Origin of the sequence: Agromyces sp. NPDC058484, assembly GCF_042720415.1 — a bacterium.
GTDB lineage: Bacteria > Actinomycetota > Actinomycetes > Actinomycetales > Microbacteriaceae > Agromyces.
The window spans coordinates 111892-167217 of the sequence record NZ_JBHXMP010000004.1 but is presented as its reverse complement, the minus strand read 5'-3'; the positions used below and the strand labels follow the sequence as shown (position 1 = coordinate 167217).

Here is a 55326-nt window from a genome sequence, read left to right as displayed (position 1 = left end):
TCTCCCGGAAGAACGCCTCGAGCGCTTCGGCCCGGCGCCCGTGGGCGAGCAGGTCGTCCAAATGCGCCAGGATGTCGGGCGCCATGGTGCGGTCGGCGACGTCGGGTACTGGCCAGCCCTCGTAGAGGACCAGCCGCCGGAGGTTCGACGTCCGCAAGGCCGCGCCGAACGCGACGTTGCCGCCGTACGAGTGGCCGAGGAGGTCCACGGGTCCACCCCACCGTGCGGCGGTCGCGTCGACGACCGCGGCGAGGTCCTCGACCTCGCGCTCGAGCGCGTAGGCGGGGCCGTCCCCGCTGGCACCGCGTCCACGGCGGTCGACGGCGTTCACCTCGACGTTGGGTTCGAGCAGCGGCACAACGAGGCGCCAGGTCGTGTGGTCGGACGTGGTTCCGGGCACGAGGACCAGCGGTCGTCCGGCGCCGGAGACGAAGACGGCGATCTGCGTGCCGTCAGGCGACGCGACGAGAGTCGGGCGGATGGGGATGGTCTGGGCGGTTGCGATGGTCATGGGATCCTCCTTCGTCGACTCGAGGATGCCGCGCCTGCGCCCGCCCTGGCATCGGCAGACCTACCCATCCAGCACGTGGTGCTCGACCGCGTACAGGGTGGCTGCGGCCCGGCTCGAAACCCCGATCTTCGCGTAGACGTGCTGCACGTGGTGCTCGGCCGTCCTCCGGGAGATGACGAGCTGCTCGGCGATCTCGGAGTTGCTGGAGCCGTGCGCGAGCAGCCGGAGCACCTCGACTTCGCGGTCCGAAAGCGTGCCCGGTCGGCGTCGGGCGGTGTGCCCCGGCTGGCCCGACGCGGTGAGGACGGCGTGGACGGCGTCCTCGTCGAGGCGGCCGTTGCGCGCATCGGCGAGCAGTCGCTCCCCAGCCCGATCGGGCGCCAGAGCGGGACGGTGCGGACGCGGTTCGGAGATCGTGGCGTAGCAGTCCGCGGCGGCGAGGATGCGAGCGGGCAGTGACAACTCGGCCGCCTGGTCACCGCGGAAGTAGCCGCTGCCGTCCAGTCGCTCGTGATGGCGTCCGGCGAGCGGCGCCAGCCGGGCGAGGGTCGGCGTCCCGGTCAGGATGCGCTCGGTGTGGTACGGATGCAGCCGCACCTGCTCCCATTCGTCCAAGGTCAGCCTACTCGGCTTGTCCCAGATGCGATTGGAGACCGCGACGCGTCCGACGTCGTGCAGGAGCCCCGCCACGGCGACGTCGGACACATCCGCGTCAGGCAGATGAACGGTCCGGGCCGCCTCCTCGGCGAGCGCGGTCACCCGCCGGGAGTGCCCCGTGAAGTGCGGACTCTTCAGATCGGCGAGATCGCCGAACACCTCGGCGGCCTGGCGGATATCCGACACGAGGGCGACCGGGCGGGGCTCCTCGGCGAGGGCGGCTTCTCGAGGGTCGCCCGCCGCGAGTTCGGACAGCCACTCGGCGCCGTCCGCGACGAAGGCGGCGGCCAACGTCGGGTCGAGCATCGTCCCGGCGCGGTCGCGGACGACCGCGACCGCGAGCCCGGGGCCGAGCGCATCGAAGAGGGCGGCGACTCCGGTGACGCGGGCGACCCGTGCACCGAACGGGATCGCGTCGCCGACTCTCACGCCCGCAGCGGCCTCGCCACGCCACGTGTCGTAGGCGTGCAAGAGGCAGGTCTGGACCTCGCCGGAGAGCCCCAGCCTGCGGGCCGCGTCCCGACCGACTTCGCAGGCCGCGGTGCCGAATGCTTCACCCCACGCGGAGCCGCGGGCGAGCGCGGTGACGGCGAGCCGCACCTGTTCCGCCCGCGGACGCCCACGGGTCAGGGTTGGCAGGAACGTTCCCAGACCGTCGCGTGATGAGGTGGGGTCGGTTCGCCCGATCGCGACATTGACCGCCAGTTCGTCGCCGAACAGCCGCGCCGACTCGTGCGCGTAGCCGACGCATCCGACGTGTTGGAGCAGCGCGGTCCAGAACGCAGCGCCCGCTTCACTCTCCGATCCGCCCACGGACCGGGCCAAGCGCGCGGAGAGCACGCTGGAGCGAAGCGACGTGTCGGCCGCGAGCCCGAAGCCGAGATCGGCGAACCTCGACAACCCCGCGAGCACATCGGCCAGTCGCTCGGCCATGCGGTGGTTGTCAGTCGTCGTGATTCTGCTTGCGCCACTTGATGCCGGCGGCGATGAAGCCGTCGAGGTCGCCGTCGAACACGGACGTGGGGTTGTTCACCTCGAAGTCGGTGCGGAGGTCTTTCACCATCTGGTACGGCGCCAGCACGTAGGAGCGCATCTGGTCGCCCCAGCTCGCGGTGATGTTGCCCGCGAGCTCCTTCTTCTGCGCCGCCTCCTGCTCCTTCTGGATGAGCAGGAGTCGCGACTGCAGCACGCGCATCGCCGCGGCGCGGTTCTGGATCTGCGACTTCTCGTTCTGCATCGACACCACCGTGCCGGTGGGCAGGTGGGTGATGCGCACCGCCGAGTCGGTGGTGTTCACCGACTGGCCGCCCGGGCCGGACGACCGGAAGACATCGACGCGGATGTCGTTCTCGGGGATCTCGACCTCCTGCGCCTCCTCCATGAGCGGGATGACCTCGACTGCGGCGAAGCTCGTCTGGCGCTTGCCGGCCGCGCCGAACGGGCTCATGCGCACGAGTCGGTGCGTGCCCGCTTCGACCGACAGCGTGCCGAACGCGTAGGGCGCGTCGACCTCGAACGTCGCCGACTTGATGCCCGCCACCTCGGCGTAGCTCGTGTCCATGACGGTCGAGGAATAGCCGTGCTTCTCGGCCCAGCGCAGGTACATGCGCATGAGCATCTCGGCGAAGTCGGCGGCGTCGACGCCGCCGGCGCCGGCGCGGATGGTGACGACGGCGGGGCGAGGGTCCCACTCGCCGTCGAGCAGGGTCTGCACCTCGAGGTCGCCGATCGTCTTCTGCAGTGCAATGAGCTCGTCGCGCGCTTCGACCGCGGTCTCCTCGTCGCCCGCCTCCTGCGCGAGTTCGACGAGCACCTCGAGGTCGTCGAGTCGCGCGTCGATACTCTTCACCCTGGCGAGTTCGGACTGCCGGTGGCTGAGGGCGCTCGTCACCTTCTGGGCGTGCTCGGTGTCGTCCCACAGGTCGGGGGCGCCGGCCTGCTCGGCGAGGCGAGCGATCTCGGCCTCGAGGGCGCCGACATCGACGACGGCACGGATGTCGCGGAAGGTGGAGCGCAGCGCGGCGATCTCCTGCGAGAGGTCAAGATCCAACATGGCCCTCCCAGCCTAGTCGCGCAGGCGGGCGGTGTAGCGTCGAAGCGATGACCGATTCGACGCCGCCGTTCTCGTGGCGTTCGATCATCCTCCCGGCGTACCTGCCGACGTTCCTGTTCTCGTTCGGCGAGGGCGCGATCATCCCGGTCATCCCGGTCGTCGCGACCGATCGCGGTGCGTCGCTCGCGCTCGCCGGCCTCGTTGCGGCACTGCTCATGGTCGGCCAGCTCGCCGGCGACCTGCCCGCCGGATGGCTTGTCTCGCGCATCGGCGAGCACAACGCCATGATCGGCGCGTCGATGCTCGCCGTGATCGGCATCCTCATCGCACTCGTGTCGCCGACGGTGGCCGCGCTCGGCGTCGGCGTCTTCCTGCTGGGCACCGCGACCGCCGTGTTCGGGCTCGCGCGCCACGCGTTCCTCGCGAGCTATGTGCCCGGTCGCGTGCGCGCTCGCGCGTTGTCGACGCTCGCGGGCGTGTTCCGAGGCGGCTGGGCGGTCGGGCCGTTCGTCGCGGCGGCACTCATCGCGTGGACGGGTTCATCCGAGGCGGTCTTCTGGGTGCTCGTCGCGTCATGCTTCGCGGTCGTCGTGGGGCTGCTCGTTCTGCCCGACCCCGAGCGGGTCTTCGGCGCCGCGCGGCTCGCGCGCGCGGCATCCGTCACCGATGACGTGCGCACGGCGGGCGAGGCCGAAGCGGATGCCGCGTCGCACGGCGTGTTCCGGGCGATCGTCACGCACGGAGCGGTGCTCGCCCGCATCGGGAGCGGGGTGGGCCTGCTCTCGGCGATCCGGGCGAGCCGCACGGTGATCCTGCCGCTGTGGGCGGTGTCGATCGGGATGCCGCCCGAGACCGCGGCACTCGTGATCGGCGTCTCGGCGGCGATCGACTTCGCGCTGTTCTACGTCAGCGGCCAGGTGATGGACCGGTTCGGGCGGCTCTGGAGCGCGATCCCGGGGCTCGTAGGGCTCGGCACCGGCCATCTCGTACTCGCGTTCACGCATGACGTGCCGGGCGCCGACGCGTGGTTCGCCGCCGTGGCGGTGCTCTTCGGCGTGGCGAACGGGCTCTCGAGCGGGGTCATCCTGACGCTCGGCGCCGACCTTGCTCCGAGGCCGAATCCCGCGCCGTTTCTCGGCGCGTTCCGCACGATCTCCGATGCCGGTCAGGCAGCGGCACCGCTCGCCATCGCGGCGGTGACCAGCGCGGCCTCGATCATGGTGGCGAGCGCGATGATGGGCGTGCTCGGCTTCGTCGGCGCCGGGATCCTGTGGCGGTACGTGCCGCGCTACGTGCCGCGGCGCCCGCGGCGAACGGACTAGTCGAGGCGGTCCAGCGCCGTCTCGGCCGCCTCGACGTCGTCTCGCGCGCGGGCGGCCGCGGTCGCCGCCTTCGCGCGCACCCGCTCGGCGTCGCGCTCGTCACGTTCGGCGTCGGCGATCTCGGTGCGAAGCTCCTTCAGCCGCGTCTCGAGGTCATGCCGTTCGTCGCGCAGCTCGTCGGCGTTCCACTCCGCGGCGTGCAGCAGGTCCCCCGCCTCGGCGAGTGCGCGCTTCGCTTCATCGGCGCGGTCGCGCGCCTCACGCACGTCGGCCTCGGCCCGTTCGCGCTCGGCGCGGGCGGCCGTGTCGCGCTCGGCCGAAGCGCGCGCGTCGGCAACGTGCTCGTCGGCGCCGGTCTGCCGCTCGCGCGAGGTCGAGCGTGCCGGTCGTGCGGTCGTGCGCTTCGTCGGCCGGGCTGCGGATGCCTCGCCGGCGACGGCCCCGTCGAGGTCGACGTCTTCGAAGCCCACCGCCTGCAGGCTCCGCACGAGCCGACCGGTGCGGAATGCCTCGCCGGCGCTCTCGTCGACCGTCGCGGCGATGAGGGTCTGCTCGACCTCGTCGAGCACGGCGCGCGAGGGCGGGCGGCCCGCGGCATCCGCGATCTCGTTCGCCTGTTCGAGGGCTGCGGAGATGAGTTTGCGACGCCCTGAGCCGATGGTCGTGAGCGACGTGCCGTCGCCGGCCGCCTGCGCCTCGCGGAGCTCGACGCCGAGGCGGGACAGCTCATCGATCGTGTCGGGGTGTTCTCGCACGAGCCGGTTCACGATCCAGGCGGCGGGCGACGGCCTCTTCAGTTCGCCGACGCGGGCGCCGAGCTCGCGATCGTCGGCCTTGGCCTCCTTCGCGCGGGCGTTGCGTGCCGCGGTGAACTCCTCGGGCACCAGTGCATAGAGCTCATCTGCGGCGGCGGTGAGCGGATCGGTCGCCATGGGCTCCATCATGGCGCGCCCGCGTCGCCCCGAGAAGTGGGCGGACCGCGAGGCCTGTCCGCATGTGAATATTCGCACCGCGAGACTGCGCCCGATCTCGCACCGCAGCGGATACCGCACCCGTTGACACCGGGCGATGCTTCGTTGTATAACTAACCAATCCTGACTATAGAAAGGGTGGACCCGTCTCGCAGCGACGGGGTCACCGGATCAGGGCAGAGAAGATCGAGGGACCAGCCATGTCCGAGCCCAGCCTCTACGAACGACTCGGCGGCGTCTTCGCCATCGCCGCCGTCGTCGACCACTTCAGCGACGCCGTCGTGAACAACCCGATCGTCGGTCAGCAGTCGGAGAACCCGGACCTCCGGGAGTGGCACACGAAGAACCTGGAACGGCTTCCCGGCCTGAAGTTCATGCGCACCCTGTGGGTGTGCAATGTGGCCGGCGGGCCGTTCCAGTACACCGCCACCGAGCCCGGGAGCACCGCCCTCGGCTTGGAAGAGGCCCATCGCAGGTTTCACATCTCCCCCGACGAGTTCGACGAGGTGGCCGCCGAACTCGGCCGAACGCTCGACGTCGTCGGGGTGCCCCAACGGGAGAAGGGCGAGGTACTTGCCGCGTTCGCGGCCCACAAGGGTGAGGTCACCGAGGGATACGTCGCCACCACCGGTGACTGAGGAACCGCCGCCCGGGTCCACCTCATAGCCGAGCTGCCCGCCCGCCCCGGAGTCTGTGCGTCCTGCCACTGTGGCTTCAGTGGAACACCGACCGCGCCGTCACCGTCACCTCGATGGGAATGGCCACGGGCAGGAGCTCGGTGTGGATCGGCGCACGCCAGACCGCGCGAAGCGTGACCGTTGCGCTTCGCCCGTCGCCGGATGCGGCATGTACGAGTTCGACGTCGTCGAGATCGGTTGCCGCATCGGCGAGGTAATCGGCGGCGGCGCTGCGTACGTCGGCATCGTCGAGCTCGATCGCCAGCCGATCGCCGTCGATGCGGACCGCGTCGAGCGCCCACGCCTCGGCGGCGGCGAGCGCCGCCCCGTCGGCCACGGAGAACAGTCGCTTGCGTTCGAGGTACAGCGTGGTCGCCGAGGCGACCACGAGCACGAGGGAGAGGCCGAGGAAGCAGAAGAAGATCGTGAGCAGCAACGTGGACCCCGTCTCCTCGCGGGTGATCTGGTCGCGGGTGAACCGCCGACGCACGCGGCTGATCACCCGGCGGCTCCCGCGAACCGCGACACGGTCTGCGTCGCGGTCGCCTCGATGGGCACGCTGCCCACGGCGGTGACCGCGAGGAAATCGGGCACGAGTGGAAGCTCGACGCGGGCATCCACCGAGATGCTCACCCTCGCGCCCGGCTCGAGACAGTCCGCGCGATCACAACGCACGGTGACGGATGCCGCGCCCGCATCTATCCCGTAGTCGGCGAGCGCCACGCGCACAGCGCGGTCCACCGCGGCATCCGACGCCCCCTGATCGGCCGCGATCACCGCGACACGGGCGGCCTGCCGAGCCGCTCCCTCGACGCCGAGCGCACCGGCCTGGACGGCAGCGAGCGCGAGCACCAAGTAGACGAGCGGCACGAGCAGGATGATGCCCACGGTGAGGAACTCGAGCGAGGCCGACCCCTGCTCGCACGCGAGGGCGCGGAGCCCGCGAGTGCAGCGCCACCGGGACGCGACCTCAATCGAGTGCTTCGATCGCGGCATGACCCGAGACCTCCAATCCGCGCTGGAGGCCGAGCAGGCCGACGACGGGCAGGGTCGCGCGAACCGTCACCTCGATCGCGGGGACGCCGCCGACCGAGGTCTGGCTCGCGGTGACGTCGCCGGCGTACTCCGCTGAGATCGCCGCCGCGATGAGGTCCTTCGTGCGACCGACTCCCTCGCCGACCGAGGAGCCCGCGAGTGCCGCGTACCTGGCTCCCTCGGCAGCCGCGTCGAGCAGCGTGTTCCGCACGTGCAGTGCGAGGGCGAGCTGCACCACCGCGAGGGCGAGCACCGTGAGCAAGATGCCCACGAGCGTGAACTCGGCGACGGCGGAACCGCGCTCGTCGCGGGCGAGTGCGCGGGCGAGACCCGTCGCCCTGCCGGCAGCAGCGCTCAGAAACCGAGGACTCGGCTGATCGCCTGGTCGAAGACGCCGCTCAACGCGGGCCCGGCCAATCCCCAGATCACGATCACGAGGCCGGCCGTCATGAGGGTGATGAGCACCCAGCCGGGCACGTCGCCCCGCTCGTCGCGCAGCCGCTTGATGATCGACGCTCGCATGAGGATTCCTTTCGTCGGCGCACCGATCGGAGCGTCGGCACGACATCATGAGTCCCGGCATCAGAAGCCGGCCTGGAGCACGAGGTAACCCGGGAAGAGCGCGAACGCCACCGTCACGGGGAGGATGAGGAAGATGAGGGGAACGAGCATCGCGATCTCCTTGCGACCCGCGAGCTCGATGATCGTGCGCTTGGCCTCTTCCCGGGCATCGCCGGCCTGCGCGCGGAGCACCGCTGCGAGTGGCGCGCCCCGCTCGAGCGCGCCCAGGACCTGGTCGAGGGCGCGGGACAGCGCCGGGTGGTCGAGCCCGTCGCGGAGGTCGGCCAACGCCCGCCCCAAGGGGACGCCCGCGCCGACCTCGGTGACGACCCGCCGGAACTCCGCGGGAATCTCACCCGAGCCGGCGTCCGCGACGCGGCGGATCGCATCGAGCATTCCCTCACCGGCCGTCAGGCTCAGCGTCAGGAACTCGAGCACGGTGGGCAGTTCGGACGAGATGCGGGCGAGGCGGCGGAGTGCGCTGCGCTGGAGCATCCAGTCGCGGAGCACTGCGCCGATCACGGCCGACACGATCGGGAACGCGATACGCACCATCGGAGGAAGGCCGCTGAACGTCGGTGCCGCGATGGCGACCGCCGAGGCGCTCACGAACGCTGCGGCGGCCCAGGCGAGTTGCTCGGCGCGGAACCGCTCGATGGTTGCCGTCGAGCCCGATTGGCGCAGTCGCTTGGCGATCACCTCGTTGCCGCCCAGCCACTCGGAGACAACGGTACGGAGCCGTCGCGCCGCCGGCGTGATCACGAATCCGAGGACCGGCGACGGGTCGGATGGTCGACGTGCGAGCATCGCCCGCGCCTCGGGCGACCGGTCGGCGACGTACGGGGCGACGCGCTCGACGAGACGCGGCCGCCCGATGCGCGGCATCGAGGAGCTGACGAGCCAGAGCCCGAGGCCGAGCAGTACCCCGAGGAGCACGCTCAGCGGTGCGGCCGCACTCAGCGGAACCATCGGCGCTCCTCGGGAAGGCGCCCGAGGGCGATCATCGCGCGATACGCGACGAGCGTGACGACGACGCCCACCATGATGAGCAGGCTTCCGGCCACGGAGTCGTAGGCCACCAGGGTCTCGTGTCGCGAGGCGAGCACGACGAGCAGCAGCCAGGGCGCCGCGACGCCCAGCCTGGCGGCATTGCGGATCCACGACTGCCGTGCGACCACCTCGGCTCGGAGCGCGGCATCTTCGCGGAGGTATCCTGCGAGTCCGCGCAGCACCGCGGTGACATCGCTGCCGCCGACCTCGCGCGCCATCCGGAGCGTCTCGAGGATGCGATCGGCGATCGGGTCAGCGAGGGCGACCTTCAGGCGGTCGACGCACAGCGAGAAGTTGCCGTTTCGGCGGTAGTCGGCGTCGAACTCGGCGAACGCCGCTCGTGTCGTCGGCGGGCCCAGCTCTGCCAGGGCTCCTACGCTGTCGGGAAGCGACATGCCGGCTCGCACCGAGGAGACGAGGTGGTCGACGACGTCTGGCCAGATGGCGCGATTCGCGGCACGGCGGCGTGCGGCCCGGGCAGCGACCAGCGCCGGCACGAGCCCGGCGCCGAGGACCGCTGCGATGGACGTGAGGATCGGAATCTGGAGCACCGCCTGGGCGAGGGCGCCGCCGAGCGCCGCGAGCACGAGGCACACGACGACCACGACCGGCAGCGGCACGGCCCCGAGCCCGGCGAGCGCGAGGTGGTCGCGGATGCCGTCCATCGGTCTGCGTGCGGGAGCCGCCGACGGCTTCGCCGGCCACAGCAGCGGCGACAAGACGAGGAGCAACCCGAGTCCGAGGGTGACCCCGAGGATGAGGCTCATGCGGCTCCTCGGCCGAGCACGATCTCGGGGTCGAGTCCCGCCGCGGAGAACTTCTCGAGCCTCCTGGGTCGCAGGCCCGTCGGCTCCAGCGAACCGGCCCGCCTCAGGAAGATCGGCTCGGCGTCGACCGAGGCATCCGTGGTCGCTCCCGTGGTGGCGGCGATCTCCGTCACCCGCCGGGTGCCGTCGCGATCGATGCCGAGGTGCACGACCAGGTCGATGCAGCTGGCGACGGTGGGCACCACGAAGGCCGAGTCGATGTTGCGGCCGGCGAGGAGCGGCAGCGTGCACAGCTTCGCGAGCGCATCTCGCGCGGAGTTCGCGTGGATGGTGCACATGCCGGGCATGCCCGAGTTGAGGGCGATCAGGAGGTCGAGGCTCTCGGCCTCGCGGACCTCGCCGACGACGAGCCGGTCGGGCCGCATGCGCAGCGCCTCCTTGATGAGGCGCCGGAGGGTGATCTCCCCGGTGCCCTCGAGGCTGGGCTGCCGGCACTGCATGGACACGAGGTCGCGCATGTCGAGGTCGAGCTCGAACGTCTCCTCGACGGTGACCACCCGATCGTCGTTGCGCGCGGCGGACATGAGCGCGTTCAGCATCGTGGTCTTGCCGGTGTGGGTCGCGCCCGAGACGAGGATGTTGGCGCCGGCCAACACGCCCATGCGCAGGAACTCCGACGCCTGCCGCGTGAGCGAGTCGAGTTCGACGAGCTGGGCGAGCGAGCGGATGCGTCGCTGGAACTTGCGGATGTTCACCGCCCAGTGCGCCCGCGTGACGTCGGGGATCGCGACGTGCAGCCGCGAACCGTCGGGCAGTGACGCGTCGACGAAGGGCGACGAGAGGTCGACCCGGCGGCCCGAGTGCTGCAGCATCCGCTCGACGAGCTCACGCACCTCGCGGTCGGAGAGCACCACCGTCGTGAGCTCGGCGACGCCGTTGCGTGCGATGAAGACGCGCGTGGGCGCGTTGATCCAGATCTCCTCGACCGATGGATCGTCGAAGTACGCCTGCAGCGGGCCGTACCCGGTGATTGCCGCGACGACGTCGCGCGCGGTGCCGACCTCGTCGCCGAGTTGCGCGTGAGCGCCGCCGAGTGCGCGCTCGCTGTAGCGGCGCACCTCCTCGGTGGCGTACCTCGCGGCGACGGTGCCGTCGGCGGCGAGGTCCACGCCCTCACGCAGCACCCTCGTGCGCACGCGGTCGGCGATGGTGCGCACTGGGTCGGTCATGGCATCAATACTGGGGGTCGTCGGATGTCACGCCGCGAACTTATCCACAGCGCTCGAGTCCGCGGCACCATCCGGCGCGTCGGGAAGCCGGCAGCGCCGCGCGGCGCGCTACTGTCGCAGCAATCGCGGTTCGGTCCTCGGATTGGAGAAGCACATGACGAGCACGGGCGCGAACTGGCTCCAGAAGGCTCTCTTTCCGATCATCGCGGGCGTCATCATCCTCGTCTTCGTCGGCGCCTGGGCCGCAGTCCTCATCCAGGTGTGGTCCTTCATCCCGTCGGAAGAGGCGCCGGCAGTGGTACTGGGAGACGGATTGGTCGTCGCGGCGGGTGTGCTCGCCACGACGCTCGGCACGCAGACCGCATCGGCACTCGGTTTCGCCGTCGCCGAAGTCAGGGCGATCAAGGGGGACTCCGGATTCAGTGTCGTCGCAGTAGCGCAGAGCCTTCGGATCGAAACGTACGTCGCGGTCTTCGCCTACCTCGCGATCGGATTGGCCGTGTTCGCGACGTGGCTGTTCCGTGAGAGTGCGGCACCGGAGCTCGTCAATGCCTTCGCGCTGTCACTGCTGGGCTGGCTCATCGGAGCCTCAGGGGTCATCTTCAAACCCACGGGCGAGTAATGCTCAGAGCCACGGCTCCCGCCACCCGCTGTAGTCGGCGACGAGCGCGTCGGCTTCCCGCGGGCCCCACGTGCCGGGAGCGTAGGCGCGCGCCGGCGGCGGATCGTCGAGGAGCGGCTGCATGACGCGCCACATTTCCTCCACCGAATCCTGTCGCACGAAGCGAGGACTGACGCCCGCCATCGCGGCGTGAAGCAGCACTTCATACGGGGTCGGACCCTCGCCGCCCGCGGCCGCGAACTCCACGTCGAGGTCGATCGCGCGGGTCAACGGGGCATCCGCTCGCCGTGCATTGAGCGCGATGCGCACGCCAGTCGACGGGTCGAGCCTGATCACGAGCTGATCGGGCTGGCCGGCGGCGTCGCGCAGCCCGAAGCCGAGCCTCGGCGGCTGTTTGAAGCACAGCCGCACCTCGGTCGCCGTCACCGGCAGCTCCTTGCCGGCACGGATGAAGAAGGGCACGCCCGACCAGCGCCAGTTCTCGATCTCGAGCCGCAGGGCGCAGAACGTCTCGGTGGTGGAGTCGGCGGCGACGCCCTCGACATCGTGGTACCCGTCGAACTGCCCACGGACGTAGTACATGGGGTCAGCTTCGTCCACGGCGCGGAACAGCGATAGCTGCGCGTCCTTGAGGGTCTGCGGGTCCCCGTGAGCCGGAGCCTCCATGGCCACCGCTGCGACGACCTGCATGAGGTGATTGACGACCACGTCGCGCAGGGCGCCGACCGGGTCGTAGAAGTGACCGCGGCCTGCGATGCCGAAGTCCTCGGCCATGGTGATCTGCACGCAGTCGACGTAGTTGCGGTTCCAGACGGGTTCGAGCATCGTGTTCGCGAACCGCAGGTAGACGATCTCCTCGAGGCCCATCTTGCCGAGGTAGTGGTCGATGCGGTACAGCTGCGACTCGTCGATGTACCGGTGCAGCTCGACGGCGAGCGCCCGTGCCGACGCCAGGTCGTGGCCGAACGGCTTCTCGACGACGACACGCCCGCGCTCGGCTAGGCCGGCATCGGCGAGCCCCTTCACGACCGTCGCGAACAGGACGGGCGGGATCTCGAGGTAGTACACCGGGAGCGTTGCGGCGCCGATGGCCGTGCCGACGCGTTGGTAGGTCGCCGCGTCGGCGAAATCGCCCTGCACGTAGCTCAGCCGTGCCGCGAGTCGCCCGAACACCGCGTCGTCGAACGGCTCCCCCGTCGCGACGATCGACGTGCGGGCGCGCTCGATGAGCTGGTCGAGGCTCCAGTCGTCGACGGCGACGCCCACGATCGGGCAGTCGAGCATCCCGCGCCGCTCCAGCCGGTACAGCGAGCGGAAGGTCATCACTCTCGCGAGGTCGCCGGTGATGCCGAAGATCACCAGCACGTCGCCCTTCGCGGCCGCCGCGGCATCCGTGATCGCTGCCATCGTCACCCCTCCGAATCGTAGGCGTGGTTCACGTCGCGTCGGCCCTTGCTCAGCACCGGATCCACGAACCCCGACCCGTGGTCGAGCTGGTAGTCGAGGTTCATGGCTGCGTTGATGAGCGAGAGGTGGCTGAACGCCTGCGGGAAGTTGCCGAGCTGCTCCCCCGTGAGCCCGATCTCTTCGGCGTAGAGACCCAAGTGGTTGGAGTAGGTCAACATCTTCTCGAAGACGAGCTGCGCCTCGTCGAGACGCCCGGAGCGGGCGAGCGCGTCGACGTACCAGAACGAGCAGAGCGTGAAGGTGCCCTCGGAGCCCCTGAGTCCGTCGGGAGAGGCGCTCGGGTCGTAGCGGTAGACGAGGCTGTCGGAGACGAGCTCCTCGTCCATCGCGTCGAGCGTGGAGAGCCACATCGGGTCGCGCGGGGCGATGAACCCCATGAGCGGCATCACGAGCAGCGACGCGTCGAGCACGTCGGTGTCGTCGTGCTGCACGAACGCGCCCCGCTTCGGGTGCCATCCCTTCGACATGATCTGCACGTAGATCGCGTCGCGCTGTTCCGTCCAGCGTTCGATCGACGCCGGCCGGCCACGAAGGCGAGCGAGACGGATGCCGCGATCCAGCGCGATCCAGCACATGAACCGGCCGTAGGTGAAGTTCTTGCGTCCGCCGCGCGTCTCCCAGATGCCCTCCTCGGGCGTGTCCCAGTTGTCGCAGACCCAATCCAGCATGTCCCTGATCTGGGTCCAGCCGACGTGCGGAAGCTCGAGCCCGTGGGTGTCGGCGAGGTGGATCGAGTCCATCGCCTCGCCGTAGATGTCGAGCTGGAGCTGGTCGGCGGCACCGTTTCCGACGCGCACGGGGGCCGAGCCCCGATACCCGGCGAGGTGGCCGAGCGTCTCCTCGACGAGGTCGGACGAGCCGTCGACGCGGTACATGATCTTCAGGGGGCCCGAGTCTTCGCCGACGCTCTCCTGGATGCGGTCCATGATCCACGCGACGAACGCCTCGGCCTCCTCGGTGTAGCCGAGGCCCAGCAGGGCGTAGACCGAGAACGACGCGTCGCGGATCCAGGTGTAGCGGTAGTCCCAGTTCCGTTCGCCGCCCACCTGCTCGGGCAGTGCGGCGGTCGGCGCCGCCACGAGCGCGCCGGTCGGCGCGTAGGTCATCAGCTTGAGCGTCATCGCCGACCTGGCGACCATCTCGCGCCATCGTCCCCGGTAGGTCGAGTGGTTGTTCCATTCGCGCCAGTAGCGTCTGGTCTCGCGGAACGTCTCGACCAGTTCGTCAGGTGAGATGCGCTTCGGCGGAACCCCACCGGTCTCCAGCACTACGCCGGTGATCTCGCCGGCGTTGAGGGACCCGGTGACACGGATGCCGTCGCCCGCCAGTTCGACGTGCCCGGCGCGCTCGGTGCCGTGGAGCACGAACTCGCCGACGCGATGCACGGTGAGCGCCTGGTCGGCGGAGCGGAACATCGCCCCCTCGCCCAGCGTGGGCTCGATCGTGTGCGGCTGGCGGCCGTAGTCGAACCGGGGCTGGATCTCTGCGACGAAGTCCATCGTGCCGCGCACGACGCGCACCAGTCGAACGAGCCGGTGGCGATCGGTCGCCTCGCCGCCGGCGACCGGCATGAAGTCGATCACCTCGCCGACACCGGCCTCGGTCATGAAGCGGGTGATGAGGATGGCGGTGTTCGGCAGGTACAGCTGGCGTGTCACATAGTCGTCGGTCGCCGGACGGACGCTGCAGAACCCGCCCCGCTCGGCGTCGAGCAGCGACGCGAAGATGCTCGGCGAGTCGAAGCGCGGGGCGCAGAACCAGTCGATCGTGCCGTTCGTGTCGACCAGCGCGGCTGTCTGCAGGTCGCCGATCAGCCCGTGGTCGGCGATGTTCGGATACGTGTCAACCATGCGAGCGCCCCCCAGTCTCCCGTGCATCGTCGCACGTGAGGGCGGCGAGCGGTAGAGGCGGGCCGCAGGGCACGGCAGCGGATGCCGGGGGCGTCGTGACCCGTTCGCCTAGACTGATCGGGCACTCGCGGGAGTGGTGGAATCGGCAGACACGCAGGATTTAGGTTCCTGTGCCTTCGGGCGTGAGGGTTCAAATCCCTCCTTCCGCACCAAGGCCGAGTTCGGTGTGCACCCCCATCAATACCTCGAGTCGGCGACCTCCATAGTAACGCTTGACGTTCATAACGCGCCACGTTACTATCGAGGAGTGATCCAGTCGTTCGCGAACGAGGACACGCAGAACGTCTGGCAACGTCGACACGTGAGTCGCTTCGGGCACGACCTCCAACGGATGGCGCACCGGAAGCTGCTCATCCTCGACGCAGCGGAGACGTTGAGTGACTGCGCATCTCCGCCCGGGAACCGGCTCGAGAAGCTCAGCGGTGATCGCGCCGGGCAACACAGCATTCGCATCAACGACCAATATCGGATCTGCTTCTCATGGACATCTTCCGGTCCTGAAGACGTGGAGATCATCGACTACCACTGAAGGAGGGTCCTCATGACAGATGCACATGCCCCGATCCACCCTGGGGAGATCCTCTTCGAGGACTACATGAAGCCCCTTGGGCTCTCCCAGTACGCCCTTGCGAAGGCGATCGGCGTGTCCGCGCCACGCATCGGCAATATCGTCCATGGCAAGCGGTCGATCACGCCGAGCACCGCATTGCGGCTCGCGCGTGCGTTCGGAACGAGTCCTCGATTCTGGATGAATCTGCAAACTCGTTACGACCTTGAGATCGAGTCGGCCGCGCACCGCGCAGAGCTCGACGACATCCGCCCACTGGTCGGCGCGTAGATGCGCAGTCCTGCGCGCGGCGCGCCCGTTACGGCAGACGCGTCCCGACGAGCGGAGCTCGACTAGAGCTGCGGCGGCCCTGCCCGCAGGCGGGCGCGGGCGTAGTCCTCGACCGCAGCGGCCGGGACCTGCCAGTCGGCCTCGAGCCACCACGTGACGCCGGCATCGGCCCACGGGCGCACGACCCCGGCATCCGCCACCGGGTCGACACCGCTCGTGGTGCCCTCCTGGATGATCTCGAACGGACGGTCTGCGAGACCTGCCCGTTCGCGCTCGCCGCGGATCCACGCGATCGCCTCGGCGGCGACCTCGGGCGTGTAGGTGCGCTGCTGCACGAGCGGGTCGATGCCGTCGGCGTTCGGCGGCGCGTAGTTCGGGATCCAGCCGTCGTACCGCGCGACGCGGCACATCGAACGCATGCGCGGCCAGACGCCCACGACCCACGTGGGGATGCGCGGCTCCTGCACGATCGTCGGCGGCAGCATCGTGTGGGTGCGGTGCGCGTGGAAGTGCTCGCCCTCGTGCGTGAACGGCTCGCCGCGCCAGAGCTGCTGCATGAGCTCGAGCCCCTCGTCGAGCAGTTCGGCGCGCACCTTGCGCCCGGGGTCGTCTTCGAAGATCCAGAACCTCGGCTCGACCTCCTGCCCGACGCCGAGCCCCGCCGAGAGGATGACCCGCCCGTTCGAGAGCCGGTCGACCGTCATCGTCTGCCCGGCGAGCTCCCACGGGCGTCGCCGCGGCACCGGGGTGAGCATCGTGCCGAGGCGGATGCGATCGGTGACCATCGCAGCGGCGGCGAGCGTGGCCCACGGGTCGGTCGCCCAGATGCCCTCCCACACGAAGAACGCGTCCCATCCGGATGCCTCGGCGAGCCGCGCGAGCTCCACCGCCAGGGTCGGCTCGGTGCCGGTGAAGATGAATCCGTGCCTCATCCGGCGAGAGTACCGGCCACTCCCGACATCCGAATTCCCATCGCCGTCGGGGCATGCACTCCCTTCCGCTCCGAGCGCTCCACCCCCTAGGCTTGTGAGGTAATCCTTACCTAACTCAGCAGTGAAGGCACCGACATGACGATCGCTCCCCCCGCCGCCGAGGCCCCGGCCGCCGAAGCCCGCGACGTCGCCGCACTCGTGCGCGCGGCATCCGCCGACGACCATCGCGCCGCCGAGACCCGGGGATTCATCACCGCGCTCATGGACGGCAGGCTCTCGCTCGCCGAATACGTCCGCTACCTCGCCCAGTTCGCGTGGGTGTACGAGGCACTCGAGGAGCGCGGAAGCCGGCCGGGCGATCCCGCCGTGTTCGACCCGGCGTTGGCTCGCATGGCCGCCATCGATGCCGACCTCGCCGCGCTCGAGGCATCCGACTGGCGTGAAAGCCACCCGCCGCTTCCCGAGACGGCGGCGTACGCGGCGCACCTGCGCTCGATCGCCGACGACGACGTGCGCTATCTCGCCCACCACTACACGCGCTACCTCGGCGACCTCTCGGGCGGGCAGGCCATCGCCGCACTCGTGGCCCGCCACTACGGGGCGACGCCCGACCAGCTCGGCTTCTATCGCTTCGAGGTCGCCGGCGACGGGGTCGTGCGCTACAAGCGCGGCTACCGCGACGCCATGAACGCGCTCGCCCTCACCCCCGACGAGGTCGACGTGCTCGTCGCCGAGGTGCGCGAGTCGTTCCGGCTGAACAGCGCGATCTTCGAGGCGCTCGCGCGCTGAAGCGAGCGGATGCCGCGGGCCGGCGTCATCCTCGCGGATGATTCAGTGCGCGCACCCAGTCGGCCGCGGCATCCGCTGGGTAGACTGCAACGACACCACGCCGCCTTTGGACTCGGCGTTCCGCCGTGTCCGACGACTGGAGCCCATGCATGATCCACACCGCGCTCATCCCATTCCTCGATCCCGAGTCGATCATCGCCGCGGCCGGTCCGTGGGCGCTGCTGGTGGTGTGCTTCATCGTGTTCGCCGAGACGGGCCTGCTCATCGGCTTCCTCCTGCCCGGAGACACGCTGCTCGTGATCTCGGGCCTGCTGTCGCACTCGTCGCCGGCGGCGCCGAACGGCGTCTTCGGCGTCTCGGTGTGGTGGGTCGCGCTCCTCATCGGGCTGGCGGCGTTCGTCGGCGGAGAAGTGGGCTACTACATCGGGCACAAGGCGGGGCCCGCGGTGTTCGAACGCAAGGAATCAGGGCTGTTCAGCGTCAAGAACGTCGAACGCACGAACGCGTTCTTCGAGCGGTTCGGCGGACTCACGATCATCCTCGCCCGATTCGTGCCCATCGTGCGCACATTCGCCCCGGTCGCCGCCGGCGTCGGCCATATGCCGCGCGCGAAGTACTCGGTCTACAACTTCATCGGCGCGGTCGTCTGGGGCTTCGGCCTGACCATGTTCGGCTACCTCATCGGCTTCATACCGCCGGTCGAGTACCTCGTGCGCGAGTACATCGACATCATCCTGCTCGTCGCGGTCGGCGGCACCGCGGCCATCACCGCCTGGCACTACTTCAGCGAGCGGCACAAGGCGAAGAAGGCCGCGGCGGCCGGCGAAGACGTCGTCACCGACCACGAGGAGGCCGAGCACCTCGTGCTCGACCCCGAGGTGTTCGACCGGGGGCACGAAGAGCGCTAGCTCGACCCGATCACGGATGCCACGAATGCTCCTGCTCGGCGCGACCCGCCGGCTCGAGCTGGAACGTCGAGTGCGCGACGTCGAAGTGATCGGAGAGGCATCCGCCGAGCTCGTCGAGGAGTTCGCCCGTGCGGCCCGATGCGAACACCTCGGGCTCCACCTCGACGTGGGCGCTGAACACCGGCGAACCCGACGTGATCTGCCAGACGTGCACATCGTGCACGGCGACGACGCCCGCGGTGCGCAGAATGTGGTCGCGGATCTCGGCCACATCGGTGTCGGCCGGCGCCGACTCGAAGAGCACGTGCATCACGTCGCGGAGCAGCGACAGCGCACGCGGCACGATGAGCACGGCGATCGCGATCGACGCGATCGGGTCGGCCGCATCGAAACCCGTCGTCACGATCACGACGGCCGCGATGATCACCAGCGCCGAGCCGATGAGGTCGCCGAGCACCTCGAGGTACGCCCCTCGCAGGTTGATCGAGTCCTTCGCTCCCGCGCGCAGCACGAGCATCGCGGCGACGTTGGCGACGAGTCCGAGCAGGGCGACGACGAGCATCGGCACGCCCTGCACCTCGTGCGACTCGCCCTCGGCACCCGTCACGAGGCGTCCGACCGCCGACACCGCCACCGAGACGGCGACGACGACGAGGATCACGCCGTTCACGAGCGCCCCGAACACCTCGGCGCGCCGGTACCCGTAGGTCTGCCGGTCGGTCGCCGGACGTGCTGCGACCATCGCCGCCACGAGTGCGACGACGAGTCCGATGAGGTCGCTCGTCATGTGGCCGGCGTCGGCGAGCAGGGCGAGCGAACCGCTGACGAACGCGCCGATCACCTGTACGACGAGGAATGCGCCGATGATCGCGATCGCCACCCACAGGCGGGTGCGGTTCGCGTTCGCCCCGTGGGCATGGGCGTGGGCGTGGTCGTGCGAACGTGTCATGTTGCTTCCAGCGTAGGCCGGGATTCGCCGACCTCGCCGTGATGGGAATGAGTCGCGTTCTCAGCCCGGTCGCGTCAGCCCAGTCCGGTGCGGAATCCCTCCCGCCAACTCGGGTAGCGCGGCTCCCAGCCGAGCTCGCGCTTGGCCTTCGCGTTCGAGGAGCCGCGGATCTTCGTCATGAGCGAGACGCCGTGCTCGCCGACGAGCAGCCTCGCCAGCCACGCGGGAACGCGCATCGGTGGCTTCGCACCGACGATGCGCGCGAGCTCGGGAAGCCACTGCGACACCGGCGCCGGCTCGTCGTCGACGATGTTGTAGATTCCGGGCGCACCGCGGGTCACCGCGATCGCGGTGGCGGATGCCGCGTCGTCGACGTGGCAGAACGACCACACCCCCGTGCCGCCGCCGACCAACGGGAGCCTCCGGGCCTCCACCATGGCGAGGATCTCGCCGCCCCGGCCGATGGCGTTGCCCGGGCCGTACAGCCCTCCGTAGCGCAGCACGAGGCCCGCGGCATCCGTCGTCGCCTGCTCGACGTGGCGGATCGCGGCGACCGTCTCGCGGGACGCCGACGCCGGCGACGGGTCGATCGGGTCCTCCTCGGTCTTCACAGGCCCGCCGGTGCGCTCGTTCGGCCAGCCCGTGAAGCTCTGGGCGATGAACCGCCCGGCGCCGGCCTCCGCCGCGGCGGCGAGCAGGTGGTCGGTGCCGCGTGTCCGCAGGGCGTTCGTCATCGCGAACGCCTGGTCGAAGTGCCTGGGGTCGAACCGGATCCCGCCGAGGGCGGTGAGCTGGTGCACGATCACGTCGGGTCGTGCGTCGAGCACGGCGGTGCGCACGGATGCCGCGTCGAGCCCGTCCATGGTCACGCCGGTCGCTCCCGCAGCCTCGATCGCGCCGAGGCGCCCTGCGCTTCGTGACGTGCCGACGACGTCGTGGCCGGCTGCCACCAGCAACGGCACCAACCGCGTGCCAACGGCGCCCGTGGCGCCGGCGATGAAGACTCGCATGTGAATCGTCCTCCCTGTTCACCCCCTCCGACGGATGAGCGGGGCGATCTGTGACACCCGCGCCGGAAACGCCTGTGCCATGCTCGGATCATGCCCGCCAGGACAGCGGAACTCGGCGAACTCCGCCCGCTCATGTTCTCGATCGCCTACCGCATGCTCGGCAGCGTGACCGAGGCGGAGGACGTCGTGCAGGACGCCTATGTGCGCATGCACGAACGCGCCGTCGACGGCGAGCCGATCGAACGGCCCGAGGCGTTCGCGTCGACCGTCGTGACCCGTCTCGCGATCGACGTTCTGCGCTCGGCACGGCGCACCCGCGAGGTCTACACCGGCACGTGGCTGCCCGAGCCGCTGCCCGACGACGATGCCGACCCCGCCCGCCGCGTCGAACGCGACGAGACGCTCTCGTTCGCCTTCCTCGCCGTGCTCGAACGGCTCGGTCCGGTCGAGCGCGCGGTGTTCCTGCTGCGCGAGGTGTTCGTGATGGACTACGCCGAGATCGCGACCATCGTCGAACGCGACGAGGCCGCGTGCCGGCAGATCATGCACCGCGCCCGCGCCCGCATCGCCGACGGCCGGCCGCGATTCGATGCGGATGCCGCGCGCGATGCCGCGCTGCTCGACACGTTCTTCGCCGCCCTCGACGCCGGCGACGTCGACGCGCTCGCGAGTGTGCTCGCCGACGACGTGGTGTTCTACGCCGACGGCGGCGGGAAGGCGCCGGCCGTGCGGCATCCGCTGCACGGAGCCGTGCCGGTGGCGCGGTTCCTCGCGGGCCTCGCGCGGCGCGGGGCGGGGATGCACGTGCACGCGGCACGCACGAGGGCAAACGGCGAGTCGGCTGCGGGTCTCGAGTCGGGACGGCTCGACGCTGAGCGTGCTGATGCTCCATGTCGAGGGCGGACGTGTCGCGGTGCTGGGCAACCAGCTCAACCCGGAGAAGCTCGGCCACCTCGGCCCCGTCGGCGACCTGAACGCACTCGTGTCGGGGGACGACTGAGCGTCAGACGACCAGGTCGGCGACCCGCTCGAGCTCGGGCAGGAGTTCGGCGAACGCCCGGGCACGGTGGCTCTGCGCGTTCTTCTGCTCGGGCCGCAGTTCTGCCGCGGTCACCTCGAGGCCGTCGGGCTCGAAGATCGGGTCGTAGCCGAACCCGTGGGAACCGCGCGGCTCGTAGGCGAGAGTGCCGCGCCAGCGGCCCTCTGCGGCGAACTCGAGGCCGCCGGCGAGTACCGCCTCGGGCACGACGAGCGCGATCGTGCAGCGGAACTCCGCACCGCGGAGCGGGCGGCGGATGTCACTGAGCTGGTCGAGCAGCAGGCGCACATTCGCCTCGTCGCCCGCCGCCGACCCCGCCCACCGGGCGGAGAAGACACCCGGAGCACCGCCGAGCACGTCGACGGCGATGCCGGAGTCGTCGGCGAGCGCGATCCGGCGGGTGTGCTCCGCCGCCGTGCGCGCCTTGATGAACGCGTTCTCGGCGAAGGTCACGCCCTCCTCGACGGGCTCGGGACCGTCGTACGGCAGCACGACCGCCTGTGGCATCCGCTCGCCGATGATGCGCTGGAACTCGCGCACCTTGTGCGCGTTGTGGCTCGCGAGCACGAACTCCAGGCTCATGCGCCGGGCGCCCCGGCCGCCCTGCCTGCTTCGATCGCCCCATCCGATTCGGCGAGTGCCGACTGCTGGATGCGGGTCAGCTCGGCGGTGCCCGCCAACGCGAGATCGAGCAGCGAGTCGAGTTCGCGCCGGTCGAACGGCGCACCCTCGGCAGTGCCCTGCACCTCGACGAAGAGGCCGCGACCGGTGGCGACCACGTTCATGTCGGTCTCGGCACGCACGTCTTCGGTATACGCGAGGTCGAGCATCGGCGTTCCGTCGATGATGCCGACCGAGACGGCCGAGACCGTGTCGATCAGCGGCTTCGCGCGCTGCCCGATGAACTTCTGCTCCCGGGCCCACTCGATCGCGTCGACGAGCGCGATGTAGGCGCCCGTGATCGCCGCCGTGCGGGTGCCTCCGTCGGCCTGCAGCACGTCGCAGTCGATCTGGATCGTGTTCTCGCCGAGCCCCTTCATGTCGACCACGGCGCGCAGGCTGCGGCCGATGAGACGGCTGATCTCGTGGGTGCGGCCGCCGATGCGACCCTTCACGGACTCGCGGTCGTTGCGGGTGTTGGTCGAGCGCGGCAGCATCGCGTACTCGGCGGTGACCCAGCCCTTGCCCTTGCCGGTCATCCAGCGCGGAACGCCGTTCGTGAACGACGCCGTGCAGAGCACCTTCGTGCTGCCGAATGAGATGAGGGCGCTGCCCTCGGCGTGCGCGCTCCAGCCGCGCTCGATCGTCACCGGTCGCAGTTCGGCGGCCGAGCGGCCGTCGGCACGTACGAGGCCGGTCGGGGTGCCGGTCGGGGTGCCGGTCGCGCTGTCGGTGGCGGGGGCGGTCTCGGTGGCGGATGCCTCGGTCATGCGTTCTCCTGTCGAAGTTCGGTCCCTGAGCGTGTCGAAGGACGGTCGGGAATGGTCACGGCCCCCGTCTCGACGAGCTCGACGCTCGGGATCTCGGGGGCGATGAGTCGGTGCGCGAGGTCGAGGAACGCGCTCGTGGAGTCGCCCGTCGCCTCGTAGCGATATGTGGGCGGTGCGGCGGCCCGGCGCTCCATGCCGCCGTCCACGAGCACCCGATACACGTCGTTGGCGGTCTCGACGTCGCTCGAGACCAGCGCGACCCCGTCGCCCATCACGTACGAGATCGCACCCTTGAGGAAGGGATAGTGGGTGCAGCCGAGCACGAGGGTGTCGACGTGGGCGGCGCGGAGCGGGGCGAGGTACTCCTCGGCGAGCGAGAGCAGTTCGTCACCGCTCGTGACGCCGGCCTCGACGAACTCGACGAACCGCGGGCACGCCGCGGAGAAGAGCTCCAAGTGGGGCGCCGCGGCGAACGCGTCGTCGTAGGCGCGCGACTGGATCGTGCCGGCGGTGCCGATGACCCCGACCCGGCCGTTGCGCGTCGTGGCGACCGCCCGGCGCACGGCGGGCTGGATCACCTCGACGACCGGTACGTCGTACCGCTCGCGCGCATCGCGGAGCATCGCCGCCGAGGCGGTGTTGCAGGCGATCACGAGCATCTTCACGCCCTGCGTCACGAGGTCGTCGAGCACGGCGAGCGCGTAGCCGCGCACGTCGGCGATCTTCTTCGGGCCGTAGGGCGAGTGCTCGAGGTCGCCGATGTAGAGGATCGACTCGTGCGGCAGCTGATCTTTCACGGCGCGGACGACCGTGAGACCGCCGACGCCGGAGTCGAAGATCCCGATCGGTGCGTCAGTCACGACATCCAAGCTTAGGTGAGCCCGGCGCCGTCGTAGGCGGCCCGGATGGCCCGGGCGATGCGCATGGTCGCCGGATGCCGGAGCTGGCGGTGCCAGGCGACGTGCACCTCGATCGGCGGCGCATCGTCGATCGCCACGAAGACCACGCCGGGCCGCGGATAGTGGTGCGCCGTCGCCTCGGCGGTGACGCCGATCGCGTCGCCCGCGGCGATCAGGTCGAGCCATTCCTCGACGTCGGCCGTCTCCGTCATCGACGGCACCTCGTGGCCGGCGAATGACCAGAGTGTCGCAGTCGTGGTGCCGGTGTGCCGGTCGACGGCGACGAGGTACGGCACGAGCTCGGCGAGGCCGACCACGTCGTGGTCGGCGAGCGGGTGGTCGACGGGCATGGCGACGACGCGCGGCTCGACGCCGACGAACTCGGACTCGAGATCGGCACGCTCGACCGGATGCCGCACGATCGCGAGATCGACGAGACCATCGACGAGGCCCGCGTCGCGTCGGTTGACACGAACGAGCCGGATCGGAGTGTCGGCGTGCTGGCGGTTCCAGCCACGGAGCACGGGCGTGGTGTGCACCCCGAGTGCGGCCCACGCGTAGCCGATCCGCACGGTCGACTGCTCGCCGCGAACCTCCGCCATCGCGCGGTCGAGCTCGGCGAGCACGCGGCGGGCGGTTCCGGCGAACGCGACGCCGGCGTCGGTGGGCTCCACCCTGCGCGTGGTGCGGTGCATGAGCGGCGTGCCGAGGGTGTGCTCGAGGGCCGCGAGCGATCGGGAGACGCTCGCCTGCGATATCGCGAGCCGCTCAGAGGCGGCGGTGAACGATCGCTCCTCCTCGACCGCGATGAGAGCACGGAGCTGGCGCAACTCGAGTTCCATGCATTCAACGTATCAATAAGCGCTGATTGCATTTCACTTTGCACCAATACGTCCGTAGCGTTGCTGTCATGTCACGGGAGCGGATCGCAGCGGGTGCCGCCGTCGGCGGTGCCCTGTCGGTGCAGGTCGGTGCCGCGGTCGGCGCGACGATCTTCCCGCTCGTCGGGCCCGCCGGCGTCGTCGCGCTCCGCCAGGCCGTCGCGGCGATCGCGCTGCTCGCGGTCGCCCGACCGCACCTTCGCCGGTTGCACGGGTCGAGCGTTCGACCCTCCGTGCTGCTCGGCCTCGTGCTCGTCGTGATGAACCTCACCCTGTACGGCGCCGTGGAGCGCATCGGGCTCGGGCTCGCCGTCACCCTCGAGTTCCTCGGCCCGCTCGCCGTCGCGCTCCTCGGCTCGCGGCGGCGGCTGGACCTCGCCTGCGCGGTCATCGCGGGCACCGGCGTCGTCCTCCTCACCGGCACGGTGCCAGGACTCGATCCGGTCGGCGTCCTCCTCGGCCTCATCGCCGCCGCAGCCTGGGCCGCATATATCCTGCTGAGCCAGCGCGCCGGGCGCACCTTACCGGGCATCGGGGGCACGGCGGTCGCGAGTCTGGTCGCTGCGATCCTCACCTCGCCGCTCCTCGTCATCGCGCTCATCGGGCTCGCGCCGCAGCAACTTCTGCACGTCGCGGTCGTCGGCCTCGCCGCCGGCATCCTGTCGTCGGCCCTCCCCTACTCGATCGACCTCATCGTGCTCCGGTGGCTGCCGCGCCCGCTCTTCGGCGTGCTGCAAAGCGTGCACCCTGCGGCCGCCGCCGTCGCGGGCCTCGTCGTGCTCGGCCAGTCCCTCGGCCCCTGGCAGATCGCCGGCCTCGTGCTGATCACCGCCGGGAACGCGATTGCGGTCGGTCGCGCCGCGCCCGCCGCAGCACCCCCCGCGCCGCTCGGGACCGGAGAGGCCCGAGCACTAGGCTGACCGGTGTGACCGGGTCTGCTGCGCTCTTCACCGACCGATACGAGCTGACGATGGTGGATGCCGCGCTGCGCGACGGCACCGGGAATCGCGAGAGTCTGTTCGAGGCGTTCGCCAGACGGCTGCCCGACGGCCGCCGCTACGGCGTGGTCGCCGGCACCGGACGCCTCCTCGAGCTGATCGACCGGTTCCGTTTCGAGGAGGCGGAGCTCGAATGGCTTCGCGAACACGGGGTCGTGCGCCCCGAGACCATCGACTGGCTCGCCGACTACCGCTTCCGGGGCGACATCTGGGGATACCGCGAGGGCGAGGCGTACTTCCCCGGCTCACCCCTCGTGACGATCCAGGCGACGTTCGTCGAGGCCGTGATGCTCGAGACCCTCGTCCTCTCCACGCTGAACTACGACTCATCGGTCGCGAGCGCCGCCGCGCGCATGGTGTCGGTCGCGCTCGGCCGGCCGATCGCCGAGATGGGATCCCGGCGTACGAGCGAGCATGCGGCGGTGGCCGCGGCGCGTGCGGCGTACATCGCCGGCTTCGATGCCACGTCGAACCTCGAGGCGGGCCGTACCTGGGGCATCCCCACCATGGGCACCGCCGCGCACGCGTTCACCCTCCTGCACGACACCGAGCAAGACGCCTTCCGTGCCCAGGTCGCCGCATTCGGGCCGAAGACGACGCTGCTGGTGGACACCTACGACATCCGGCAGGGCGTGGTGCGCGCAGTGCAGGCCGCGGGCACCGAACTCGGCGCCGTGCGCATCGACTCAGGCGACCTTCCCACCGTCGTCGCGGCAGTGCGCGAGCAACTCGACGGCCTCGGCGCCGTCGACACGAGGATCACCGTCACCAGCGACCTCGACGAGTTCACCATCGCGGGCCTGTCGGGCGCCCCGGTGGATTCCTACGGGGTGGGCACCGCGGTCGTGACCGGATCGGGTTCCCCGGCCGCAGGCATGGTCTACAAGCTCGTTGCGCGACGCGACGATGCGGGTGGATGGGTCGCCGTCGCGAAAGCGTCGACGCAGAAGTCGAGCGTCGGCGGTCGCAAGAACGCCGCACGCCGACTCGATGCGGCGCGCACGGCCCGCGAGGAGATCGTCTTCGTCGGCGACGGCCCAGACGGTGAAGACGAGTTCGAGGCCGGCAGCCGGCTTCGACCGCTCATGGTGCAGTTGATGAAGCACGGGGTTGCCGACCCCGCGTTCCTGGGCGCCGAGGGCACGGCCGCGGCGCGGGTGCATCGCGCCGAGATCATGCAGGAACTGCCCATCGAGGCGTTCCGCCTCGGGCGCGGCGAACCCGTCATTCCGACGACGTTCCGCTGAGGCGCCGGTGGTCGAGCAGCAAGCGCCGGCGAGCGTATCGCGACCCTACTCCGCCTTCATGCGCTCGTAGATCTCCTTGCACGTCGGGCACACCGGGAACTTCTCGGGGTCGCGCCCCGGCGTCCACTTCTTGCCGCACAGCGCCTTCACCGGTTTGCCGGTGATCGCCGATTCGAGGATCTTCTCCTTCTTCACGTAGTGCGAGAACCGCTCGTGGTCGCCGGGCTCGATGGCCTCCTCTTCGAGGAGCTTCTCCAGTTCGCGGTCGAGCACGGAGGTGCCTCCGCCGGGGGCGTCGGGGTCTGCGATGCTCGCGCGCACGGGTTCGATCATGCGCTCGATTCTACGCGCGGATGCCCCGTGCGCAGCCGATCTCGCCGGTCCCGCGGTGCGGCGCACCCGCGTCAGGCGCGAAGGGCGGCGGCGAGCATCTCGGGCCCGCGATGGTCGAACACGCGCCCGCCGAGCCAGATGCCGACGGCGAGCACGAGCACGCCGAGGCCGACGCCCGCCGCGAACGCCGCGGCATGCCACGCGGGGTCGACGAGGATGCCGAGGGCGGCGAGCGCGATCGCGGGGAGCGCCACGAGGAGCGAGCCGAACATCGTGATCGACTGCACGAGCGCGGTGACGGCGCCGGTCGACTGCGGCTGCTGGAACGGGCTGTCGCCGGGCTTCACGGCGGGATACGGGAACCGTGCCGACGTGATCGAGCCGACGCCGAGCCCGGCGAGCAGGAGCGCCGTGCTCACCCCGATGAGCGACGGCAGGAGTCGCCAGTCATCGAGCACGAAGACCGTTGCGGCACCGCCGAGGCCGATGACGAGCACCCCTGCGACGAGCACCGGCACGAGGCGGCCGGCGCGATCGGACCGGCCGGGCACGCCCGAGACGACGTGCAGCCAGATCGCGGTGCTGTCGTACGCGGTGTCGTTGTGCAGCGACCACCCGAGGAGCAGGCACATGAGGGGCACCGGGATGAGCGCCGTGTAGGCCAACGGGATGCCCGCGACGCCGAGCGGCACCAACACGAGCACGGGCACGACCGGCACCATGAGGATCGACACCCAGTACCGCGCGTCGCGGAACCAGTAGGTGATGCTGCGGGCCGCGACCGCGCCCGACGCGGTGTGCGGCATCCGGTCGAACCAGCCGAGCCCACGGTAGCTCTTCGCGGATGCCTCGCGGCCGGGTGTGACGAGCATCTTCGCGACGAGGGCCTGCCACGCGAGCCACACCGCGCCGAGCGTGAGCACGGCGACCGCGAGCTTCAGCACCGCCGGTCCCCAGTCGCCGGCCGCGGCATCACCGGGTGCGGCGAAGGCGGCGCCGAGCGGAGTCCACCCGAGCACCCCTGCGATCGACTCGAGCACCCGGAGACCGGAGCCCGCCCAGTCGAGCGTGACGAGCACGACGATGACCGGCGAGAGCATGACGATGAGCAGGATGCCCAGCACCCCGCTCGCCTCGCGCGCCCGGCGGGTGGAGAGGAGCACCGACGCGAGCGCGGTGGCGACCCGCGCGAGGAGCAGGCAGGTGACGAACGCGATCGCGGCGGCGAGGATCGCGAACAACGTCTCGCCGGCGCCGCGCGACCAGGTGGCCACGGTTCCGGCGAGCACGATCGCCAGCGCGAGCGCCGGGATCCCGATGGTCGCTGCGGCCGCGAGGCCCATCGCAAGGGTTCGGTCGGGGAGTCCGAACAGCGCGAATCGGCGCGGGTCCATGGTGTCGTCGACGCCGAAGACGAGGGGGAACACGACGAAGCCGATCATCGTGACGGTGCCCCCCACGATGAACACGTCGCGAATGAGCTCGACATCGCTGACGAAACGGAGCCCGACGAGTGCCCCGAAGAGCACCGCCGCCGCACCGAGCCCGTAGACGAGCCCGACGACGATGCCGACGACCTGCCAGGGGCTCCGCCGGAAGATGTTCGCGAGCAGGCGCAGTTTCAGTCGGAGAAACTGTGCAACCATTCCATGCCCTCCGCTGCCTTGCGTCCGCCGGCGAGCTCGACGAAGCGGTCTTCCAGGGTCTGCCCCGCGCGGACCTCGTCGAGCGTGCCGGATGCGAGCACCCGACCGCCGACGATGATCGCGGCCGAGTCGCAGACGCGCTCGATGAGATCCATGCCGTGACTCGACAGCAGCACAGTGCCGCCACCGCCCACGTATCGCTCGAGGATCTCGGTGAGGTTCGCCGCCGAGACCGGGTCCACCGACTCGAACGGCTCGTCGAGCACGAGCAGGCGCGGCGCATGGATCATCGCGCAGGCCAGTGCGATCTTCTTCGTCATGCCAGCGGAGTAGTCGGCGACGAGCCGATCGACGGCATCTTCGAGGCCGAACGCGGCGATGAGCTCGACGCTGCGGTCGCGCACCGTGCGGTCGTCGATCCCGCGCAGGGAGCCGGCGTAGTACAGCAGCTGCGCCCCGGTGAGCCGGTCGAAGAGCCGAAGCCGGTCGGGAAGCGCGCCGGTGGCGCGCTTGGCGGCACGCGGATCGGCCCACGCGTCGATGTCGTTGATGTGCACGCTGCCGGCATCGGGGCGGAGCAGCCCCGTGACCATCGAGAGCGTCGTCGTCTTGCCGGCGCCGTTCGGGCCGACGATGCCGAAGAACGAACCGGCTCGAACGTCGAGGGAGATGCCGTCGACGGCCGTGTTGTCGCCGAACCGCTTCACGAGCCCCTCGATGGCGAGCACCCGCGGTGCATCTGGCGCGGGTGCGGGACGGGCGACACGCATCGTGCGCTTCTTGCGCGGCGCGGGCGTCGTGGGCGCCGGGATGACCACGACGGCCTGATCGCCCGACGGTGTGTCGGATGCCTCGACCTCGGCGGGAGCCTCGACCTCGGCGGGAGCCTCGACCTCGGCGGGAGCCTCGACCTCGGCGGGAGCGTCGACCTCGGCGACGCTCTCGGCCTCGGCGACCACTTCCGCCTCGGCGGATGCGTCGACGGATGCCTCGGGCGCGGGTGCCGCCACCGGATCTGCGGTCGGCCGCGCCACGTCGGCGGACCGCGGCGTGGTCGAGCCGGGTTCCGCGATGGCGTCATCGGCGATCACGGCCGCAGCGACGGCCGCCTTCGCGGCGCCGGCCGCCGCGGCGGCACCCTTGCCGCGGGCCGCGGGCCGCTCCCGAGTTGTCTCGTCGATCTCGTCGACAGGCGCCGACCCGGCGCCCGAGGCGTCGACCTCATTCGCCTTGCTCTTCGCCCGCTCAGCGGCGGTGGTCTCTGCAGTGAGCGCTGCGGCGACACGCTGCGTCCGGCGCTTCGTGGAGGCGGCGGATGCCGCACGGCTTCGCTCCGCCGGTGTGCTCGCCGCAGACGAGCGGGAGGCCCGAGTCTTCTTCGCGGCCTCGCCGCGCTCAGCGGCCGCCTTCGATGAAGCGGCCCGCGAGGCCGCGGTGCGCTTCGATGGCGCAGACGGTGCCGACGCTTCCGTCTCGCCACCCGTGTCGGTCTCGGAGTCGGCTGCCGCCTTCTTCGCGGCGGCCGTTCGGGGAGCCTTCGCGGTGCTCGCGCGCTTCGTGGCGGGCGACTTGGAGGGCTTCGGGGTGCGCGGGGACTTCGGCGCATCCGGCGTCGTCGCGGCATCCGCCGACTTCTCGGCTCGCGGAACCCGGGGCTCGACCGGCCGCCCCCGATCGGCGGACACCCCCGTGCCGGTGCCTTCGGGAGCTTCGTCGTCATGATCAGAGAGCGAAACGGAAGTCACCCAGACAACCTACCAACCAGTACCGCCGGATCGGTTCTGCGACGGCCCACCGAGTCATCCGATAGCTGTACATCTCCTGAACATCGCATCACGATCCCACTACGACCGTCCAACTTTTCGAGGTGGCGGCCCTGTTCGCCCGGTATCCTGAATTCCGGCATAACGGCGTGTCCATATGTGAACTTGCGGATGAACGAGGGTCGAACGCTCGGCGACGAGCCCCGTGACATCCGACCCACCGAAGGAGATGCAGTGACCACCCAGATCGTGATTCTCGCGGCCGGCATGGGGAGCCGGCTCGGGCGATCCCTTCCCAAGCCCCTCACCGAACTCAGCGACGGCCGCACCATCATGGGCCAGCAGTTCGACAACATCGGGCACGCATTCGGCGCGAACGCCGACGTCACGATCGTCGTCGGCTACAAGCTCGAGCACATCATCGAGGCGTTCCCGCAGGCATCCTTCGTCTACAACGAGGAGTACGACCAGACGAACACGTCGAAGAGCCTGATGCGCGCCCTCGCGGCGTCGCAGGCGGGCGGCGTGCTCTGGATGAACGGCGACGTCGTGTTCGACCCGCGCATCCTCGACCGCGCGCTGCCGTTCATCGTGCGCGACCAGTCCTTCGTCACGGTCAACACCGCCAAGGTGTCCGACGAAGAGGTGAAGTACACCACGACCGCCGAGGGCTACATCAAGGAGCTCTCGAAGACGGTGCGCGGCGGCCTCGGCGAGGCGGTCGGCATCAACTACGTGTCGAGCCGCGACAAGGCGACGCTCCTCGCGCACCTGCAGCGCGTCGGCGACCAGGACTACTTCGAGCGCGGCATCGAGCTCGCCATCGAGAAGAACGGCATGCTCGTCGAGCCGATGGACATCTCCGACCTCTACGCGGTCGAGATCGACTTCGCCGAAGACCTGGAGCGTGCGAACCACTTCGTGTGATCGCAGCACCACAGCAGTGAAGAGCGGATGCCTCGTGGCATCCGCTCTTCGCGATCTCAGGCCGCCTGCGCGACCCCGGCCCTCGCGAGCCGAGCCGCGATGAGTCGGCCGATCCACGTGAACACGACGGGGCTGCCCACCCAGAGCGGAAGCGCGATCGCCCAGGCCCAGACGGGGTAGTACTCGGCTCCGAGGCCGATGAAGACGCCGGCGGCGATCACGACGCCCGAGAAGACGGCCGAGGCGTAGAACAGCCACGCGTCCCAGCGGCGATATCCCGTGATGAGGAACGGCACCTCGAGGAGCACGCCGACGAGCAGCCCCGTGCCGAGGTAGCGCACGATCCACCATGGCGCGAACGCGGTGCCCACGAGCCCGGCGATGACACCGGCGAGCACGGCGGTGCCGGGGCGCTTGAGCAGTGACAGTGCGACCACGCTGGGCAGGAAGTGGGTGCCCACCGTGATGCCGTAGAGAAGCGGCCCGAAGGCCGCGAAGGCGGCGGCGAGATAGCCCGACGCGCCGGCGACGATGCCGCCGACGACGCCGATCGCGGCGCAACTCAGGAGAACGCGGGTACTGGTGCGGTGCACGGCACTTCCTTCCGACCGGGTGCGGCACTCCGCCTCCCGCCCGCCTTCAAACCTACCGCCGCCGGGCATCTACGATGAGATCGTGATGAGCGCGGTATCGGTCGGGGGTGCGGGCGAGACGCATCCGCTCCAGCGGACGCCCTGGATCCGGTATCGGCACTCGCTCTGGCTCCTCACCACCCGCGACCTGAAGGTGCGGTACTCGACCTCGGTGCTCGGATACCTCTGGTCGGTGCTCGATCCGCTGCTGATGGCCGGTATCTACTGGTTCGTGTTCACCCAGGTCTTCCAGCGGCCGGTCGGCACGGAGCCGTACATCGTCTTCCTCCTGGCGGCGCTGCTGCCGTGGATGTGGTTCAACGGCGCGATCTCCGATTCGACGCGGGCGTTCCTGAAGGACGCGAAGCTCGTGCGGTCGACCATGATCCCGCGCACGATCTGGGTGAACCGCATCGTGCTCTCGAAGGGCATCGAGTTCGTGTTCTCGCTGCCGGTGCTCGCGCTCTTCGTGTTGCTGGCGCCGGACTCGAGGGTGGGTTGGGAACTGGTGTTCTTCCCGCTCGCCATCGTGCTGCAGACGATCCTCACCGTCGGCGTCGCCCTCATCGTCGCCCCGCTGGTCGTGTTCTTCCGCGATCTCGAACGCGCGGTCAAGCTCGTGCTGCGCTTTCTCTTCTACGCCTCGCCGATCATCTACGGGGTCTCGAACCTGCCCGACGAGCTGCACCTCTGGGCGGCGTTCAACCCGCTGACGGGCATCTTCGGGCTATACCGGGCGGGGTTCTTCCCCGACGAGCTCGACTGGTTCAACGTCGTGATCTCCGCCGCCATGTCGCTCGCGCTGCTCGTGGTCGGCCTGCTCGTCTTCCGCGGCAGCGTGCGCCAGGTGCTGAAGGAGATCTGATGACGGATGCCCCTGCCGCTGCCGTCTCGGCGGCCGAAACCGCGATCCGCACCGACGGTCTCGGCATCCGCTTCCGGCGCAACCGGCGCGGTCGTCGCTCGTTCAAGGACCTCCTCGCCGGACGCCGCCGCCGCACTCGCCCCGACGAGTTCTGGGCACTCCGGAACGTGTCGATCCACGTGCGCCCCGGCGAGGCGATCGGCGTCGTCGGCCGGAACGGCCAGGGCAAGTCCACGCTCCTGAAGCTCGTCGCAGGTGTCATGATCGCCGACGAGGGCACGGTCGAGGTCTCGGGCGGCGTCGCGCCGCTGATCGAGATCACGGGCGGGTTCGTCGACGACCTCACCGTGCGCGACAACGTGTACCTGACCGCCGGCCTGCACGGCATGACGCGGGCGCAGATCGATGCGAAGTTCGACGAGATCGTCGGATTCGCCGACCTCGCCGACTTCCTCGACACGCCCTACAAGCACCTCTCGAGCGGCATGAAGGTGCGCATCGCGTTCGCCGTGATCTCGCAGCTCGAGGAGCCGATCATGCTCGTCGACGAGGTGCTCGCCGTCGGCGACAAGGCCTTCCGGGAGAAGTGCTACCGGCGCATCGACGAACTCCTCGCCGGCGGCCGCACGCTGTTCTTCGTGTCGCACAACGAACGCGACCTGCGTCGCTTCTGCACGCGCGGCCTCTACCTCGACAAGGGCGCCCTCGTGCTCGATGGACCGATCGACGACGTGCTCGACCGGTACAACGCGGACCACGGCACGGGCAAGTAACCCGTCCTCCACCGTTCACGCGACCCTACCTTCCGCTCCATCAGCGGGATCGCGCGGCCGGTGAGCCCGCCACTCTGGCAATCTGCTCAGCAACACCGGATGATTGGAGCGTGATCAGTTTGACGGAGCCGCAGATCTGGGCGGTGATCGGCGTGTTGGCCGCGTCGCTCGTCGGCACGATCACGTTGACCACCCAGCTCATGATGCGAGCCGTCTCGGCGCAGATCGGCGGACTGCGAAACGAGATGGTCGCTCGCTTCGAGCACGTCGACCGCAGATTCGAACAGGTCGACCGCAGATTCGAACGGGTGGAGGATCGGCTGGACCGGTTCGAAGAACGGATGGGCCGACTCGAGCACCGGGTCGATGCGATCGACCGCGACGTGCAGGCGATCGCGCGAAAGGTGTTCCCCTCCAACGAGGAGTAGCCCGGCCGCACGCAACCCCGTCGTGGAACTCAGCGGCAGCGCCTATCATCGACCGCATGCCCGACCGAGTGCACAAGATCACCTCGATGGGATCCGACGCGCCGCGCGAGGCACAGTCGGGTACCGAGGCCGAGGCCGACGCCGGCCCCGGCGAGCGCGCCGCCGACCGCGACCAGCCGGGCCCGGGCCGGCCCGCCACCGACCAGGGTCGATCCCATGGCGTGGAGCGCGGCATCGACGTGATGCTCCACATCCAGCGTCCGATCGTCGTGGCGCACCTGCGCAGCATCCGTCGGAGGGTCCCGCACGCCACACCCGAGCAACTCGTGCGCATCCTCGAGCGCCGCTACCTCGCCGCGGTCACGACCGGCGGCGCAGCGGTCGGCGCGACGGCCGTCGTGCCCGGCATCGGCACAGGGGTCACGCTTGCGCTGTCGGGCGTGGAGACGGCCGGGTTCCTCGAGGCGACCGCGCTCTTCGCACAGTCCGTCGCCGAAGTGCACGGCATCGCGGTCGAGAACCCCGACCGCGCGAGAGCCCTCGTGATGACGCTGATGCTCGGACGGGAGGGCATCGACCTCGTGCGCCAGTTCGCCGGCCAGGCCAGCGGCAAGGGCGCGCCCCGCAACGTGTACTGGGGCGAGCTCATCACGAACAGCATGCCGAAGGCCATCATGGGCGGCGTCGTCGACCGGCTTCGCACCGTCTTCATCAGGCAGTTCGCCGTACGCGGTGGCGCCGGCATCATCGGCAAGGCCATCCCGTTCGGCATCGGCGCCGCCATCGGAGGCGTCGGCAACCACCTCCTCGGCCGCAAGGTGCTGCAGCAGTCGCGACTCGCGTTCGGCGCACCGCCCGCCACCGTGCCGCCCGTGCTCGAACCGAGCGAGCGCGACACCGTGCTGCGGTCGACGGCCACGCGGATGTCACGGGCCGGTACCGCCGTCGGAGAGCTCGCCGTCTCGACATCCCGTGGGCTTCGCTCGGTCGCGCGCAAGGCCGGCCGCGGGATCGGGCGGAAACGTGCAGACGAAACGCCCGACGACGCGGCCCCGGATGATTCCAGCGCCGCCCCAGACGACGTCACCTGACCTGACGACCGAGCCCGCGCCGCTACGCCCCGAGCGCCTCCGCCTCGTCCTCGTCTTCCTCCTCGAACTCGTCGACGTCCTCCTCGCCGGCGTGCAGCGCCGCGAAGCGCTCCCATTCGGCCAGGAGGTGATCGACGGCGGCGTGGAACCGCTCGGTGGTCACGCCCGGGCTGGTGTCGCCGAAGTAGCGTTCGACCCACGCGCCGAGCCGCGCGAGGGCGGCCTCGTCATGAGCGACCTCGTCGATGCGGGCGACCATCGTCGCGGCATCCGATGCATCGAGCCACTCGCACGCCTGCAGGTACCCGCCCGTGTCGATCTGCGCCTCGGGGTTGGCCGGACGAGTGACCAGCAGCGGCTTGCCCGCGGCCAGCCGGTCGTACACCATCGCCGAGATGTCGACGATCGCGACATCCGCCGCCGCGAGCTGCCACCCGAGCGAGGGCCCGTCGTCGTACACGTGCTGTGCCGAGGGATCCGCGGCGTTGGCCGCGGCGATCGCCGCGATGATGGCACGATTCGCGGCCCGGTAGTCGTGATCGATGACGCCCGAGCGCGGGTGCGGCCGGTAGATCACGCGATGCCGCCCGGTCGCGAGCAGACCGCGAACGAGCTGCACCCCGTGCGACGCGATCGAGCCGTAGGCCGCGGCGCCGCGGTCGCCCTCCCACGTCGGCGCGTAGAGCACGACCTCGCGTTCATCGGGTGCGTACGGCAACGGCGATCCGTCGAGGTAGTGGTCGGCCTGCGGACGGCCGATCGGGATGGCGCGCTTGTCGAAGTCGTAGTCCCAGAGCACACGTTCCAGCCGCGCCCTGGCCGCGTCGCCCGCGATGAGGGCGTAATCGTAGGCCTTGAACTGGTTCGTGGTCATGTACATCTTGTCGGACTCGCCGTGGTTGATGAACACGTGCCAGCGGCGCCCGTAGCGCATCATCTGGAAGTTCTTCGCGTTCTGGTTCACGTAGAACACGATGTGCAGGTCCTGGTCGTGGATGACCTGCTCGAGGTCGGCGACGCGGCGCACGTGCGCGATCGGAAGGGGCGATTCGTCGAGCAGGTCGAGCGTCGCCCCTGAGGTGCGGCTCAGGATGAGCACCGGATGCCGCTTCGCGAGCTCGGCGAGCGGCTTGTACCACTGCCGCAGCTGGTAGAGGTTCACCCGTCCGTCGGCGAAGTACACGCCGATGCGGAACCGGTGCGGAGCGACCGGCGGCCGTTCGGCGAAGCGTGCGACGAGCTCCCGCTGGGCGCGCCGCGACCACATGACGTCTCTGGCGAACTTGACGGCGCGCTGCGCGTCTCTTCGGAATCCCACCGTCCAAGGGTAGCGAGAGCGCCCTGAGCGGATGCCGCGTGGCGGACGGGCCCGAGCGCATCAGACGATCGGCGGCCGCCCGGCGAGCGTCATGCGCCACACCGTGCGCCAGCGGATCGGCCGCCGCTGCCCCGGATGCTCCCGCCAGCCCGCGCGCCATCCGCCGAACCACGCGCGCAGCGCCGCCGGACGCCGCGCCCAGCGCAGCACCTGGATCGCGGTCCAGGATGCGACGTAGAGCGGAACGAGCGGCAGGGGCAGGTTGCGCCGCGCCAGCCAGACCCGATTGCGGGCATTCAGGCGGTAGTAGTACGCGTGTCGCGCCGGGTCGATGACCGGATGCCCCGCCTCGAGGTCGCCCGCGTACCACGCGACGTGTCCGGTTTCCCACACCCGCCACGCGAGCTCGATGCCCTCATGCGCGTAGAAGAACGGGTCGGCCCAACCGCCGGTGGCGTCGAACACGGCACGCGGCATGAGCACCGCACCCTCCCAGCACGAGAAGACGCTGCTCGACTGCGCCGGGTCGCCCTTGCGGATGCGCGGGATCCAGCGGCGCGGCGAGACCTTGCCGGTCGGATCGACGACACGCGGCTGGATGAGGCCGAGCTCGGGCCGCGCGGCGAGCATGCGGCATCCGTCGGCCAGGAACCGCGGGCTCGGCAGGAACGCGTCGTCGTCGAGGAAGAACAGCACGTCGCCGCCCACCTCGGGGACGCCGCGGTTGCGACCGGCGGGGATTCCGAGGTTCTGGGGCAGGTGCAGCGTCTTGACGCCCGCGGGCAGCGGCGGCTCCGCGGATGCCGGGTCCCACCCGTTGCCGACGCACACGACGTCGACAGCGACATCCTGCTGGTCGAGGATGCTCCGGATGCCGCGTGCGAGGTCGCCGGGCCGGGTGCCCATCGTGAGCACCACGACGCCGACGCGCGGCCGGCCCCAGCTCGCTGAGCTCGTCGAAGCGGGCGGCCCTCCGGCGGGCTCAGGGACCGGTCGGCTGTCAGGCTCGGACACGGCGGGACGCCATGATCGCGACGAAGTGGCCGATGAGCGAGAGCAGCGCGAGCGGGAGCAGCACTGCCACGACCATGCGGTCGATGAGCGGTTGGCCGCCGATGAGACCGACGAGCGCCGCGACGAGGGCGATGAGCGTGAGCTCGACGGAGTGGTAGAGCCGGTGGAAGGGCAGGAACCGCGCCGCCTTGCGCAGCGTCGCGATGAGCCCGCCTCGCGGCGCCGTCTCGCCGTGGGTGTCGGCGAGCTTCGGCAGCCCGGCGTTCGCACGTGCGACGTGCACCATGTCGTTCAGCGCCTTGTTCAGCACGATGACGAGCGCGAGGAGCGCCGCGATGGTCGTCCAGAGGAAGTCGGCCGGGAACTCCAGCGGGTAGGCGGCCGCGCGGATGCCGAGCGCGAGCGGGATCAGCGCCTCGGTCGTGTAGTGGCCGACCTTGTCGAGGAAGACGCCGGCGGGCGACGAGGTGCGGCGCCAGCGGGCGACCTCGCCGTCGCAGCAGTCGACGAGCATCTGCAGTTGGCCGAGCACGACCGCCAGCAGGGCGCCCCAGACGCCGGGGATGAGCAGCGCCGCCGCGGTCGACCAGCCGACGAGGATCATGAGCCCCGTGACGCCGTTCGCCGAGATCGGCGTCTTCAGGAGCAGCCAGGTGAGGTACGGCGAGAAGCGCCGCAGGTAGAGCGACGCGGTCCAGTGCTCGGCGTTGCGACGCCCCCGCACCTCGGGCGGCTGGGTGACGGCGCGGAGCTCGGCGATGCTCGTGGGCCTCGCCGGATGCTGCCCGGCTTGCGACATCCGCGTCACCTTCCCGTGTGCCCTGCGATGTTGCTCGTCAGCGCGAGGTATCCGAGCACGAAGCCCACCCCCCACGAGACGTGTATGCACGGCAAGACTACGAGAAACCAGGCGGCGGTGCCGACGCCTCGACCGCGGGCGTACACGAGCGCCGCCACGACCACGAAGAGCAGGTACACCAGGGGCACGGCGAAGCCGAGGAGGAGCCACGGCGCGACGCCCAGTGCCGCCTGCACGATGCCGGCGATGCCGACGGCAAGTCCCAGCACGACGCCGACGACCATGACGGGCGGCACGAAGTAGCGGATGCCGTTCGCCGACGGGAACCGCCGAGCGAGCTCCCCGCGCCAGAGCCCCGTCGAGAACATCTGCCGCGCGAGGCGCTCGAGCGTGGAACGCGGCCGGTACGTGACGCCGAGCGCGGGCGTGAACCACACCGTGCCGCCGGTCTCGCGGAGGCGGCGATTCAGCTCCCAGTCCTGGCCGCGCTTGATCGCCTCGTCGAAGAGGCCCACGCGTTCGAGCGCGGCGCGCCGGAACACGCCGAGGTAGACGGTGTCGGCCGGACCCTCCTCGCCGCCGACGTGGAAGGCCGAGCCGCCGAGTCCGACCTTCGTCGTGTACGCGATCGCGACCGCGCGTTCGAAGGCGGTCTCGCCGCGCGCATCCATGATGCCGCCGACGTTGTCGGCGCCGGTGCGCTCGAGGGTCTCGACCGCGATGCGCGAGTAGTCGGAGGGAAGCATCGAGTGCGAGTCCACGCGGACGACCACGTCGTGCTGTGCCGCGCGGATGCCGATGTTGAGCCCGGCGGGGGTGGAACCGACCTCGTTCTCGAGCACCCGCACGCGGGTGTCGCGGGCGGCGAGGTCGGCGACCAGCTCGGCGGTGCCGTCGATCGAGGGCCCGAGCGCGATGAGCACCTCGACCGGCCCGGCATAGTCCTGGGCGAGGATCGACTCGACCGCCGCGCGCACGTGCGTGGCATCGTTCAGCACGGGCATGACGTACGAGACGCCGACGAGCGGCGACGGAGTCGCCTGGTGGTGCAGGTCGGGCATGTTCCTCACTCGCTCGGGTCGATCGAGCCTAGCAGCCGGGTCGCCCGCGATCGATGAAGGGCCGGGGTCCGAAGACCCCGGCCCGTCATGCCCCGGTGTGTCAGCCCTCGAACGTGCCGAGCGTGACGTCGAGCGTCTGCGACTCGCCGTCGCGCGTGAAGGTGATCTCGGCGGTCGCGCCGCCGGGCAGCGCGCGCACCTGGGCGGTGAGGTCGGTCTGGTCGGTGATCGGGACCCCGTTGAACTCGGTGACCACGTCGCCCGGCTGGAGGCCCGCCTGCGCGGCCGCGCCGCCGGTGCTCACCTCGGAGATCAGGGCGCCGACCGTGTCGCTGCGATCGTCGGCCTCGGCGGCCGTGACCGTCGCACCGAGGAGGCCGTGCGTCGCCGAACCCGTTTCGATGATCTCCTTGGCGATGCGCTCGGCGAGGTTCGACGGAACCGCGAAGCCCACGCCGATGTTGCCGGCCTCGGCGCTCGCACCGCCCGTGGAGAGGATCGCGACGTTGATGCCGATGAGCCGTCCCTCGGAGTCGAGCAGCGCGCCGCCCGAGTTGCCCGGGTTGATCGCGGCATCCGTCTGGATGACCGGCAGCGACACCTGGCCCGCGCTCGTGGGCTGCTGTTGTTGCTGCTCTCCACCGTCGGGGTCGGGCAGGTCGAAGAAGAAGTCGAACGGACGCTCTTCGGAGCCGTCGCCCTGGCCGCCCTCACCCTCCTGAGCGTCGTCGGGCGTCTCGGGTGCCGCCGAGGACGCGACGTCGATCGACCGGTTCAGTGCGCTCACGATGCCGTTCGTCACGGTGCCGGCGAGGCCCAGCGGGGCGCCGATGGCGATCGCCGTGTCGCCGACGTTGAGCTCGTCGGAGTCGGCGAACTCGAGCGGCGTGAGGCCCGAGGCATCCGCGAGCTTGATGACGGCGAGGTCGGAGAGCGGGTCGGTGCCGACGAGCTCGGCATCGTAGAGGTGCCCGTCGTGCGTCTTCACCTGGATCGAGGGATCGCCGGTCGCGCCGTCGAGCGTGACGACGTGCGTGTTGGTGAGCACGTAGCCGTCGTCGGAGAGCACGATGCCTGAGCCCGAACCGCCTGCCTGACCGCCGGTCACCGAGATCGTGACGACGCTCGGGCTCGCCTTCGCGGCGACCGCCGTGATCTGGTTCACGGAGTCGGCGTCGTTGACGACGATGTTCTGCGCGTCGCCCGCGCTCTCGCTCGAGGCCGGCTGCTGATTGCTCGTGACGAGCGCGGTGACGCCCGCGCCGGATGCGCCGCCGATGAGCGCGGCGGCCACGATCGCGGCGGCGACGCCGAACCCGACGCGCTGCCTGCGCGCGGGCTGCTCGCCGGCCGGTGCGTCGGCTGCGGGTGCGGGCGGTGCGGGCGCGCCGGCCGGTGCGCCGTAGGGCGGAACGCCCGCGAGCGGCGTGGTGGGCTGCGTCTCAGCCGGGCGCGGCCCGCCGAACGCCGGTGGAACCTGGCCGTCGAACGGTTGCGTCGGCGCGGTGGCGTTCATGTGCTGCGGGGCGTGGTAGGGCTGCGGCGCCTGACCGGGCTGGTACACGGTGCCCGTGGCGGCCGGGGCGGCGGGTGCGACGTCGGCGGCCGGCGGGGCGGGTGCCACGTGGGCGCCGGGCGCGGCGGGCGTGGCGTCGGCGCTGGGCGCAGTCGGGGCGGTCGCGGCAGGGGCGGTCTCGACGCCATCGCCCTCGCGGACATCGTTCCCCTCGCGGACCTCGCCCGTGGGGCCTTCGGTGCTCTCAGTCATGTTGTGCTCCTTCCAAGCTGATGCCAGCATCCCGCCGGAAGCTGTGTGCGGCATCGGCGAAGTCTGTGATCCGGCTATCCCCCAGCAGTGATTCATCCCAACGCGGATGCCGCCGCCGGGCACGCCCTGCGCCAGCGTAGCGGCCTCACCCTGACGTACGGTGAGAGCGTGAGCGACTTCTCCCCCGCACCCGGACTCCGCCCTTGGCAGCGCACGGCGGCCGGCGCGGGCCTGCTCGCCGCCGACGGCACGATCGCGGCGACGATCTTCGCCGAGATGAGCGCCCTCGCCGCCAGCACCGGCGCCATCAATCTCGGGCAGGGATTCCCCGACGAAGACGGGCCCGCCGAGGTGCTCGAGGCGGCACGCCAGGCCATCGCCGACGGCGTGAACCAGTACCCGCCCGGCATCGGCGCGCCCGTGCTGCGCGAGGCGATCGCCGCGCACCAGCTGCGGTGGTACGGGCTCGAGGTCGACGCGGCATCCGAGGTGCTCGTGACCGCCGGTGCCACCGAGGCGCTCGCGGCGACGATCCTCGCGCTCGTCGACGAGGGCGATGAGGTCGTCACCTTCGAGCCGTACTACGACGCCTACGCCGCCCTCATCGCCCGCGCGGGCGGCGTGCACCGCACGGTGCCCCTGCTGTTCCCGGATTGGCGACCCGACCTCGATGAGCTCGACGCGGCGGTCACCGATCGCACCCGCGTGATCCTCGTCAACTCGCCGCACAATCCCACGGGCACGGTGCTGGGCGACGACGTCCTCGACCGCGTCGTCGAGCTCGCGATCCGCCATGACGCCGTCATCGTCACCGACGAGGTGTACGAGCACCTCACGTTCGGCGCACCGCACCGGCCCATCGCGACCCGGCCGGGCGCCCGCGAGCGCACGATCACGATCTCCTCGGGCGGCAAGACGTTCAGCACGACCGGATGGAAGATCGGCTGGCTCACGGCGCCGGCGCACCTCGTGACGAGCGTGCTCGCCGTGAAGCAGTACCTGACCTACGTGAACGGCGCGCCGTTCCAGCCGGCGATCGCCACCGGCCTGGCGCTGCCCGATGCGGTGTTCACGGATGCCGCGGCCGCCCTCCGCGCGAAACGCGACGTGCTCGCGGGCGGACTCGAGGCGGCGGGTTTCGCGATCCCGCTCCCCGACGCCGGCTACTTCATCGTCGCCGGCGCGGCACCGCTCGGATACGACGACGGCGCGGTGCTCTGCCGCGAGCTTCCCGAGCGGGCCGGCGTCGTCGGCGTGCCGGTGTCGGCGTTCGTGCACCCCGACCGCCACGACGCCTACCGCAGCCTCGTGCGCTTCGCGTTCTGCAAGCGCCACGACGTGCTCGAGGAGGCGTCGGCGCGGCTCTCGCGGCTCAGCGCGGCCTGACCTCGAACCTGCGAAGCTCGAGCGCGGGGTTCACGCGTCGCACGGCATCGATGCGTTCGCGCGAGATCCAGGCGACCGCGACATCCGTCGACTCGCCGATCGTCGCGAGTTCGACGCCCATCGGGTCGACGATCATGCTGTTGCCGGCGCCCGCCGGCGGCGCATGGTCGGCCGCGGCGACGTACATGGTGTTCTCGAGCGCCCGCGCCGTGGTGAGCACGCGCCAGTGCGCCTCCTTCAGCGGGCCGCGCACCCACTCGGCGGGCATGCATACGACGTCGGCGCCCGCGTCGACGATGCGCCGGGTGACCTCGGGGAAGCGGGCGTCGTAACAGGTCTGCAGCCCGAAGCGGATGCCGCCCACCTCGAAGGTCTCGGGCTCGCCGGCCTCCCCCGGCGCCACCCACTCCGACTCGCGCTGCCCGAACGCGTCGTAGAGGTGGAGCTTGCGGTAGTGCGCGACGACGCCCTCGCCGGGCGCGACGGCGACGACGGTGTTGCCGACCCTGCGGTCGTCGTCGTCGAGCCGCTCGATGAGTCCGGCGACCACGTGCACGTCGAGCCGGCTCGCGAGCGCTGCGAGGTGCTCGGTGAAGGCGCCACCCACCGGCTCCGCGGCCTCCCGCCAGTCGGGGCCGGGCTCGGGCGTGAAGTAGCTCGAGTACTCGGGGAACACGACGAGTCGTGCCCCGCGCGACACGGCGAGTTCGGTGAGGCGGGTGAGTTCGGCGAGGTTCGCCGCGCCGTCGGCTCCGGGTGCGAACTGGGCGACGGCGATCGCGAATCCAGCGGAGTCGGGCTGCATAGCCACAGCCTACGGCTCGCCCTTCGTTCCCGCTGCGTCAGCGTCGCGAGGGGGCCGAGCCCGGACTACACCACGCACGGGAGCGACTTGACGCCGACGTATCGTCCCTCGTGCTCGCCGCATCGCGAATCCTTGACGTAACGCAGGCGGTAAACACGAAACGCCCGGCCTCTGAAGAGACCGGGCATCCCGATTCGGTTGCGGGGGCAGGATTTGAACCTACGACCTCTGGGTTATGAGCCCAGCGAGCTACCGAACTGCTCCACCCCGCGGCATCGACTCCCTTTCGGCAATCATCCCTCGAATTATCCCTAGTCAGATCGTGTTTTCTCGATCGGGCTATTTGCGATGGTCCAACCAGTTTACGTCACGGTTCGAGTCTGCTCGACCACCCTCGACCCAAATCGAGACCGGATCGCGCCGAGTTTTCGCCGGGTGATCAAATCCGCGTCGGCACTTCCAGGTGGTCGGAAGGAGAGGCCGGATTCTAGAAGTGCCGCTCGGTGGGATTGCCACGGTGGGACTCGTGGACCTCGCCTTCGTAAATCGCTGCCGGGATGAGATCGCCGTCGGCCTCATTGCTGGCGAATGCGGGCCATCCGTTGCGAGAGTCCTCGATCCTTAGCGTCGGACCGACCAAGGATGCTAGCGGGTGACGAGGGCAGCTCGTGGGGGCATCAGCGTCTGTGTTCGGGTCAGCCGAACGCGATCGCTTGCGATGCTCCACTGGGCTCGAGATAGCCCAGCTGGCTTATGAGCGCCCGGACGACGGCCTTGCCGAGTTCAAGTGGGACGGCATTGCCGAGCTGGCGTTGCACATCGGCGCGAGTGCCGTTGATCTTGAAGTCGTCCGGGAAGGACATCAGCCGGAGCATTTCGTTAACGCGCAGTCGACGCGCGCGCTCCTCGCCAGAGGCAGTGCGCACGTTCTCCCAGTGGAATGGGCCGACCCACGGGCCGGGCTGAGCCTGGAGCGTGGTGGAGGGCCGGTTTGGGTCGAGTCGGAGTAGGAATGTCCAGTAACGGCTGCGCCACTCGAAGTGGTTGCGTCCGCCGTAGCGGTCGGTGTGCCAAAGGTAGTTCTGGCCGGGCGGGATCTCCGCGGCGAGCTGGCCGTAGTTGCCGTCAACGATCTCGTCGGCGGATGCCCGGACGAGCCTGGGCAGTCCCTCGAACGCCTGCGCGGCGGTGACGTAGGCGATCTTGCTCGTATCGAACGAACGGGTGTGCTCGCTCCAGCCGGAGTGGGTCGGCTCGGGGAACTCGAACTTCTCCCCGTCACGGCGTCCGACGACGAACACGCGGCGGCGAAGCTGCGGGACGCCGTAGTCGGCGGCGAGGAGGACCTTCCACTGCGGGTTGTAGCCCAGCTCGCCGAGGGCCTTGAGGAGTCGCTCGAACTGCGCCTTATGAGTTTTGTAGGTCAGGCCCTGCACGTTCTCCAGGATGAACCCCTCGGGACGAGAGTCGCGCACCACGCGCACATACTCGTCCAGCAGAGACGCGTTCGGGTCACGGCTCTCACGCTTCTGCTCCAGCCAGAACCCCGACTTGCTGAACGGCGTGCACGGCGGGCCGCCGACCACGAGCACCGGTTCATTGGACCGCAGGCCAGCTACGGCGAGGATCTCATCGGTCGGGACCCCGCGGATGTCGCCGGTGAGCGTCCTCGTGCCGTGGAAGTTGGCCTTGAGGGTCTGAAGCGCAGGGTCGTTGTAGTCGGTCGCGACCGACACTCGCAGCAGGCCGCTGCCAGGATCGCCCGCTGCCAAGGGCTCCGCGTCGGCCCGCTCGACGGCGAGGTCGAGCCCTCCTGCTCCGGAGAAGAGGCTCACCACCGGGAGCTGCTCACCCATATGCCACCTCAATCCTTGGGACGCGCGCCGCCGGTCGTCCGGGGCTGGGCGTGTTCAACCAGTATCGTCGAGACGAGTCTGTCGCAGACCCCCGACATGCCCAGCGGCAAGCGAGCGGTCTGTGACATGCGACGACGATAGGAGGCCTGTGGAGGACGAGTCGCTTGCCGGTCGGGCCTTCAGCGAGGTCTACCGGGTGCAGGGCCGGTCGGATCTGCACGACTTCATCTTGCATGCCGTCGAGGCCTCTGGTGGTCGTGTCCTCTACGCTAGCGACCCCGGTCGCGCACCCGTCTATCTCGGAGTTCAGCTGGACTCGGACGAGCGGATCGGGATGCTCATCTACCCATTCCGAGTCAAGAAGGTGAAGACCAAGGGCAGGCCGGACGACGAGGTTCGCGGTCAACTCCGTTACGGCTCCGAGGAAAGCTGGGAGCGGGAGCATCCGGTAGGCCGTGACGTCGCTGGCGTCGACGTCACGATGATTCTCGGCATCGACATCTCTGATGGAGTGATCCTCGGACTCGACGCGAATCTGTGGGACCCACTGCCGATGGGGATCTCCTTCTACGCGAAGGACGCGGAGATCGAGCAGGCCAGACGTAGCGGCTGGCATGTCTGGGAGAAAGTCAACCGTGGGGGGACGAAGCGGTCAGAGGCCCGCTCTCCCACGAACTTTGAGACCGTCGTCGCGTTCGCCCCTGACCGGCTCATCGACTACGCCAGGCTGGAGCGTCGCGCGACGTCGCTGCGTCTGGACCCCCCGCTGCGCTTCGCCGCCGCGACTGCGATGGCCGATCGCGTCCTCCCCGACGAGCCGCAGCGTCGGCATGTGCTCGAGGAGCAGTTCGCTCTGACCAGCGAGCAGATCCTGGACATCATCGGGGGCCGTAACAGGCTCTCTGTCGCCGTGCGCGGAGGAGTGGCCGAGTACCACTTGGAGCAGGAGCTCACGGGCGCGCCTGGCATCGCATCGGTGGAGCGGCTCGATGTGGACGCGATGCACGACTTCGATGTCACCCTCGACGACGGGACGTTCTTGCGGGTCGAGTGCAAGAACGCCAGCCCCAAGACGTCAGCCGGCGGTGCGTTCAAGGTGGAGGTGCAGAAGACCCGCGCGTCCAAGGGTGACCCGGCTTCGCGCTTCTACGCAGCCGACGGTTTCGATGTGGTGGCGGCGTGCCTGTTCTCACCGACCGGGCGATGGAAGTTCCGCTTTGGCCGCACTGCGGACATGGTCCGACACAAGGACTTCCCCGACCGGCTCGCCCCGATCCAGACCATCACCGACGACTGGACCGGTGGCCTCCCGGCGCTCAGGCGCTGACGGCAGCGCGCCTCTCCTGCACGATCCGGGCGATCCGTTCCGCGACGGTTGACGGTGTCTCGTGCTCCCAGAACCGCAGCACGAGCCAGCCTCTCGCCTCAAGCCGGGAGGTCGTCTCCAGGTCGCGCGCCTGGTTGCGTCCGATCTTGGTGCTCCAGTAGTCGAGGTTCGTGGCCGGCATGCTGAAGTGCTCGGGGCAGCCGTGCCAAAAGCAGCCGTCGATGAACACGGCGACGCGCACGCGGGTGAAAAGGAGGTCGGCGGTGCGGCGCAGGTCGGCCTCTGGGCGGGCGTCGACTCGATACCGGAGTCCCCGGGCGTGGACGAGTCGGCGCACAGCGATCTCGGCCTTGCTGTCGCGGCTGCGGTTGCCTTGCATGGTCTTGCGCGTGGCCGCGCTGGATGCCCATGACTCGTACACAGCCCTACAGTACCGGCGCTGGCGATGCATCTCGCGGGTGCCCGTCTGGTCATTGTTCCCATGGGTGAGCCAGGAACGATGTCGGTTGCGCTCGCGCTTCTTCGCGCAAGCCATTGTTCTGGGCTCCCGCTGGATCCGCCGAACTGGCCCCGGGCGCAGCTTCATCCTCGATCAGACCGCTCATGATCGGTACTCGGTCTGCCGGTGCCATGGTCGATCGCCAGGGTGAGGAGTTCAGACCGATTCGCCGTCGAATTCGTGATCACACGCCCGATCGCGCCCCGTAGCCGTGCGACATCCTCGTCCGCGGCCGCGCGAAAGCAGGCTCCATACAGTAGGGGATGTCCTTCATGCGGTTTACTCAGCACCGAGAGTCGTCGCGCACGAGCCTCACGGGCTCGCACGGGAGGCAGCCGAATGGCTGTCACGGGCCCAGTGACGAGGAACTTCAGCGCGTTCCAGATGAACATCACGACGAGCAGGTTCAGCCATGCCGCCGCGCCGCGTTCGACCAACCCAGCGCTGCTGATTGAAGTGCGCGTTTCGGGTCGCTGATTACGGATCTGCGGGCGGGAGTCCTTCGGGTCGATGAACCGTGTTCACGATCCCAAACGATGTGCTCGCTCGCCGGGGACCGGGTTCCAGAACATCGGTTTCTGCCCGCCGGGGCATCGGATCACGGGACGCCTGCTCCGGCGCGGACAACACCGCCGGTGAGCCCGCGAGCACATCGCATTCTTCAAGGCGTCGAGCGCCGCCGGGAGGCCTGGCCGCCAGCTCGGCTTATGCAGACCTCCTTTCGGAGGCGCCGCTTTCCGGTGCGTCAATTCAGGCTACGGGGGGGCTGGAGCGATGGTGTGGCGCCGGACGCCGGTACGCCTGCTGTCTTCGATGAGCCCTGTTCGCTTGGATGTCTGTGCCTGCCTCTACAGTCGAGGCATGAGGGCGATCGTGGGTGCAGGGCTACTTGCCTCGGCGTTCGCGCCGTTGCTCGCTCTGATCGCAGTCTTGAAGCTGCCCACTTTGGGGTGGGTCAGTTGGGCGATCCTTGCCGGTTGCCTCCTGTCGTTGGTTCTCCTGTGGCTCGTGTTTCGCAGCCTCGCTCGGATCCAGCCGCGCCCCGTGGAGTCGGTCGAGGTCAGACGTGAGGACGAAAGGGCTCTAACGTTCGCTTCGAGCTACATCGTCCCGGTCGTGGTCGCGCTGTTCGGTGATGACGTCGCATCGCTGGCGGCGACAGTCTTGCTCATTCTGCTCCTCGTGGTCATCTACGTTCGGGCCGGGCTGTATCACCTGAATCCGACCCTTGCCGTCGTTGGCTTTCGGCTCTATCAAGTGACGGCGGCGAGCGGCGCGGTCACTATGGTGCTGTCGAGGTCTCGATACCTTCCGCAGCAGGGAGTGGTTGAGTGTCGATACCTTGGTGACGATGTTGCCATCCAGTTGAAGGGACGACCTTGACCGATGAACCGGCGCGACAAGCGCTCATCACCGCGCTTGGCGCAGATCCGACCGGGCTGGACAACTTTGTGATCCGCGGAGATGCACTGGCCGATGCGGATTTGACGCGGTTCGACCTGGTCGACGATATGGCCGTGGGGGTCGTCGACGACGTCCGACGGTTCGCGGAAGCACTGACCGGTAGGCAGTTCCTCGATTACGACCCCTCGTATCAGACGAGCAGTTCCCAGGTCCTCGTCGAGAAGCTGGAGGACATTCCAGAGCTTTCGGCCGTAGACGCCGCAATACGACGCGGTGATGCGCCAAACGACGCTGGTGGGCACGCCGTCGTCGCGATGGCGCACGCGGTGGGCACGGGAGCGAAAAGAATCGTTGCCTACCGGCTCAAAGGGCCTGGGATCGCGACGCGCCGGTCCCGCGGCATAACGCTTATCCCCCGGGATGGGGTCTATCGACCGATCGAGGGTGACGTGCTCTTCTACGAGCCCCGCTTTGACGTGTTCACGTGTGGAGAGTTCGTGTATTTCACGACAGTCACCCTCATTCAGACGAAGCTTCACGCCCCCGATAAGGCGCGCCAGCTTGCCCGGGACACACTGACGGCTGTGACGGCCAAGATCCGGATCGACGGGTTCGAGGCGTTGGAGCAGGCGGTGATGGACGACCCGAGCATGCGCGCAAAGATGGCGTACGTTGCGCGCCTGCTGCAGTCCGACCCGGACTATGCGAACAACCTGACGACGAAGAAGCTCGTTGCCTTCGTTGAGTCATATCCCGATTACGACATTCCGATCACCACCGTGAACGGGAAGAAGGCGCTCCGGTTCGAAGCTTCACCACAACACCGCCACCAGATCCCCCGGTTGCTCGCGGACGACTACCTCCACAGTTACCTCACCGACCGCAACTATGAGGCGGGTTCGAAGCACCGCGTCCGTGCATAACGAGTGACGTCAATGTCCGGGGACCTTCGGGCAAGGACCATACAGGCATTGCGCGAGGCAGAACAGTTCGACATCCCGGTGGAGTCGCTCGTTCAACGACTGGCGGCTACTCCCGACCTGCTCCGTCACCCGGAGCGAGTTGCTGAAGGTTCTTCCCCGGGAGGTTGTGAACGGCTGAGGTAGCGAGGACCTCCGTGCAGGATGTGGGTTACCACACTCACCATCCTGAACACGGAGGTCTTCGTGACTCACGCTAACGCTCCTTTGACGCCGGTAGGGCGTCGCCGTCTTGCCGTTCTCATCGTCGACGACGGATGGGCTGTCCGTCGGGCCGCTGAACGGTTCCAGTGCTCGCCGGCGACGGCGTCGCGGTGGGCCCACCGCTACCGGGCCGGGCTGCCGTTGACGGACCGCAGCTCACGCCCGCACACCTCGTCCACACGGCTACCGCGCCGAACGGAGCGGCGGATCGTCGCGTTGCGGTTCAACCGGCAGTGGGGACCCCACCGCATCGGCTACCACCTGGGCGTCCCGCGGTCAACGGTCGGGCGGGTGCTGGCCCGATACCGGATGCCGCCGCTCACACATGTCGACCGGTCGACGGGGCTGCCGGTGCGCAAACCGAAGCCGATCCGGTACGAGGTCGCCGTCCCCGGTGAGTTGGTGCACGTGGACATCAAGAAGCTCGGCCGGATCCCGGACGGCGGCGGGCATCGGATGCTGGGCCGGCAGACCGGGAACCGGAACAACAAGAAGAAGGGCCGCGGGTACTCGTTCTTGCACCACGCCGTCGACGATCACTCCCGGGTCGCGTATTCGGAGATCCTCGAGAACGAGCGGAAGGAGACCGCTGCCGGGTTCTGGGAACGCGCGAACGCGTTCTTCGCCAGCATCGGCGTCACGGTCACCGCGGTGATGACTGACAACGGATCCTGCTACCGGGTCACGCGTCTTCGCGACCGCGCTCGGCGACCGTGTGAAGCATCGCCGCACCCGCGCCTACCGGCCACAAACCAACGGGAAGGTCGAGCGGTTCAACCGCACCCTCGCCGCCGAGTGGGCCTACGCCGCCGTCTACGACAGCGACGAAGCCCGAGCAGCGACCTACCAAGACTGGATCCACCACTACAATCACCACAGACCCCACACCGGCATCGGCGGCCAAGCCCCCTCAGCCCGCGTTCACAACCTCACGGGGAACTACATCGATCGCCTCGAAGTCGCTGTCGAAACCAGCACGATGAATTCCACAGAACCAGCGTCAGTCGATGACATGTGGGAACTCGGCGAGACTGATGCGACGATCATTGGGCGACGCCGACGTGAACAAGGTCGGCTTCGGGCATATCTTCTTCACGGCCGCGATACGGCGAATTGCGATATCTGCAGTCGCGAGTTGCCTGCGTCTCTCCTCGTTGCCGCCCACATCAAGCCCCGTGCTGTATCAGACGAGGAACACCGCAAAGACTTCGCGTCGATTGCAATGCTCGCGTGCGCGCTCGGCTGCGACGAGCTGTTCGAGCTCGGCTACGTCATCGTCGACGGGCATGGGGCGGTGAAGCCTGGCCGCGACGCAGAAACTGATGCGCTGCAATCAATCGTCGATCGACTGGTTGGCGGAAGATGCACGGCACACAACGCAAGAACCGCAGGCGATTTTGCCGACCGCGCAAAGCTCGTGATGGCGTAGCCGTATGGAGTCCACGGGTCTGCCCCGGGTCTGGTTGACGCTTCGGGGTTGGGCGATCAGGCCGCTTCTGGGGTTCCATAGATCATCTCAAACTCGATCGGGGTGACCTTGCCGAGACCGCGTTGGCGACGGCGTCGGTTGTACTCGGTCTCGAACGAGGGAGCACCGCGGTGACGGCCCACCCGCCGCCTGGTGCCGGGCCGGCCTAGCAGGTGCCGCCGAGCAGGGCGGCGCGCTCCATCATGCCGATGATGCCGAAGGCGTGGTTGATGAAGGTCGCCGCGGAAGTACTGGATGTCCACGAGAGCCGTCGACGCCGTACCGTCGTGACCGGCACGCTCCCCGATGATCGGGGTATCGCGCTCATCGCACGAGAAGGTTTCGAGACCGCCGACGAGGAACAATGCGCGGTCACTTGGGGTCGTCAGGCGAGCGCCTCCTCGACGATCGCCGCCAACCCGGCCTTCCGTCCAGCTGCTCGTCCCTCGTCGAGAGCAGTGGCGGACGGTCCAGCCAACACCTCGTTGAGGATGGGCTCGTGGTACGAGAACATGCTCAGAAGCACGCCTTTCCTCTCGCGGACATCGTCGGCGGCGCCGAGTAGCCGTCCGGCGCGATCGATATCGCCCGACGTCGCTGCCACGGCGAACAGGCCTTCGAGGCCGAAGGCGACGCCTTCCTCATGACCAACGGCGGAGGAAATCGCCACTTGCTGCTTGAAGTAGTTGAGCGACATTTCGGGCTTCTCGGAGAGCAGCGATGCCCATCCGAGGTGATTGAGTGCGTTTGACTGGCTGACTATCTCGCCGCTCTGCCTCGTTGCCGCGAGGCTGCGCTCGAACTGTTGTACGGCCGCCGGGATGTCGCCACTCATGAGGGTTGCCTGACCGCGCATCTGCAACACCATTGCCACAAGAAAAGGATTCTTCAGCTGATCGGCTAGTTCTTCGCACTGCCGAAGAATGCGCTGCGCCCCATCTATTTCCGGTGGGCTCTTCAGGAGCTCACAAAAGGCCAGGGCGGTGAGCGAGAGAAGTTCGCCAAACGGATCGCCGTCGTGTCGAAAGAACTCCATGCAACGTTGAAGGGCAGGTAGACCGCTCAGGTCATGGCCCTTCCACACTCCGAAACCGGCCTCGTAGAACTCTGCACGGAACCGAGTACGCTCCTGCAGTTCGACGCCTGGTCGCAGGAGCTGCGTCATCCAGCCGACCACCTCGCTGGGGAGTCCGCGAGCCCACCAGAACCAGTACAGGGGCCAGACCAGTTCAGCTATGGCGTCCCGTCGGCCGGTCTCTGAGAAGTAGTCGATGGTCGCGCGGATCTCGTCCAACTCGTCGACCAGTCGAGACATCCACAGTGACTGTTCTGGACTGATCAGCTCGGGTTCAGCCTTCACCGTCAGGCGAGCGTAGAACGTCGCGTGCCGGTCCCGACACTCGAGGAGGGAGCCGTGGGCTTCGAGCTCGTCACGCGCATACTCGCGGACGACCCCGAGCATTGTGAACCATGCCCGTGAGCCGCGGTCCTGCTCGCGGACGAGACTACTGTCGATCAGTGCGGCCAGCGCGCTGACGGCATCCGCACCATTGAGGCCCTCATTCATCCACTCGACCGCGTCCAGACCAAACCCGCGACGGAACACGCCGAGCCGCAGAAGGAGTTGCCGCTCATCATCGCCGAGGAGCTGGGTGCTCCATTCGATGGTCGATCGAAGGGATTGTTGGCGTTCCGGGCGATCCCGCGCGCCGTCGACCAGGAGCGTGAGCGCGCGGTCCAGGCGGCGCGCCAACTCCGCCGGGGTGAGCACTCGTATGCGAGCCGCCGCGAGTTCCAGCGCCAGCGGAGCATTGTCCAGCGCGGCACAGATGGCGGCGATGTCCCGAGCATTGTCTTCCGTGAGCTCAAAGTCAGGTTTCACGGCGCGGGCGCGCTCCACGAACAACTCAATCGCGGCTCGCGGCGCCAGCGACCGCAGGGCGACGCTCCGCTCCCCCTCGATGCGCAGAAGAGTGCGGCTCGTCGCGAGTACCGACGCAGTCGAACCGCTGAGCAACGCACTGATCTCTCCCGCTGCGCCCACGACCTGTTCCATGTTGTCGAGCACCAGAAGGACACGCCGACCGTCAAGGGCCCTCTTCACCTTCGCGAAGAGCGGAACGTCGCCGCTGTCGCGGATCCCGAGTGCGCTGGCGATGGTTGTCAGAACCAGGTCGGGATCGCGCACCGGGGCCAGATCCACGAACGCGACACCATCCGGAAAAGACTGCTCGACCTCGCGCGCCGCGGCGATGGCGAGTCGGCTCTTGCCAATACCTCCCGGACCCGTCAGAGTCACGAGGCGGCGCTGTTCGATGGAGAGCATCTGGACGATGTCGGCCAGTTCGTCATCGCGGCCGATCATCCGCGTGAGCGGAGTCGGGGGTCTGACGATCTCAGTCGATGACGGGTTCGTCAACACGTCGGCCCGAGGCGCACGTCGCCGGTCGCCAGCGGCGAATCGCTCGGCGAGCAGCGTCGCGAGGTCCGTGGTGAGCAGCGTGGTCAGCTCGTCCGCGTTGTCAAAGGAAACGTATGACGCTCGGTCGTCCTTGCGGATGCGGTCCAGCAGTGCTTCGAGGCGCTCTTGCCGGTGATCGCTTCGTTTCATGTAGATGAGCATCGGTATGTCCGACGCGAGGTCATACTCGTCCTCCAGTCCCGAGACCTCCTCGCCTGGCGCAATCCAGCCGTATTGCTCCCAGTAGAGACCGACGAAGATGTCGCTTTGGTCAAGGTAGGCGCGGTATAGCGACCGAGGAGGGTGGGGTCGGGCGCCGAGCTCGAACATCACCGGTGCGAGGGCGAGGCGTTCGATCGCTGCTCGGGCCGCCCGACGTTCCGTCGCCAACTCGCGCAGGGTCGAACTGACGAACACGCGCAGACGCTCGTCGGGCGTGCGGATGACGCCGGCTACCCGATCCATGAGCGAAGTATGGCCGCACTCACCCGGGCCATGCAATGGCCCGGCGGCGGGAACGTTCGGGTTAGCAAGGTTCCGATCGAGACCACCTTCACCGCTCAAATCACGTTGCCCAACGGTGGTCGCGGTGGAGGCACCTCGTAGCGGCCATCTCGCTGAGGGATCGTTCCGCGGGCCCTACGCACCGGGTGCTGAAGGCGCGAACACCCGGAGAACGTTATTCTGCCGAGAGGGCGTGGCGCGCCTCTAGGCTGGCCGGCATGGATCAGCAACGCTGGCAGAAGCTCGTCGATTGGCCGCTCGCGATCGCCGCCATGGCGTTCCTCATCGCGTACTCGTGGCAGGTGATCGGCGAGCTCACCGGCACTACAGCGGCCGTCGCGGAGACGGTCATCTGGGGCACCTGGGCGCTGTTCGTGGTCGACTACTTCGTGAATCTCTGGCTCGCCGAGCAGCGTTGGCGGTGGTTCTACACGCACTTGCTCGACCTTGCGATCGTCGTCCTCCCCATGCTCCGCCCACTCCGGCTGCTCCGGCTGGTGACCCTCCTCGCAGTGCTCCAGCGCACCGCCGGTGCTGCATTCCGTGGGCGCGTGATCCTCTACGTCATTGGCGCTTCGCTGCTGCTCGTGTGGGTAGCTGCCGTCGCGGTCCTCGACGCCGAACGCGGTCACGACGCGTCCATCCAGACGATCGGGGACGGGCTCTGGTGGGCATTCGTGACGATCACGACCGTCGGCTACGGAGACTACTTCCCGGTGACGCCGACGGGGAAGCTCGTCGCGGTCGGAGTGATGATCGGCGGGATCGCGCTGATCGGTGTGGTGACCGCCACCTTGGCGTCCTGGATCGTGGAGAAGGTCGGCGAGTCCAACCAGAAGGAGGAAGCAGCCTCAAAGGTGGAGATGGAGAAGCTGACATCGGAGATCCGCGCCATACGGGAAGAACTCACCCGCGGCTGACTGGCCAACCTGCCCCTCGACCTGCCCTTGAGACGATCCTTCAATGGTCATCGAGGTAGTCCTCAGAAGTGAGGACTGATTGCTCCCGCGGAATGCGAGTAGACCGGACGAGTGCAGGTTTCTGTCCATCGGCTGCATCGCTGGCCCATCACAGAGGCAGGATCGACAAAGAGTGGGGGGCTGCGCATGGACCGTCCAGTGACTCAGTTACGCAGGGACAGTCACCGCCGCATCATCGCCCTGTGCAATCCGGATGAGGCGTGGTCGCCTCGCAGGACCGAAGACGTGATCGTGGACATCGAGTCTCGTCAGCACCGCTACTTCATCGACTCATTGAACGGC

55 protein-coding genes, 2 tRNA genes and 2 pseudogenes (2 of these 59 cut by a window edge) are annotated in these 55326 nt (G+C 69.3%); 24 read left to right on the top strand and 35 right to left on the bottom strand.

Annotation, left to right across the window (positions count from 1 at the left end):
• The 3 genes in view from ACFWN7_RS05335 to prfB are tightly spaced (at most 60 nt apart) and all read right to left on the bottom strand, a layout consistent with a single transcriptional unit that may run on beyond the window.
• A protein-coding gene (locus ACFWN7_RS05335) for an alpha/beta fold hydrolase (protein ID WP_376937689.1) crosses the window boundary here: on the bottom strand, positions 1–511 show its 5' portion. The gene continues 326 nt to the left of window position 1, outside the view; the window shows 511 of its 837 coding nt (coding positions 1–511); its start codon is at positions 509–511; its stop codon lies beyond the left edge, outside the window.
• Positions 512–571: 60 nt separating this feature from the next.
• Positions 572–2101, bottom strand: coding sequence for an HD domain-containing phosphohydrolase (locus tag ACFWN7_RS05330; protein ID WP_376937688.1), 1530 nt, complete (start codon positions 2099–2101; stop codon positions 572–574).
• A 10-nt stretch (positions 2102–2111) separates the two neighbouring features.
• Complete coding sequence (gene prfB, locus ACFWN7_RS05325; protein WP_376937687.1) at positions 2112–3221, bottom strand: peptide chain release factor 2; 1110 nt, start codon at positions 3219–3221, stop codon at positions 2112–2114.
• A gap of 47 nt (positions 3222–3268) precedes the next feature.
• Between prfB and ACFWN7_RS05320 the strand changes: the two genes are divergently transcribed.
• On the top strand, positions 3269–4543 hold the full coding sequence (locus ACFWN7_RS05320; RefSeq protein ID WP_376937686.1) for an MFS transporter: 1275 nt from the start codon (positions 3269–3271) through the stop codon (positions 4541–4543).
• Here the strand turns inward: ACFWN7_RS05320 and ACFWN7_RS05315 are convergent.
• Positions 4540–5475, bottom strand: a complete 936-nt coding sequence (locus ACFWN7_RS05315) for a hypothetical protein (RefSeq protein ID WP_376937685.1) — start codon at positions 5473–5475, stop codon at positions 4540–4542. The genes ACFWN7_RS05320 and ACFWN7_RS05315 overlap by 4 nt on opposite strands.
• Positions 5476–5714: 239 nt before the next feature.
• On the opposite strand from ACFWN7_RS05315, the gene ACFWN7_RS05310 reads away from it, so the two are divergent.
• Positions 5715–6152, top strand: a complete 438-nt coding sequence (locus tag ACFWN7_RS05310; protein WP_376937684.1) for a group 1 truncated hemoglobin — start codon at positions 5715–5717, stop codon at positions 6150–6152.
• A gap of 76 nt (positions 6153–6228) precedes the next feature.
• On the opposite strand, the gene ACFWN7_RS05305 is transcribed toward ACFWN7_RS05310, so the two are convergent.
• The 7 genes from ACFWN7_RS05305 to ACFWN7_RS05275 are packed head-to-tail and all read right to left on the bottom strand — an operon-like array spanning position 6229 to position 10833.
• Positions 6229–6693, bottom strand: a complete 465-nt coding sequence (locus tag ACFWN7_RS05305; RefSeq protein ID WP_376937683.1) for a pilus assembly protein TadG-related protein — start codon at positions 6691–6693, stop codon at positions 6229–6231.
• Entirely contained in the window at positions 6690–7187 is a 498-nt protein-coding gene (locus ACFWN7_RS05300; RefSeq protein ID WP_376937682.1) for a TadE family protein, read from the bottom strand. The genes ACFWN7_RS05305 and ACFWN7_RS05300 overlap by 4 nt, the downstream gene beginning before the upstream one ends.
• Positions 7162–7584 carry a TadE/TadG family type IV pilus assembly protein gene (locus ACFWN7_RS05295; RefSeq protein ID WP_376937739.1) on the bottom strand — a complete coding sequence of 141 codons (423 nt, stop codon included), beginning with the start codon at positions 7582–7584 and terminating at the stop codon, positions 7162–7164. The genes ACFWN7_RS05300 and ACFWN7_RS05295 overlap by 26 nt, the downstream gene beginning before the upstream one ends.
• A complete protein-coding gene (locus ACFWN7_RS05290; protein WP_376937681.1) occupies positions 7581–7748 on the bottom strand; it encodes a hypothetical protein in 168 nt (55 codons plus the stop codon). Before ACFWN7_RS05290 ends, ACFWN7_RS05295 begins: the two co-directional genes overlap by 4 nt.
• A 60-nt stretch (positions 7749–7808) precedes the next feature.
• A complete protein-coding gene (locus ACFWN7_RS05285; RefSeq protein WP_376937680.1) occupies positions 7809–8756 on the bottom strand; it encodes a type II secretion system F family protein in 948 nt (315 codons plus the stop codon).
• A complete protein-coding gene (locus ACFWN7_RS05280; protein ID WP_376937679.1) occupies positions 8744–9604 on the bottom strand; it encodes a type II secretion system F family protein in 861 nt (286 codons plus the stop codon). Before ACFWN7_RS05280 ends, ACFWN7_RS05285 begins: the two co-directional genes overlap by 13 nt.
• Complete coding sequence (locus ACFWN7_RS05275) at positions 9601–10833, bottom strand: CpaF family protein (RefSeq protein WP_376937678.1); 1233 nt, start codon at positions 10831–10833, stop codon at positions 9601–9603. Before ACFWN7_RS05275 ends, ACFWN7_RS05280 begins: the two co-directional genes overlap by 4 nt.
• A 154-nt stretch (positions 10834–10987) precedes the next feature.
• Between ACFWN7_RS05275 and ACFWN7_RS05270 the strand changes: the two genes are divergently transcribed.
• Positions 10988–11455, top strand: a complete 468-nt coding sequence (locus tag ACFWN7_RS05270; protein ID WP_376937677.1) for a hypothetical protein — start codon at positions 10988–10990, stop codon at positions 11453–11455.
• A 3-nt stretch (positions 11456–11458) separates the two neighbouring features.
• On the opposite strand, the gene zwf is transcribed toward ACFWN7_RS05270, so the two are convergent.
• Complete coding sequence (gene zwf / locus ACFWN7_RS05265; RefSeq protein ID WP_376937675.1) at positions 11459–12862, bottom strand: glucose-6-phosphate dehydrogenase; 1404 nt, start codon at positions 12860–12862, stop codon at positions 11459–11461.
• Between the two features lie 2 nt (positions 12863–12864).
• On the bottom strand, positions 12865–14772 hold the full coding sequence (locus tag ACFWN7_RS05260; protein WP_376937673.1) for a glycoside hydrolase family 15 protein: 1908 nt from the start codon (positions 14770–14772) through the stop codon (positions 12865–12867).
• 127 nt (positions 14773–14899) lie between these two features.
• Between ACFWN7_RS05260 and ACFWN7_RS05255 the strand changes: the two genes are divergently transcribed.
• The 3 genes from ACFWN7_RS05255 to ACFWN7_RS05245 all read left to right on the top strand — a co-directional run bounded on the left by ACFWN7_RS05255 (position 14900) and on the right by ACFWN7_RS05245 (position 15670).
• Positions 14900–14984, top strand: a tRNA-Leu gene (locus ACFWN7_RS05255).
• 95 nt (positions 14985–15079) lie between these two features.
• Positions 15080–15361 (top strand): type II toxin-antitoxin system RelE/ParE family toxin, encoded by a 282-nt coding sequence (locus ACFWN7_RS05250; RefSeq protein ID WP_376937672.1) that lies wholly within the window; start codon positions 15080–15082, stop codon positions 15359–15361.
• A gap of 12 nt (positions 15362–15373) precedes the next feature.
• The gene (locus tag ACFWN7_RS05245) at positions 15374–15670 is read left to right on the top strand and encodes a HigA family addiction module antitoxin (protein WP_376937671.1); all 297 of its coding nucleotides are present in this window, start codon (positions 15374–15376) and stop codon (positions 15668–15670) included.
• Positions 15671–15732: 62 nt separating this feature from the next.
• Here the strand turns inward: ACFWN7_RS05245 and ACFWN7_RS05240 are convergent, their stop codons facing one another.
• Positions 15733–16602 (bottom strand): LLM class flavin-dependent oxidoreductase, encoded by an 870-nt coding sequence (locus ACFWN7_RS05240; RefSeq protein WP_376937670.1) that lies wholly within the window; start codon positions 16600–16602, stop codon positions 15733–15735.
• Between the two features lie 135 nt (positions 16603–16737).
• On the opposite strand from ACFWN7_RS05240, the gene ACFWN7_RS05235 reads away from it, so the two are divergent.
• Both ACFWN7_RS05235 and ACFWN7_RS05230 read left to right on the top strand, forming a co-directional pair.
• Complete coding sequence (locus ACFWN7_RS05235) at positions 16738–17391, top strand: heme oxygenase (biliverdin-producing) (protein ID WP_376937669.1); 654 nt, start codon at positions 16738–16740, stop codon at positions 17389–17391.
• A 149-nt stretch (positions 17392–17540) separates the two neighbouring features.
• A complete protein-coding gene (locus tag ACFWN7_RS05230; protein WP_376937668.1) occupies positions 17541–18299 on the top strand; it encodes a DedA family protein in 759 nt (252 codons plus the stop codon).
• A gap of 10 nt (positions 18300–18309) precedes the next feature.
• Here the strand turns inward: ACFWN7_RS05230 and ACFWN7_RS05225 are convergent, their stop codons facing one another.
• Both ACFWN7_RS05225 and ACFWN7_RS05220 read right to left on the bottom strand, forming a co-directional pair.
• Positions 18310–19248, bottom strand: a complete 939-nt coding sequence (locus tag ACFWN7_RS05225; RefSeq protein WP_376937667.1) for a cation diffusion facilitator family transporter — start codon at positions 19246–19248, stop codon at positions 18310–18312.
• 74 nt (positions 19249–19322) lie between these two features.
• Positions 19323–20258, bottom strand: coding sequence for an NAD-dependent epimerase/dehydratase family protein (locus ACFWN7_RS05220; protein ID WP_376937666.1), 936 nt, complete (start codon positions 20256–20258; stop codon positions 19323–19325).
• A gap of 90 nt (positions 20259–20348) precedes the next feature.
• On the opposite strand from ACFWN7_RS05220, the pseudogene sigJ reads away from it, so the two are divergent.
• Positions 20349–21047, top strand: a pseudogene (gene sigJ, locus ACFWN7_RS05215) (RNA polymerase sigma factor SigJ); the annotation flags it as partial.
• A gap of 88 nt (positions 21048–21135) precedes the next feature.
• On the top strand, positions 21136–21258 hold the full coding sequence (locus ACFWN7_RS05210; protein ID WP_376937665.1) for a hypothetical protein: 123 nt from the start codon (positions 21136–21138) through the stop codon (positions 21256–21258).
• A 3-nt stretch (positions 21259–21261) separates the two neighbouring features.
• Here ACFWN7_RS05210 and rdgB read toward each other — a convergent pair whose 3' ends face one another.
• From rdgB to ACFWN7_RS05190, 4 genes are read right to left on the bottom strand one after another with little or no spacing between them, the layout of a single operon-like run.
• Positions 21262–21879, bottom strand: a complete 618-nt coding sequence (gene rdgB / locus ACFWN7_RS05205; protein ID WP_376937664.1) for an RdgB/HAM1 family non-canonical purine NTP pyrophosphatase — start codon at positions 21877–21879, stop codon at positions 21262–21264.
• Positions 21876–22727 (bottom strand): ribonuclease PH, encoded by an 852-nt coding sequence (gene rph / locus ACFWN7_RS05200; RefSeq protein ID WP_376937663.1) that lies wholly within the window; start codon positions 22725–22727, stop codon positions 21876–21878. Before rph ends, rdgB begins: the two co-directional genes overlap by 4 nt.
• The gene (murI, locus tag ACFWN7_RS05195) at positions 22724–23587 is read right to left on the bottom strand and encodes a glutamate racemase (protein ID WP_376937662.1); all 864 of its coding nucleotides are present in this window, start codon (positions 23585–23587) and stop codon (positions 22724–22726) included. The genes rph and murI overlap by 4 nt, the downstream gene beginning before the upstream one ends.
• Before the next feature lie 11 nt (positions 23588–23598).
• A complete protein-coding gene (locus ACFWN7_RS05190; protein ID WP_376937661.1) occupies positions 23599–24468 on the bottom strand; it encodes a LysR family transcriptional regulator in 870 nt (289 codons plus the stop codon).
• Positions 24469–24536: 68 nt separating this feature from the next.
• On the opposite strand from ACFWN7_RS05190, the gene ACFWN7_RS05185 reads away from it, so the two are divergent.
• Complete coding sequence (locus ACFWN7_RS05185; RefSeq protein ID WP_376937660.1) at positions 24537–25427, top strand: DMT family transporter; 891 nt, start codon at positions 24537–24539, stop codon at positions 25425–25427.
• 5 nt (positions 25428–25432) lie between these two features.
• Complete coding sequence (locus tag ACFWN7_RS05180; protein ID WP_376937659.1) at positions 25433–26752, top strand: nicotinate phosphoribosyltransferase; 1320 nt, start codon at positions 25433–25435, stop codon at positions 26750–26752.
• A 45-nt stretch (positions 26753–26797) separates the two neighbouring features.
• Here the strand turns inward: ACFWN7_RS05180 and ACFWN7_RS05175 are convergent, their stop codons facing one another.
• The 3 genes from ACFWN7_RS05175 to ACFWN7_RS05165 all read right to left on the bottom strand — a co-directional run bounded on the left by ACFWN7_RS05175 (position 26798) and on the right by ACFWN7_RS05165 (position 30476).
• Positions 26798–27085 (bottom strand): DUF3039 domain-containing protein, encoded by a 288-nt coding sequence (locus ACFWN7_RS05175; RefSeq protein WP_376937658.1) that lies wholly within the window; start codon positions 27083–27085, stop codon positions 26798–26800.
• A gap of 71 nt (positions 27086–27156) precedes the next feature.
• On the bottom strand, positions 27157–28731 hold the full coding sequence (locus tag ACFWN7_RS05170) for a hypothetical protein (RefSeq protein WP_376937657.1): 1575 nt from the start codon (positions 28729–28731) through the stop codon (positions 27157–27159).
• A complete protein-coding gene (locus ACFWN7_RS05165; RefSeq protein WP_376937656.1) occupies positions 28707–30476 on the bottom strand; it encodes an ATP-binding cassette domain-containing protein in 1770 nt (589 codons plus the stop codon). The genes ACFWN7_RS05170 and ACFWN7_RS05165 overlap by 25 nt, the downstream gene beginning before the upstream one ends.
• 252 nt (positions 30477–30728) lie before the next feature.
• Between ACFWN7_RS05165 and ACFWN7_RS05160 the strand changes: the two genes are divergently transcribed.
• A complete protein-coding gene (locus ACFWN7_RS05160) occupies positions 30729–31421 on the top strand; it encodes an NTP transferase domain-containing protein (RefSeq protein WP_376937655.1) in 693 nt (230 codons plus the stop codon).
• 56 nt (positions 31422–31477) lie between these two features.
• On the opposite strand, the gene ACFWN7_RS05155 is transcribed toward ACFWN7_RS05160, so the two are convergent.
• Positions 31478–32014: an ECF transporter S component gene (locus ACFWN7_RS05155; RefSeq protein WP_376937654.1), complete on the bottom strand. Its 537-nt coding sequence runs from the start codon at positions 32012–32014 to the stop codon at positions 31478–31480.
• Between the two features lie 85 nt (positions 32015–32099).
• Here ACFWN7_RS05155 and ACFWN7_RS05150 point away from each other — a divergent pair, with 85 nt between their 5' ends.
• The 4 genes from ACFWN7_RS05150 to ACFWN7_RS05135 all read left to right on the top strand — a co-directional run bounded on the left by ACFWN7_RS05150 (position 32100) and on the right by ACFWN7_RS05135 (position 35210).
• On the top strand, positions 32100–32918 hold the full coding sequence (locus ACFWN7_RS05150) for an ABC transporter permease (RefSeq protein WP_376937738.1): 819 nt from the start codon (positions 32100–32102) through the stop codon (positions 32916–32918).
• The gene (locus tag ACFWN7_RS05145; protein WP_376937653.1) at positions 32918–33691 is read left to right on the top strand and encodes an ABC transporter ATP-binding protein; all 774 of its coding nucleotides are present in this window, start codon (positions 32918–32920) and stop codon (positions 33689–33691) included. Before ACFWN7_RS05150 ends, ACFWN7_RS05145 begins: the two co-directional genes overlap by 1 nt.
• Before the next feature lie 110 nt (positions 33692–33801).
• A complete protein-coding gene (locus ACFWN7_RS05140) occupies positions 33802–34119 on the top strand; it encodes a hypothetical protein (RefSeq protein ID WP_376937652.1) in 318 nt (105 codons plus the stop codon).
• Positions 34120–34175: 56 nt separating this feature from the next.
• Positions 34176–35210 carry a hypothetical protein gene (locus ACFWN7_RS05135; RefSeq protein WP_376937651.1) on the top strand — a complete coding sequence of 345 codons (1035 nt, stop codon included), beginning with the start codon at positions 34176–34178 and terminating at the stop codon, positions 35208–35210.
• Between the two features lie 22 nt (positions 35211–35232).
• On the opposite strand, the gene ACFWN7_RS05130 is transcribed toward ACFWN7_RS05135, so the two are convergent.
• From ACFWN7_RS05130 to ACFWN7_RS05110, 5 genes are all read right to left on the bottom strand, one after another.
• Positions 35233–36528, bottom strand: a complete 1296-nt coding sequence (locus ACFWN7_RS05130; RefSeq protein ID WP_376937650.1) for a CDP-glycerol glycerophosphotransferase family protein — start codon at positions 36526–36528, stop codon at positions 35233–35235.
• A gap of 60 nt (positions 36529–36588) precedes the next feature.
• Complete coding sequence (locus tag ACFWN7_RS05125) at positions 36589–37434, bottom strand: glycosyltransferase family 2 protein (protein WP_376937737.1); 846 nt, start codon at positions 37432–37434, stop codon at positions 36589–36591.
• 94 nt (positions 37435–37528) lie between these two features.
• The gene (locus ACFWN7_RS05120; protein WP_376937649.1) at positions 37529–38341 is read right to left on the bottom strand and encodes a CDP-alcohol phosphatidyltransferase family protein; all 813 of its coding nucleotides are present in this window, start codon (positions 38339–38341) and stop codon (positions 37529–37531) included.
• Positions 38342–38346: 5 nt separating this feature from the next.
• Positions 38347–39402, bottom strand: coding sequence for a glycosyltransferase family 2 protein (locus ACFWN7_RS05115; RefSeq protein WP_376937648.1), 1056 nt, complete (start codon positions 39400–39402; stop codon positions 38347–38349).
• 100 nt (positions 39403–39502) lie between these two features.
• Positions 39503–41170, bottom strand: a complete 1668-nt coding sequence (locus tag ACFWN7_RS05110) for a S1C family serine protease (RefSeq protein ID WP_376937647.1) — start codon at positions 41168–41170, stop codon at positions 39503–39505.
• A 168-nt stretch (positions 41171–41338) separates the two neighbouring features.
• Between ACFWN7_RS05110 and ACFWN7_RS05105 the strand changes: the two genes are divergently transcribed.
• Entirely contained in the window at positions 41339–42556 is a 1218-nt protein-coding gene (locus ACFWN7_RS05105; protein ID WP_376937736.1) for an aminotransferase class I/II-fold pyridoxal phosphate-dependent enzyme, read from the top strand.
• Here ACFWN7_RS05105 and ACFWN7_RS05100 read toward each other — a convergent pair.
• From ACFWN7_RS05100 to ACFWN7_RS05090, 3 genes are all read right to left on the bottom strand, one after another.
• Positions 42543–43361, bottom strand: a complete 819-nt coding sequence (locus ACFWN7_RS05100; RefSeq protein ID WP_376937646.1) for a carbon-nitrogen hydrolase family protein — start codon at positions 43359–43361, stop codon at positions 42543–42545. The genes ACFWN7_RS05105 and ACFWN7_RS05100 overlap by 14 nt on opposite strands.
• Before the next feature lie 198 nt (positions 43362–43559).
• Positions 43560–43633: transfer RNA gene (locus ACFWN7_RS05095), tRNA-Met, on the bottom strand.
• A 423-nt stretch (positions 43634–44056) separates the two neighbouring features.
• A complete protein-coding gene (locus tag ACFWN7_RS05090; RefSeq protein ID WP_376937645.1) occupies positions 44057–45217 on the bottom strand; it encodes a DNA cytosine methyltransferase in 1161 nt (386 codons plus the stop codon).
• Between the two features lie 148 nt (positions 45218–45365).
• On the opposite strand from ACFWN7_RS05090, the gene ACFWN7_RS05085 reads away from it, so the two are divergent.
• Positions 45366–46544 carry a hypothetical protein gene (locus tag ACFWN7_RS05085; RefSeq protein ID WP_376937644.1) on the top strand — a complete coding sequence of 393 codons (1179 nt, stop codon included), beginning with the start codon at positions 45366–45368 and terminating at the stop codon, positions 46542–46544.
• Here the strand turns inward: ACFWN7_RS05085 and ACFWN7_RS05080 are convergent.
• Positions 46534–46965 (bottom strand): very short patch repair endonuclease, encoded by a 432-nt coding sequence (locus ACFWN7_RS05080; protein WP_376937643.1) that lies wholly within the window; start codon positions 46963–46965, stop codon positions 46534–46536. The two genes, ACFWN7_RS05085 and ACFWN7_RS05080, sit on opposite strands and share 11 nt — an antisense overlap.
• Before the next feature lie 939 nt (positions 46966–47904).
• Here ACFWN7_RS05080 and ACFWN7_RS05075 point away from each other — a divergent pair.
• The 3 genes and pseudogenes from ACFWN7_RS05075 to ACFWN7_RS05065 all read left to right on the top strand — a co-directional run.
• Positions 47905–48426, top strand: coding sequence for a hypothetical protein (locus tag ACFWN7_RS05075; RefSeq protein WP_376937642.1), 522 nt, complete (start codon positions 47905–47907; stop codon positions 48424–48426).
• On the top strand, positions 48423–49370 hold the full coding sequence (locus tag ACFWN7_RS05070) for a Kiwa anti-phage protein KwaB-like domain-containing protein (RefSeq protein ID WP_376937641.1): 948 nt from the start codon (positions 48423–48425) through the stop codon (positions 49368–49370). Before ACFWN7_RS05075 ends, ACFWN7_RS05070 begins: the two co-directional genes overlap by 4 nt.
• A 243-nt stretch (positions 49371–49613) precedes the next feature.
• A pseudogene (locus tag ACFWN7_RS05065) lies at positions 49614–50574 on the top strand (IS481 family transposase); the annotation flags it as partial.
• A gap of 691 nt (positions 50575–51265) precedes the next feature.
• Here the strand turns inward: ACFWN7_RS05065 and ACFWN7_RS05060 are convergent.
• Together ACFWN7_RS05060 and ACFWN7_RS05055 are read right to left on the bottom strand one after the other, a co-directional pair.
• Positions 51266–51397, bottom strand: coding sequence for a hypothetical protein (locus ACFWN7_RS05060; protein ID WP_376937640.1), 132 nt, complete (start codon positions 51395–51397; stop codon positions 51266–51268).
• Between the two features lie 87 nt (positions 51398–51484).
• On the bottom strand, positions 51485–54025 hold the full coding sequence (locus ACFWN7_RS05055) for a DUF4062 domain-containing protein (protein ID WP_376937639.1): 2541 nt from the start codon (positions 54023–54025) through the stop codon (positions 51485–51487).
• A gap of 257 nt (positions 54026–54282) precedes the next feature.
• Here ACFWN7_RS05055 and ACFWN7_RS05050 point away from each other — a divergent pair, with 257 nt between their 5' ends.
• Together ACFWN7_RS05050 and ACFWN7_RS05045 are read left to right on the top strand one after the other, a co-directional pair.
• The gene (locus tag ACFWN7_RS05050; RefSeq protein WP_376937638.1) at positions 54283–54984 is read left to right on the top strand and encodes a potassium channel family protein; all 702 of its coding nucleotides are present in this window, start codon (positions 54283–54285) and stop codon (positions 54982–54984) included.
• A 291-nt stretch (positions 54985–55275) separates the two neighbouring features.
• Positions 55276–55326: the 5' end (the start) of a tyrosinase family protein gene (locus ACFWN7_RS05045; protein ID WP_376937637.1), read on the top strand. The gene runs 1398 nt beyond the window's last position; 51 of the gene's 1449 nt are visible here — the first part of the coding sequence; its start codon is at positions 55276–55278; the stop codon falls past the right edge of the window.

Coding starts and splice junctions, on each gene's coding strand:
- ACFWN7_RS05275 (WP_376937678.1), bottom strand. CDS start 10,833: ATGACCGACCCAGTGCGCACCATCGCCGACCGCGTGCGCACGAGGGTG.
- ACFWN7_RS05150 (WP_376937738.1), top strand. CDS start 32,100: ATGAGCGCGGTATCGGTCGGGGGTGCGGGCGAGACGCATCCGCTCCAG.
- ACFWN7_RS05280 (WP_376937679.1), bottom strand. CDS start 9,604: ATGAGCCTCATCCTCGGGGTCACCCTCGGACTCGGGTTGCTCCTCGTC.
- ACFWN7_RS05050 (WP_376937638.1), top strand. CDS start 54,283: ATGGATCAGCAACGCTGGCAGAAGCTCGTCGATTGGCCGCTCGCGATC.
- ACFWN7_RS05185 (WP_376937660.1), top strand. CDS start 24,537: ATGTCACGGGAGCGGATCGCAGCGGGTGCCGCCGTCGGCGGTGCCCTG.
- ACFWN7_RS05135 (WP_376937651.1), top strand. CDS start 34,176: ATGCCCGACCGAGTGCACAAGATCACCTCGATGGGATCCGACGCGCCG.
- ACFWN7_RS05055 (WP_376937639.1), bottom strand. CDS start 54,025: ATGGATCGGGTAGCCGGCGTCATCCGCACGCCCGACGAGCGTCTGCGC.
- rdgB (WP_376937664.1), bottom strand. CDS start 21,879: ATGAGCCTGGAGTTCGTGCTCGCGAGCCACAACGCGCACAAGGTGCGC.
- ACFWN7_RS05320 (WP_376937686.1), top strand. CDS start 3,269: ATGACCGATTCGACGCCGCCGTTCTCGTGGCGTTCGATCATCCTCCCG.
- ACFWN7_RS05290 (WP_376937681.1), bottom strand. CDS start 7,748: ATGCGAGCGTCGATCATCAAGCGGCTGCGCGACGAGCGGGGCGACGTG.
- ACFWN7_RS05145 (WP_376937653.1), top strand. CDS start 32,918: ATGACGGATGCCCCTGCCGCTGCCGTCTCGGCGGCCGAAACCGCGATC.
- ACFWN7_RS05235 (WP_376937669.1), top strand. CDS start 16,738: ATGACGATCGCTCCCCCCGCCGCCGAGGCCCCGGCCGCCGAAGCCCGC.
- ACFWN7_RS05115 (WP_376937648.1), bottom strand. CDS start 39,402: ATGCCCGACCTGCACCACCAGGCGACTCCGTCGCCGCTCGTCGGCGTC.
- ACFWN7_RS05270 (WP_376937677.1), top strand. CDS start 10,988: ATGACGAGCACGGGCGCGAACTGGCTCCAGAAGGCTCTCTTTCCGATC.
- ACFWN7_RS05300 (WP_376937682.1), bottom strand. CDS start 7,187: ATGCCGCGATCGAAGCACTCGATTGAGGTCGCGTCCCGGTGGCGCTGC.
- ACFWN7_RS05110 (WP_376937647.1), bottom strand. CDS start 41,170: ATGACTGAGAGCACCGAAGGCCCCACGGGCGAGGTCCGCGAGGGGAAC.
- prfB (WP_376937687.1), bottom strand. CDS start 3,221: ATGTTGGATCTTGACCTCTCGCAGGAGATCGCCGCGCTGCGCTCCACC.
- zwf (WP_376937675.1), bottom strand. CDS start 12,862: ATGGCAGCGATCACGGATGCCGCGGCGGCCGCGAAGGGCGACGTGCTG.
- ACFWN7_RS05230 (WP_376937668.1), top strand. CDS start 17,541: ATGATCCACACCGCGCTCATCCCATTCCTCGATCCCGAGTCGATCATC.
- ACFWN7_RS05120 (WP_376937649.1), bottom strand. CDS start 38,341: ATGTCGCAAGCCGGGCAGCATCCGGCGAGGCCCACGAGCATCGCCGAG.
- rph (WP_376937663.1), bottom strand. CDS start 22,727: ATGACCGAGGCATCCGCCACCGAGACCGCCCCCGCCACCGACAGCGCG.
- ACFWN7_RS05330 (WP_376937688.1), bottom strand. CDS start 2,101: ATGGCCGAGCGACTGGCCGATGTGCTCGCGGGGTTGTCGAGGTTCGCC.
- ACFWN7_RS05170 (WP_376937657.1), bottom strand. CDS start 28,731: ATGGTTGCACAGTTTCTCCGACTGAAACTGCGCCTGCTCGCGAACATC.
- ACFWN7_RS05240 (WP_376937670.1), bottom strand. CDS start 16,602: ATGAGGCACGGATTCATCTTCACCGGCACCGAGCCGACCCTGGCGGTG.
- ACFWN7_RS05125 (WP_376937737.1), bottom strand. CDS start 37,434: ATGGGCACCCGGCCCGGCGACCTCGCACGCGGCATCCGGAGCATCCTC.
- ACFWN7_RS05100 (WP_376937646.1), bottom strand. CDS start 43,361: ATGCAGCCCGACTCCGCTGGATTCGCGATCGCCGTCGCCCAGTTCGCA.
- ACFWN7_RS05190 (WP_376937661.1), bottom strand. CDS start 24,468: ATGGAACTCGAGTTGCGCCAGCTCCGTGCTCTCATCGCGGTCGAGGAG.
- ACFWN7_RS05090 (WP_376937645.1), bottom strand. CDS start 45,217: ATGGGTGAGCAGCTCCCGGTGGTGAGCCTCTTCTCCGGAGCAGGAGGG.
- ACFWN7_RS05245 (WP_376937671.1), top strand. CDS start 15,374: ATGACAGATGCACATGCCCCGATCCACCCTGGGGAGATCCTCTTCGAG.
- ACFWN7_RS05220 (WP_376937666.1), bottom strand. CDS start 20,258: ATGCGAGTCTTCATCGCCGGCGCCACGGGCGCCGTTGGCACGCGGTTG.
- ACFWN7_RS05285 (WP_376937680.1), bottom strand. CDS start 8,756: ATGGTTCCGCTGAGTGCGGCCGCACCGCTGAGCGTGCTCCTCGGGGTA.
- ACFWN7_RS05315 (WP_376937685.1), bottom strand. CDS start 5,475: ATGGCGACCGATCCGCTCACCGCCGCCGCAGATGAGCTCTATGCACTG.
- ACFWN7_RS05260 (WP_376937673.1), bottom strand. CDS start 14,772: ATGGTTGACACGTATCCGAACATCGCCGACCACGGGCTGATCGGCGAC.
- ACFWN7_RS05075 (WP_376937642.1), top strand. CDS start 47,905: ATGAGGGCGATCGTGGGTGCAGGGCTACTTGCCTCGGCGTTCGCGCCG.
- ACFWN7_RS05175 (WP_376937658.1), bottom strand. CDS start 27,085: ATGATCGAACCCGTGCGCGCGAGCATCGCAGACCCCGACGCCCCCGGC.
- ACFWN7_RS05310 (WP_376937684.1), top strand. CDS start 5,715: ATGTCCGAGCCCAGCCTCTACGAACGACTCGGCGGCGTCTTCGCCATC.
- ACFWN7_RS05225 (WP_376937667.1), bottom strand. CDS start 19,248: ATGACACGTTCGCACGACCACGCCCACGCCCATGCCCACGGGGCGAAC.